We start from the raw sequence: 57,671 nt of genomic DNA on the forward strand, positions 1-57,671 counted from the left end.
AGGGCGAGGGGCGGGTCGCCTGACCGATGACACCCGTCATCCACATCGACGTGCCCTGGCTGCTCCAGCGCCACGAAGAGGTCCTGCCGGACCAGCCCACCGTCAACGACTTCTCCGCGCTGGTCGCGGCCGTCGCCCGGCACCGGGTCGACCCGCCCCGGCTCGGCGTCGACTCCGACCCGGCCTGGCGGGCCGCCGCGCTGCTGCACACCCTCGCCCTGCTCAAGCCCCTGCCCTCGGCCAACGCCCGCTTCGCCTGCGCCACCGCGGTGGCGTACATGTTCGTCAGCGGCGTCGGCATCGACCCGCCCTACGGCGCGCTCGTCGACCTCGCCCGGGACCTGATCGACGGCAAGACCGACGTCTACGGCGCGGCGGACCGGCTGAGGTCCTGGCAGATATAGCCGTACGACATGTTTGTGGCCGCCGGCCCAGGGCGGGAGGAACAGGGCCGGCGGCCGTTGCGCGCAGGAGAGCCGCCGTCCTGCGCGGGGCCTCCGAGGAAGTGGCCGGTTCCAGTCCACTACGCACCGCACACCCCGGGAAGGTGCGTGACACTCCTGCGTGTGCGTGTGTTTCACACGGGGCGCAAGAACGGACGAAAGGCGTGCGGCGGGGCATTCGGCCGGGGTTGTTGTCAACTTTCTTTCAACAACGGGCAGGTTGTCCTCGCGCCTTGTTGCGCACGACTTAGTTGTGCAAAGGTGAACCTTCCGAGCGGGGGGTGACGGCCGGGTCCCTGTGTTGCGTCTGTGAGGCGGACACGCGCTCCCCGTCGCGCCGACCAGGTACGTACCAAAGGAACCGCTCAGTGCCCACCCCCCAGCCCCCTCGTCCTCCCTACCCCCCGCCCGGCGGTGGCCCCGGAGAGTCCGACGAGTCCCTCGCCGCCGGGATTCGCGGCGGCACGGACAGCGAGGTGGCCCAGTCCACCGCGCTCCTGATCGCCCGGCACTGGCGGCCGGTGCACGAGTACGCGGTGATCTGCCTCGCCTCCTCCGGGAGCGTCGCGAACATGCTCACCGCGGCCGCCGTCCACCAGGTCTTCGACCGGCTGAAGCTGGGCGAGCCGGGCACGGCGCTGCGCCCCCGACTGCTGGTGACCGTACGGGACATGGCCCGGCTGTGGGCCGCGGACGAGGACATATCCGGGGTCCTGCCGGTGCTGAGGAAGCCGGCCGGGGCCCGGGGCATGCGGGCCGCGAAGTCCATGACCCCGGAGAACCGGGTGCTGGCCGAGCGCTCCTTCCAGAGCCTGCCCGCGGTCGCCCGCTGCGTCCTGTGGCACGTGGAGGTCGAGGCCGAGTCGATCACGGTGGCCGCCGGGCTGCTCGGCATGGACACCGAGACCGTCTCCGGCGCTCACGAACAGGCCCGGGACAAGATGCGCGAGGGTCTGGTCCGCGCGCACCGGGACCTCGCCCCGAGCAAGGAGTGCCGCTTCTACAACCGCCTCCTCGACGTGCCCATCCGCCGGGGCGGCGATCTGCTGCCGGACGTGCGCAAGCACCTCGACGAGTGCCGCTACTGCCGTGCCGCCGCCGAGCAGCTCGGTCACTTCGAGGGCGGGCTCGGCATCCTGCTCGCCGAGGCGGTGCTCGGCTGGGGCGCCCGCCGCTACCACGACTCGCGGCCCGGCCGCGCCAAGCAGCAGACCGTACGGCTGCGGGGCTCCGCCCGGCACCGGGGCGGACGTCCGCGCGGCGGCAACCTGCTCTCGCGCATCCCCTCGCCGCGCCGTCGCGCGTCCGGGGGAGCGAAGTCGCCGCGCGCCCTGTTCACCGGGGTGGGCCTCGCCTCGGCCGGTCTGCTGACCACCCTGCTCGCCGCCGGGATGTGGGCGGACGACGGCGGCACCGACCCGGCCGCCTCCACCAGCGGGACCGCCCCCGGCCCCGACTCGCCGAGCGCCGGCGCCTCGCCGACCACGCCCGGCACCGTCCAACTCCCCACCGCACCCCAGCGGACCAGGCTGCGCAACGCCGAAGCGAACCTCTGCCTGGACATCCAGGGCGAGGCGAAGGCCGGCGCGGTCCTCGAACTCGCCGACTGCGGGACCCAGACCACCCAGCAGTGGTCGTACGCCGAGGACGGCCAGCTGCGCAGCGCGGCCCGGCCCGACCTGTGCGTGGACTCCCACGCCGACGCCGGGGTCGTCATCCTCGGCGACTGTGTGGACGCCGGGAACGCCCGCGCGGACGACGTACGCTACGACTTCACCGTCCAGGGCGAGTTGCTGCCCCGCTGGGACGACGCCCTCGGCCTGGCCCCCGCCGGCACGGAACAGGGCGCCGACGTCGTCGTGAAGGTGCGCGACCACTCCACCGCCCAACGCTGGCTCCCCGACACGACCTCGGCCACCCCGGGCTCCCTCGCGGTCACCGGCACCGACGCCCCCGCATCGGCCCAGCCGGTGGACCTTCCGGGCGGGACGGTCTGAGTCACGGCGGCGGGTGGGACGCCCTGAGCCACGGCGGTGGGCGGGAAGCGATCTGAGCCACGCCTCCCGGGCGGGGCGGTCTGAGCCACGATCGCGGATGGGACGCTCCGGGGCCGGACAGGCGCCCGGCGACCGGGGGCGGCTGATGCCGCCAGGTCGCTCGGGGCCGGGGCGGATGCGCCGGGTTTTCCGGGCTCGGCCCCGTGTCCGGCCGCTTTGCCCGGTGAGCCGAGCGGGCCGGAGCTGATGGCCCGGCGGGGCCGGACAGGCGCCCGGCGACCGGGGGCGGCTGATGCCGCCAGGTCGCTCGGGGCCGGGGCGGATGCGCCGGGTTTTCCGGGCTCGGCCCCGTGTCCGGCCGCTTTGCCCGGTGAGCCGAGCGGGCCGGAGCTGATGGCCCGGCGGGCGGCTCGGCGGGTTTTCTGGGCTCGGCCGCTTCAGAGGCGGTCGCCTCGGGCTGAGGGGTGCGAGTCGGTGTGGACGGTCCGCCGTAGGGCTCGGGCCGCTCGCGGCGTTCGGCTGCCTCGGGCGGAGGCGTGGCCGCGACCGTCGAGGCTCAGTCCGCGTTCTCCGTGAGGTCCGTCGGGGCGATGGTCTTCGGGGTGGCGTGGCCCGACAGGGCCAGGGTGAGGTCGAGTTCGGCGAGGAGGCAGCGGATGACGTGTTCGACGCCGGGCTGTCCGTCCAGGCCGAGGCCGTAGACGTAGGGGCGGCCCAGGAGGACCGCCTCGGCACCGAGGGCGAGGGCCTTGAAGACGTCGTCGCCGGTGCGGATGCCGCTGTCGAACAGGACGGTCAGCCGGTCGCCGACCGCCCGCGCGACCCGGGGCAGCGCGTCGGCGGCGGCGACCGAACCGGCCACCTGCCGGCCGCCGTGGTTGGAGACCACCACGCCGTCCATCCCGGCGTCGGCGGCGAGCCGGGCGTCGTCCGGGTGCAGGATGCCCTTGAGGACGATCGGGCCGTCCCAGTGCTCGCGCAGGAACGCCAGGTCCGGCCAGGTCTTCCCGGGGTCCGCGAACAGGCTGATGAAATGCAGGACCGCCGCGTTCGGATCCTCGTGCGCCGGTTTCGCCAGGCCCGCCTGGAAGGCCGGGTCCGAGAAGTAGTTGGCGGTGCCCACGCCGTGCAGGAACGGCAGATACGCCTGGTCGAGGTCGCGCGGCCGCCAGGCCATGAGGGGGGTGTCGAGGGTGACGACGAGCACCGTGAAGCCGCTCGCCCTCGCCCGGTCCAGGAAACTCCGGGTCACCTCGCGGTCCTTGGACCAGTACAGCTGGAACCAGCGCTCCGCGTCCCCCATCGCCTCGGCCACCTGCTCGATCGGCGTGCTCGAGGCGGAGGACAGGATGTACGGCACTCCCTGCGCGGCCGCCGCCCGGGCCGCCGCGGACTCGGCCTCCGGATGCATGATCGACAGCACCCCGACCGGCGCCAGGGCCAGCGGTGCGGGCAGGGAGCGGCCCAGCACCTCCACCGACAGGTCCCGCTCGTGCACGTCCCGCAGCATGCGCGGCACGATCCGGCGGCGCTCCAGGGCCGCCCGGTTCGCCCGCGCCGTACTCCCGTCGCCCGCGCTGCCCGCCACATAGCCCACGGGACCCGGCCCGAGCCGGCGCTCGGTCAGCTCCTCCAGCCGGGACAGGTCGGTGGGCAGACGGGGGACCTGCCCCGTCATCCCGTTCAGATAGATCTCGTACTGGAAGTCAGCCCAGTGCTTCGGCATCCGCCCCTACCGCCTCTCGTCGTCGAGCCCGCGTGCACGGCGACGATACCGGCGGGTAGTAAGAAGAGGGCTAGTGATCGGCGGCGGACTCGTGCAGGATCCTGGCCAGTTCGCGTGGCTGCGAGAACATCGGCCAGTGGCCGGTGTCCAGTTCCACCAGCTGCCAGTTCCCGCGCTCGAGCAGCTCGGCCACGGCGGGCGGCGGCGCGTCCCCGTCGAGCAGGCACTTGACGTACGTCGACGGCAGGTCGCCCGGCGAACCCTTCAGCACCGCCGGCTCGGTGAGCGAGGCGCCCGGGTGCGGGGTGCCCCCGGACAGCATCCGGGCGATCTGCCCGTCGGTCATGCCCTGGCCCGCGTAGTCGTCCGCGTCGAGCGGCGGCCACCAGCCGCCGTGCTCCTCGATCGACGCGCGGACGTGGTCGCTGGGCCAGCCCGACAGGAAGGACTCCCCGTCGAAGGGCACGTTCGCGTCGACGTACACCACCCTTCTCAGCCGGTCGCCGATCCGCTCCGCCGCCTGTCCGACCGGGACGCCGGAGTAGCTGTGCCCGACCAGGACGACGTCCCGCAGGTCCAGCCGCTCGACCTCGTCGACGACGTCCTGGACGTGCGTCCGCTGTCCCGCCGGGGTCCCCCGCTTGTCGGCGAGTCCCGTCAGGGTGAGCGGGTGGGCGTCGTGCCCGGCGGCGCGCAGCCCGGCCGCCACCTCGTCCCACGCCCACGCACCCAGCCAGGCACCCGCCACCAGCACGAAATGAGTCATGCCTTCAACGTAGCCGCCGGGTCTGACAACGCCCCCGCGTCAACGTCCGCACCCGGACCGGTGATCGGCGGAACCGGCACCTCCACGGTCCGGGCCAGCCGGGCCCCCTCGGGCCCGTACGCAGCCCTGGGCTCGGGGAACAGCCGCAGCAGCGCGAGGTAGAGCACCGCGGCGACGGCCAGGGACAGCGGCAGGCTGATGTCGATGCCGTTCGCCAGATCGCCCAGCGGGCCGACGAACTGCCCCGGGATGTTCGTGAACAGCACACCGAGCAGGGCCGACACCCACCAGGCGGTCATGCCCCGCCAGTTCCAGCCGTGCGCGAACCAGTACCGGCCGCCGCGCTGACGGCGGTTGAAGACCTGCAGGGCGTCCGGGTCGTACCAGCCGCGCCGGGTGTAGAAGCCGAGCATCATCACGACCATCCACGGAGTGGTGCAGGTGATGATCATCGTGGCGAAGGTGGAGATCGACTGGACCAGGTCCAGGCCGAACCGGCCGATGAAGATGAACGCGATCGACAGCACACCGACCAGCACCGTCGCCTGCACCCGCGACAGGCGGGGGAACACCGAGGAGAAGTCCAGGCCGGTGCCGTAGAGCGAGGTCGTGCCCGTCGACATGCCGCCGATCAGCGCCAGCAGGCACACCGGCAGGAAGAACCAGCTCGGCGAGATCGCCAGCAGCCCGCCCACGAAGTCGGGGGCGGCCGGGTCGACGTACTCCGGGGCCTTGGCGGCGATGATGCTCGCCGTCGCCAGACCGAAGACGAACGGCAGCAGCGTCGCCAGCTGGGACAGGAACGCGGCGCCGATCACCCTGCGGCGCGGGGTGGCCGCCGGGATGTAGCGCGACCAGTCGCCCAGGAACGCGCCGAACGACACCGGGTTGGACAGCACGATCAGCGCGGCGCCGATGAAGGAGGGCCAGAACAGGGACTGGGTCGCCGCGTCGGCGGAGTCGGTGAAGACACCGGCGTACGAGGCGTCGAAGTCTCCGGCGAAGGCGATCGCGCCGAGCAGGAACAGCACGGTCGCCGAGGTCACCGCGACCTTGTTGACGAACAGCATGAACCGGAAGCCGTACACGCACACCGCGAGCACCAGCCCCGCGAACAGCGCGTACGCCACCCCGTAGGTGAGGTTGCTGCGGGAGAGGCCGAAGAGCCGGTGCGCGCCGCCCACCAGGGCGTCGCCGGAGCTCCACACGGAGATCGAGAAGAAGGCGATCGCGGTCAGCAGGGACAGGAAGGAGCCGACCACGCGGCCGTGCACGCCCAGGTGCGCGGACGAGGAGACCGCGTTGTTCGTGCCGTTGACCGGGCCGAACACCGCCATCGGGCACAGGATCAGCGCGCCGGTGACCACGCCCAGGAGGGTCGCGGCGAGGCCCTGCCAGAAGGAGAGGCCGAAGAGGATCGGGAAGGCGCCGAGGACACAGGTGGAGAAGGTGTTCGCGCCGCCGAAGGCGAGCCGGAACAGGTCGAACGGTGTCGCGGTGCGCTCGGCGTCGGGGATGCGGTCCACGCCGTGGGTCTCGACCTCGGTGAGGGAGGGAGGCGGCGTGGCGGGGGAGTTCTCGGGGGACGGCGGGGTCACGGGGGCTCCAGCAGCGGGCGGTCGACGGTGGAGCGCGGGGTGGCGCGGCGGGGGACCGGACGCCGTCGCTGCCGCGGGGTGGGCGACGCGGGCGGATGCCGTCCGGGACGGGGTCTGCCGACCGTACGGGGCGCGGCAAGACCCCGACCAGTGGGCGGATCATCCTTCTTCCGTGTCCTGAGTGGATGAATCATCCTGTGGGGCCGCTGCGTCCGTGTCCGGCCCTTGGGCTCGCACCCGCTGTACGTGCTCAAGGGACTCCCGCAGTTCCGTGAGCCAGTCGTCGGTGTGCCGCTGGACCAGCCGGACGCACCAGGCGAGGGCGTCGCTGCGGCTGCGGGCCACACCGCCGGCGATCAGGGTGTCCAGCACCTGGCGCTCGGGCTGCCGCAGCCGGGTCATGACCGGCGCGGCCACGTGGGTGAACAGCGCGCGCTGCCCGTCGCACACCACACCCCAGGACACCTTCCGGCGGAAGCGGTGCTCGGCGTCCCGGGCCACGGCCATCCGGGCCTCCCGGGTGCGCTCCCGGAACTCCTGGATCCGGGCGGTGACGGCCGCCTCCCGCTCGGCGGCCGGGGCGTCCTCGGCCAGCTTCGGCGCGGGTACGCGACCGATCACGGTGATCTCCTCGCGGTCCACCGCGACCTCGACGAGTTCCTCGAACAGGTCGTCGGGCAACCGCCCGGCGAACCAGCCCCTCAGCTTGTCTCTCTGCTCCGAAGTAATCATGTAATGACGATTACTCCGCTGGTCCATGAACACAAGGGGTCGCGAAGGGGTCAGCCGAGAGCGGAAAGAGGGCAGGAGCGGAATGTTTCAGGCCGATTAACGAACCCATCAAAACCGGCCATCTGGCCGAGGGAGGGGATCATGAAGCGCTTGCTTCCGGGCTTGGAACGTTCGAACTCCGTGACTTCACGCCACTGATTCAATACGCAAGGTTACTGAAACCAGTGGGGTCGATGTGAGATTCGGCGGCGGACTCGGCAGACTCGCGATCGCCGCGTTCGGCTCCGATCGTGCCGGCGCGGCACACCCCCGAATCGAGCGGAAGGATGCACACAATGCGGAACACCGCGCGCTGGGCGGCGACCCTCGGCCTCACGGCCGCCACCGTCTGCGCACCCCTGACCGGGGCCGCGCTCGCCGCCCCGGCCGCAGCACCGGCCTCGCTCTACGCCCCGTCGGCCCTGGTGCTCACCCTGGGCCACGGCGAGAGCGCCGCCACCGTGGGCGCCGCCCGGGCGGTCACCCTGAGCTGTGCGCCCGGTCCCTCCGGCACCCATCCCGCGGCCGCCCTGGCCTGTGCGGAACTGCGTGCCGCCGGAGGCGACCTCGACGCCCTGGCCGGCCCGGGTGACGCCTTCTGCACCAAGCAGTACGACCCCGTCGTCGTCACCGTCGACGGTGTCTGGCAGGGCAAGCGCGTCTCCTTCGAGCGCACCTTCGCCAACGAGTGCGTGAAGAACGCTGCCGGGAGCAGCCTCTTCACCTTCTGAGACCGGGATCGCGTGACTCCCGTGGACGCCGCGACAGGCCTGTGACGTGGGGAGTACGGGCCACTGACACGGGGCGACCGCGATCTCGCAACCCAGGGGCCGGACGGGCGGAGTGGGGCCGCCCGCCGGCCCCTGGGGTCACTGGCCCCTGGGGTCACTGGCCCCCGGGGTCACTCGGTACGGTCCGGGACGCCGTCGGGGATCGAGTCGAGCGGTGGAAAACGGCCCAGCAAGCCCGTCGCGCCGAGCAGTCGGCGCAGGTACGGCTGGTCGCTGACGACCCGCAGCCGTCCGCCGGCCCGCACCGCCCGCTCCTGGGCCCGGCACAGCACCCGCAGACCCGAACAGTCGAAGAACTCCACAGCGCGCAGGTCGACCAGCACGTCCGGGGCCGGCACGGACGTCGCCGCGTCCAGATGGTCGGCGACGAGGCCCGCCGTCGCCAGGTCGATCTCGCCCGCCACCTCCACCACGGTGAACGGGCCGCTGACACGAGTACGCGCGTGCGGGTTGGCCGGTGGCGTCATGTTCGTTCCACCTCGGCAGGTGCTGCTGTCGGAGCCGGTAGCTACCCCGGCGGGGCCCACAGCATCCCTGAGCGGCCGGACGCAAGATCTAGTTCACTCGTCCCGGTGAATTTCAGGCGGATCACTTGTCTTCCGGGCTTCGATTGTCTTCCGGGCTTCGAGGCTTTCGGGCCTTGGGGCGGGAGTCCCGATGGCTCGTGTCGCACCAGGGGTAGCGGCGGCTGCGCCGGCAGGTGCACAGGGCGACCTGGAAGCGGTCGGACCTGACCGTCGTCCCGTCCTCGAGTTCCACCTCCACCGGGCCCTCGACGAGCAGCGGCCCCCGGCGCCGGACCCTGATCCGGCGGGGCCTGTCAGCAGGGGAGTTCGGCACGGACGACCACCAGTTCCTCGTTCTCCTCGTGGGCGGACAACAGCCCCCGGCCCCGCAGCCACGCCTCCCGGGCGCGCAGCACCGGCCCGAAGGGGATGCGGCGCCGCCGTGTCACCGAGGCCTTCAGACCCGATGCGCGCAGGAAGGCCAGCGTGCTCCCGGGATCGCTGAGCGCGGAGTGGACGAGCAGCAGCACCCCGCCCGGCCGCAGCAGCCCGGGCGCCTCGCGGCAGATCCGGTCCAGCAGCAGACGGCCGTCCCCGCCCGCGTCCCAGGCCCGGGCCGTGCCGTACGGCATCCGGTCGCCGCCGGGCGCCGGCACGTACGGCGGGTTGCTCAGGATGAGGTCGAAGGACCGTCCGCGCACCGGGTCGAAGAGGTTCCCGCGCCGCACCCGCACCGGCAGCCGCTCCCGCCGGGCGTTCAGGCGCGCGGTCCACACGGCGCGCCACGACACGTCCACCGCCGTCACCCGTGTGCCGCGCCGGGCCGCCTCCAGGGCCAGCGCACCGGTCCCCGTCCCCAGATCGAGGACGTCCGAACCCGGCGTGAGCGGTTCCTCGGACAGCGCCCCCGCCAGCAGGGCGGTGTCCTCCTGAGGGGCGTACACGCCCGGTGGGACCAGTGGTTGCACGCCCCACAAGTACCCCGCCAATCACGAAATACCGATCTTTTCGGGCAGCGAGGTCCGCAGGGACGAGCGTCCCGCCCGCCAGGCGGTGAGCAGGTGGGCGCCGAGACGGTCCTCCAGCAGCCCCGTGGCGTCGATGCCGAACGCCACGTCGGGGGCGAGGTGCGGCTCCTCGGCGAGCAGCCCGCCGATGACGTCGTGGCGCACGACCTGCTCATGGACCGCGTCGGCCTCCACGTGCTCGTCGTAGAAGTACGCGGCGGCGGGCCCGGCGTCCGCGCGGCGCATCGCCTCGGCGAGGCGGCGGGAACCGGGGGAGGAGGTGATCTCGACGGAGGCGAAGTGGCCCACCAGGGCGCCCCGCAGGGAGCGGTGCAGACCGAACAGGGACATCAGGTTCACCGTGGCCAGGGTCTGCGCGCACGCGGCGTCGAGATAGTGGCCGTAGGCGGTCTCCAGGCCGAGGTCCGCCATCAGGTTCGCGAACAGGCGTGCGTGGACCCGGTCGGGGCGGCCGCCGCCGAACTCGTCGAACTCCACCGCCGCCATCCCCGCCTTGGCCCGCCCCCACAGCCGGGGCAGCACCCACGCGTGCGGGTCCGCCTCCTTGAGGTGGTAGAGGGAGCGCTGTGCCGCGTACTCGCGCAGCTGCCACCACTCGCCCTCGGCGGCCAGGAAATGGCTCACGCCCGAACCGTCCACGGGCTCGACGAGGAGCTCCGCGAGCGCGTCGTCCACGGTGTCGTGCGCGGGGGCGTCCTCGCGCAGCGCGGTAAGGAAGCGGTGCTCCAGCGCGGCACGGACCCGCAGCAGGCCGGGGTCCCACTCACGGTCGGGGGCCACACCGGCGAAACCCCGGTAGTGCAGCTCGTAGCAGAGGTACAGCGCCAGCTGCAGGTCGTCGCCGTACGCGGCGGCGGAGGCGACCGTCCCGGCGGGCGGGAGCGGGCCCGTGTCCCGCAGGTACGCCATGAGGGCCGCCGAGACCGGTCCCCGGGCGGCCGGCAGCCGCGGACCTTCGTGTGCCATGCGCGCCGGGTACCCCGGTGGCGCCGGGCCATCCGTCCCTCAGTCGTCGCCCCGGGACTCCTCCTGGGCCTCTCGGTTCGGGGTGATGGCCTCGGCGGCCTCACCCCGGCGGCGGCGCCGCTCGTCCTCGGGGTCGTCGGCGCGGGCCTCGGCGTCCTCTATCTCCCGCAGGACCTCTTCCAGCGCGGTCTCGGGGGGTGTGCGGTCCTCGGACATGGCTGACTCCTCTCGTCTCATGCCGTCGGGGTCGTCTCAGTGTCGCGCGACGCGCAGCGGCACCCGCCCCGGGGGCCCGGCCTCCTCGTCGTCGACCCGGGTGACCTCGGCCCACCAGGCCGCGCCCTCCTCGATGTGCCGCAGCATGACGCCCTCGCGGATCGCCCACGGGCAGACCGTGACCGTCCGCAGCCCGGTCAGCTTCATCGCCGTGTGCCCCACCACCGCACCGGCGAGGCTCTGCGCGGCGCGCGGCGCGGAGATGCCGGGCAGCCGGGCGCGTTCGGCGGCGGGCAGCGCGGCCAGCCGGTCGACCGCAGCGCCCAGGTCACGGCAGTGGAGGGTGCGTTCGACGAACGGGCCGTGCCGTCCGGGCAGGGCCCCGCACAGCCGGCCGAGCTGCTGGAACGTACGGGAGGTGGCCACCGCGGTGCGCGGGCCCTCCCAGCGGATCCGGGCGGCCACGTCCCGGAGCTGGTGGCGGACCCTGCGCCGCATCGCCCGGACGAGCTCCGGGGGCGGCGGGTCCTGGTCCGCGAAGAAGTCGTGGGTCAGCCGGCCGGCCCCGAGCGGCAGCGAGGCCACGAAGTCCGGCAGCCGGCCCCGGCCGAACGCCACCTCGAACGAGCCGCCGCCGATGTCCAGCAGCGCGAGCGGCCCCGACCGCCAGCCCATCCAGCGGCGGGCGCCGAGGAAGGTCAGCTCGGCCTCGACCTCGCCCGGCAGGGTGCACAGCGCCACCCCGGTACGGGCCCGGACCGCGCGCAGCACCTCCGGCCGGTTGGGGGCGGCGCGCACTACGGCGGTCGCGAAGGCCAGCGGGCCCGCCGCACCCCACCGGTCGGCGGTGCGGGCCGCCGCGGCGACCGCGGCCACCAGCCGTTCCACGGCCTCCCCGGGAATGGGTGCGCCCGGCCTGACCTGTTCGGACAGCCGCAGCCGCCACTTGGCCGTGTGCACCGGCAGCGGCACCCCGTCCTCCGCGTCCGCCACCACCAGCCGCACGGTGTTCGAGCCCACGTCCAGCACGCTGATTCTCATGGCCCGGCGCGTACCCAAAGCAACGCTCCCCTACGCTGAGCGACGCGTACGCGGTGGCGCACTTTCAGCGAAACGGCAAAGTTTCGTTAGGAAGGGGGCGGGACGGGCCGTAGCGTGGACTTCATGCCGGAACTCGCCGGAATCCATCATGTGAAGATCCCCGTCACCGACCTCGACCGGGCCCGCGACTGGTACGGCCGGGTGTTCGGCTTCAAGGTCACCCACGAGTTCCCGGACGCCGAGGGCGTGCTGCGCGGAGTCGGCGGCCCGGTCCCGGGACTCGGGGACACCCTGCTCGCCCTGCGGGTCAACCCGGAGGCGGCGCACGGCTGCCGGAACTTCGACCCGGTCAGCTTCGGGGTCCGCGACAGCGCCGCGGTCGAGGCATGGGCCGCCCATCTCGACGCGCTCGGCGTCCCGCACTCCCCGGTCATCGAGGCCACCCTCGGCCGGCTCCTGGTCTTCGACGACCCCGACGGGATCCAGCTGCACCTGTACAGCAGGGCGGAGCACGGCGCGGACCTCACGGGAACCCACGTGGTCCTGGACGACGGCCGCCCCGCCGTCCGCTTCGCCCGCACCTACGACCGCCCGCTCGGCGAGGTCTGGCAGCTGGTCACCGACTCCGCCGAACTGGCCCACTGGTTCCCCTCGCGGGTCGAGATGGAGCTGTGGCCCGGCGGTGCGATCGACTTCAGCGGCGATCCGAACATGCCGGCGTCGACGGGCCGGGTCCTCGCCGTGGACGTACCGCGCCACCTGTCCTACGCGTGGGGCGGCGACGAACTCCGCTTCGACCTGGTGGCGGAGGGCGACGGCCGCACCCGCCTCACCCTCACGAACGTCCTGGAGTCCGCCGACGCGGCCGCCCGCAACGCCGCCGGCTGGGAGGTCTGCCTGGCCGCCCTGGACGCCCGGGCCGAGGGCGGCGCACCGGCCCCGCCCGACGGCGGCACCCGGTCGTGGGAGGCGTACTACCGCGCCTGCGTCGAGGCGGGTTTCCCGTCCGGGGCGCCCGTGCCCGGTCAGGGCTGACTAGCCAGCTGCCGCCGCACCAGTTCGTGCAGCCGCCCGCCCGTGTCCGCGAGGAGCCGCGCGGGTGGGCCCTGCTGGGCGACCTTGCCGTTCTCCATCACCACGACCCGGTCGGCGTCCATCACCGTGGACAGGCGGTGCGCGATCACGACGCGGGTGGCGTTCAGCTTGCGGGTGCTCTCGATGACCGTGCGCTGGGTCTCGTTGTCGAGGGCGCTGGTCGCCTCGTCGAAGAAGAGGACGCGCGGCCGGCGGATCAGCGCCTGGGCGATCATCAGGCGCTGGCGCTGACCGCCGGAGACCGAGCCGCTGCCGGAGACGATGGTGTGCAGTCCCATCGGCATTCGCTTGATGTCCTCCGCGAGCCCCGCCAGCTCGGCCGCCGCCATCGCCTCCTGAGGCGTGTAGGCCTCGGTGCCGCAGATGACGTCCAGGATCGACCCGGTGAACGGCTGGGCGTGCTGGAGCACGACCCCGCACTGCCGGCGCACGGCCGACTGGTCGAGCGCGCCCAGGTCCTGGCCGTCGTACAGGACACTGCCCGAGACCGGCCTGTCGAAGCCGATGAGCAGGCGCAGCAGGGTCGACTTGCCGCAGCCGCTGGGGCCGACGATCGCCACGAACTCACCCGGCCGGACCTCGAAGCTGACGTCGTCGAGGACCAGGGGGCCGTCGTCGGAGTAGCGGAAGGACAGCCGACGGGCCTCCAGGGCGCCGGAGAGCGGGCCCGGCCGGGTGCTCGCCGTGCGGACCTCGGGGCTCGCCTCCAGCACCGGGCGGATCTCCTCGAACAGCGGCAGCGCCGCCACCGCCGACACGAAGGCGCCGGTCAGCGAGGTGACCGAGGTGAGCAGCATCGTCATCGACGTGTTGAAGGTGAGGAAGTCCGCCGCCGACAGCGCGCCCCGTGCCGGACCGGCCAGCAGCATGAACATCACCAGCGAGCACAGCGGCAGGTACACCGCCCCGAGCACCGTGTTCAGGTTCTTGATCCGGCCGAGCCGCTGCTGGAGCTCACGGCTGTGCGCGAACCGGTCCGCCCAGGCCGCGTACGCGTAGTTCTCGGCGGCCGCCACCCGCAGCTTCGGAAGCCCCCGCAGCGTCTGGAACGCCTGGTTGTTCAGCTTGTTGGAGAGCACCACCAGCCGCCGCTGCCAGCGCACCTGCCACAGCCCGAGCCCCAGGAAGACGGCCGCGATCACGACGAGCATCCCGATCGCGGCCAGCGCCATCGGGACGCTGTACCACAGGAGCAGCCCCAGGTTCATCGCGCCGATCGTCACCGACTGCGCCACCGAGGGACCGAGTCCCGCCAGCAGCCGGCGGATCGCGCTGATGCCCATGGCCGCACTGGCCAGTTCGCCCGTGGACCGCTCGGCGAAGAACTTCGTCGGCAGCCTCAACAGCCTGTCCCACACCGCCGGCTGGAGCGTCGCCTCGATCCGGCCCTCCAGCCGCAGGATGGTGAGGTTCTGCAGCAGCATGAACGCCGCCGCGACCACGCTGCTGACCATCACCGCCAGACACACCTGCACGATCAGCCCCTGCTGGGCCCTCGGCACGTACTCACCGAGCACCTTGCCCGTGGCGATCGGCACCAGAGCCCCGATCGCCACCGTCACCAGCCCGCTCACCAGCAGCTTCGACAGGTCGCCGCCGGTGCCGCGCATGCTGAACCGCAGCAGGCTCAGCGGGCTCGGCCTCCGGTCCGGCAACGGCCGGTAGAACATCACGGCCCGCGGCTCGAACTCCTCGGCGTTCGCCTTCTCCACCGGCGTCTCCCGCCCGGTCGCGGGGTGGACGGCGACATAGCCGCCGCGCCGCCACAGCAGCGCGACCGGCGCCCCGGACAGCGCCCGGTGGCCGACCAGCGGGCCCACGTCGTCCCGCCACCAGCGCCCGTCGAGCCGTACCGCGCGGGTGCGCACGCGGGAGGCGAGGGCCACCTGTTCGACCGGGTCGAGACGGTCGTTGCCGGCACCCATCTGCGCCGGCTCCACGAGCGAGATGCCGGCCGCCCCGGCGACCAGCTTGCAGGCGGCGAAGGTGGCGTCCGCGTCGGCCGACGTGGTGCGCTGCCCCGGCCCCCGGCCGATCGACGCGAGCAGCGTCCGGTCGGCCCGGGCGCGGACCGCCTCACCCGCCCTGATGCCGGCGGCGGTGCGCGTCTCGTGGGTGCGCTCCAGCTGCTCGATCCAGCGGTCCAGCGTGGTCAGCAGGCGGTACTGCTGGTCGACCATCGACTGCCACACCGCCGGGTCCATCAGCAGATCGGCGGCGGCCTCGGCGCCGTACAGCGAGCCGTACTGCACGCTGCCCGGCGGCACCTGCATCCAGAACACGTCGTCGTCGCTGACGTCGGCCGGTCTCTCGCCGGCCATCGGCGCCTGGAAGAGGACCGACAGGCCACGGCCGACGCCGAGGGCGAGCGCGTACTCCAGCGGGCTCGAAGCCGGCGGTACGTACTGGGGGTTGCCGTACTCGTCGTAGGACCAGGTCTGCGTCCCGGCGGGCTGGTACAGCTCGCGCAGGTCGATGCGGTGCACGACGCAGTCGCGCAACGGGCGGGCGACGAGGGTGTGCTGGGGTCCGGTGACCGGGCCCAACAGCAGCGCGCCCGCCTCCAGGCGGCCCAAGTGGTGCCAGTGGCCCTGCTGTTCGGCGTCGACCGCGAACAGGTCCAGCGCGCCGGACGCGACCAGCCAGAGCACCTGGGGGCCTTCCAGGTCGAGCCGGCCGAAGCCCGCGCAGTCGATGCGCGAGCCCATCGCCCCCAGCGCGGCGAGCACGTAGTCGCCTTCGTGTACGGCCGTCATCTCACCGCTCCCTGACCAGCGCCGCGTACGCCCCACCGCGTGCGACGAGCTCCTCGTGCCGCCCGCGCTCGACGATCGCGCCGTGCTGGAGGACCACGATCTCGTCGCTGTCGCGGACCGTGCTGAGCCGGTGGGCGATCACCACACAGGCGCAGCCGCGGCGGCGCAGGTTGTCCATGACGATCAGCTCGGTCTCCGCGTCCAGCGCGCTGGTCACCTCGTCCAGGACGAGGATGCTGGGCCGGCGCACCAACGCCCGGGCGATCTCCAGGCGCTGGCGCTGCCCGCCGGAGAAGTTGCGGCCGTCCTGCTCGACCCTGCTGTGGATGCCGCCCGGCCGGCGCATCACGACGTCGTACAGCGCCGCGTCCCGCAGCGCCTCGATCACGGCGTCGTCCGGGATGGACGGGTCCCACAGCGCCACGTTGTCGCGGACCGTGCCCTCGAAGAGGAACACCTCCTGGTCGACGAAGGAGACGGAGGCGGCCAGCGCCCCGCGCGGGATGTCCTCGAGACGCTGTCCGTCGATCCGGATCACGCCCTCCCAGGGCGTGTACAGGCCCGAGATCAGCCGGGAGACGGTCGACTTGCCGCTGCCCGAGCCGCCGACCAGCGCCACCTGCCGGCCCGGGCCGACCGTCAGGTCGAAGCCGGACAGCAGGGGCTTGTCCAGCGGGCTGTAGCCGAAGGTGATGTTCTGCAGCTCGACATGGCCCTGCAACCGACGCGTGGAGTCGGCGCCGCCGCGGCGGTCGTAGAGCGGGTCCGTGCGGAAGTTCTCCACGTCCTTGAGCCGGGCCACGTCCGCCGCGAAGTCCTGGATGCGGCCCGCCACGCCGTTCAGGCGGGTCAGCGGGGCGGTGAAACGGGCGACCAGGGCCTGGAAGGCGACCAGCAGGCCCACCGAGACATGGCCCTCGATCGCCCGCATCCCGCCGATCCACAGGATCAGCGCGCTGTTGAGCGTGGCGAGCGTGGGCGCGACCACGCCCAGCCAGGCGCTCGGCACCCCGAGCCGCTGCTGCTCCTCCAGCGTGGTCGCGTGCTGCCCGGCCCACTTGCGGAAGTACCCGTCCTCACCGCCGGTCGCCTTCATCGTCTCGATCAACTGCAGCCCGGTGTACGCCGTGTTGGTGAGCCGCGCGTTGTCCGCGCGCAGCTTCGCCGTACGGGTCGCGCGCAGCCGGATCACGATCCGCATGGCGACGATGTTCAGCAGCGCCACACCGATGCCGACGAACGTCAGCTGCGGGTCGTAGGTGTAGAGCAGGACGGCGTACAGGACGACGACGATCGCGTCCACGCCCGCCGACGCCAGGTCGCGGGCCAGGGTCTCGGCGACCGCGTCGTTCGACTGGAGGCGCTGCACCAGGTCGGCCGGGCTGCGCTGGGAGAAGAAGGTCACCGGCAGCCGCAGCAGATGGCGCAGGAAGCGGGCGCTGGAGAGGGTGGAGGAGATGATGCGGCCGTGGTGGAGGTTGGCCTGCTGGAGCCAGGTCAGGGCGACGGTCAGCAGGACACAGGTGCCCATGGACGCGAACAGCACCTCCAGCAGCGAGGTCTGACCGCCGATCAGGAACATGTCGATGTAGGTGCGGCTCAGCGCCGGGACGGCGGCACCGACCAGGACCAGCAGCAGGCTCGCCAGCACGGCGGCCGGCAGGGTGCCCGCGGTCCCGCGCAGCCGGGCCGGCATCGCGCCCAGCACCCCCGGCCTGCGGCCGCCCCTCTCGAAGCCGTCACCCGGCTCCAGCACGAGCACGACCCCGGTGAAGCTGCCGTCGAAGTCCTCCATCGGCACGAACCGCCGGCCCTTGCCGGGGTCGTTGATGAACACGCCCCGGCGGCCGAAGCGGCGGCCCATGCCGTCGTAGACGACGTAGTGGTTGAACTCCCAGAAGAGGATCGAGGGCGTGTTCACCTCGGCGAGGGCGGCCAGGTCCATCTGCATGCCCTTGGCCGTGAGGCCGTAACCGCGGGCCGCCTTCAGCAGGTTGCTCGCCCGTGAGCCGTCCCGCGAGACGCCGCACGCGATGCGCAGCTCCTCCAGCGGGACGTACCGGCCGTAGTGGCCGAGGACCATCGCGAGGGAGGCGGCGCCGCACTCCACGGCCTCCATCTGGAGCACGGTGGGGGTACGGACGGTCTTCACCCGGCTCTTGGGGACCGTGCGCCGGGGTGGCGCCGCTCGCCTGCGGCTGCGGGTCTGCTCGGCAGTGGTCACGGAAGCAGCCAATCGACGGGACGCTGGTCGGCCAGCCGGATCGAACCGGTGGCCATGGTCATGGAGGTCAGCCCGTAGGGCGGTCCGTCGGCGGACGACCACCGGTAACCGCTCTTGGTGGACGCCGACTTGTCCAGCTTCACCAGCACCGCGACCGGTCGCCCGTCCTGGGTGAACTGCTCGTCCAGCTGGCTGTCGCCGAGGAACGCGGCGATCTGCTGCGCCGACTGGGCCGTACGGTCCACCGACTTCACATGGCCGCGCAGCACGCCGTACTCCTGGGAGGGCACGGTCTGCACGGTCAGGTCGACCGCCGCGTCCTCGGGGATCGAGGCGGCGTTCTCCGCCGGGACGTACACCGTCGCGTAGAGCGGGTCGTCGGCGTCGGCGACCTTCTCGACGGCGGCGACGTTCGCGCCGGTGGAGATGATCTGTCCGATGGTGGCGGCGAGCGCGGTGATCCGGCCCGCGGCGACCGTCCGCACGACGGCCTCGCCCTCGGCCGTGCGCACCTTCAGCACGGGGGAGTCGGCGGGCAGCCGCTCGCCCTCCTTCGCGAGGACGGCGGTGACCTGCCCGGCCGCCGGGCTCTGCAGGATGTAACTGCCTTCGCCGTGGGTGAGGACGGCGGGCGCGCTCACCGTGGAGGCGACCGAACCGGTCACCGCCCACACGGACGCGGCCGCCATGACGACCACGGTCACGGACAGCACCAGCCAGCCCTGGGGGCGCGCGAAACGCACCGGCAGGTCGAGTTCCTCCGGTGACTGGAGCTTGGCGAGGGCCTGTTGGCGGAACTGCACGGACTTCTCTCGGGGGTTCGGGGACACCGACGAGTCCCGGAGCCGGGTGATGGCTCCGGGACTCAGAAGGTCACACCAGGTGCGATCAGAGACCGGCGACCAGGTTGGTGCCCGGGGCGGTGTTCAGACCGGTGACACCCTCGACGGTGCCCACGACCGTGTCGACCAGGCCGGAGACCGGGGCGACGCCGTCCACCAGGCCGGTGACGGTGCCGAGGGCGTTGAGGGACAGACCGCCGGAGACGTTGTCCAGCTCGGCGTCGGAGATCTCGACGGTCTCAACCTGGGGGGTGGAGTTCATGATGGAACTTCCCTTCACATGGATATCTCATAAGGGGGGAGCGGCCCCCTCTGGGGACAGACGACGGCCGCGACCGCGGGCCCGGGGCGCCCGTTTCCGGGAGCCGTTCGGCCCTGCGGTGCGATGGATCAAAGCAGGTCCACGGGCGGCACAGCCAATCAATCACCCGTCCTACCTGGGCACTTGCGTCACAGGAGCGTTAAACCGTGCAGGTGCGCCCACGACTTGTCGCCGACTCCTTCACACCTCGGGGCGGATTCGCTCGGATGAGCGGCGGGGGCCGTCGCGGCGAATCCGACACTCCTGCCCCAATGACGTGGACGGCGCCTCGGAGTTGTGCAGAATCCCCGCTTCCGGTGACCCGGTTGAGCAATCGATGTGCAGATTCTCTGAAGCGGGGATTCCGCTCACTGTCCGGAACGGCCGGTCGGTGAGTGGTTACCGTCGGTATTGATTCGGTGTGCTCGGCTCGGAGCCGGCGTGCTCGGCCCAGTGGCCGGCGTGTTCAGCCCAGCAGCGCGTAGACCGTGCTCGCGCGCGCCGCCAGCTCGCCCGTCCGTTCGGCCGTCATCGTGATGTCGGCGAACGCCATCCGGCGGCCCAGCTTGGTCAGGACCGCTTCGATCAGGACATCCGAATCGGCCACCGGCCGCTGGAACGAGGTCGACTGCTGCACCGTCGTCATCGGTACGAAGGCCCCCCGGGCAGCCGACACGGCGATCACGGTGGCCGTGTCCGCGGCCGCCATCAACGCCTGCCCCGACAGTCCTCCGCCCTCCCGCGCCAGCGCCTGCGACCAGGGCAGACGCAGCGTCGCGCGATCCTCCCCGAGGCTTTCTGTGAACAGGCCAAGTGCCAGGACCCACGGCGCGAAATTGCCGGAAAGGATCTTGTCGGCTTCAGTGGTCGTCATCGTCATATGGGCGATTGTTCCCCGTGCCGCTCGGTCGGATGCGGGTCATGGCCGACCCCGCCGCGAGTCATGGCCGATTCCGTGTTTCGCAAAGGAAGTTGGCAAACGCGATTGAACGCATCACGTGTCCCCCGCGTACCCATGGCCAACCAGGCGCCGCTGTACGGAGCTGCCGATCGCCGGCAGCCAGACCCCGTCCCCCAGGAGGTCGAGTTTTTTGAGTCACAAGCGAGTTACGAAGCGCAAGGCCATCATCGCGGTCGGTGGTGTCGCGGCGCTCGGAGCGGCGGCCATCCTCCTTCCCCAGGCCAATGCCTCCCAGGACGGCGGTTCCAACGACGCCGCCGCGGTGAAGACCCTCAAGGCGGGCGACGCCTCGGACCTCGCCGCGCAGCTCGAGAAGCTGCTCGGTGAAGCCTTCGCCGGCTCGTACTACGACTCCGAGGGCCAGCAGCTCGTCGTCAACGTCATCAACGTCGAGGGCGACGACATCAACATCGACGGCGACGAGAACCAGGTCATCGTGCAGGCCAAGAAGGCGGGCGCCAAGATCCGCCAGGTCGACAACAGCACGGACGAACTCGAGGCGGCCGCGGCGACGTTGAAGAAGGAGGCGACCATCCCGGGCACCGCCTGGGGCGTCGACCCCAAGACGAACAAGATCCTCGTCACCGCCGACTCCACCGTCACCGGCAACAAGTGGGACCAGCTGGAGTCCACCGTCCAGAGCCTCGGCTCGAACATGGCGACCATCCAGAAGTCGGCCGGCACCCTCAGCACCAAGGTCTCCGGCGGCGACGCCATCTTCGGCGGCGGGGCCCGTTGCTCCCTCGGCTTCAACGTCACCGCGGGTGACGGCTCCCCGGCCTTCCTGACGGCGGGTCACTGCGGGGTCGCGGCCGAGCAGTGGTCCGACTCCGAGGACGGCCAGCCCATCGCCACCGTCGACCAGGCGGTCTTCCCCGGCGAGGGCGACTTCGCACTCGTGAAGTACGACGACCCGAACACCGAGGCGCCGAGCGAGGTCAACGTCGGTCAGCAGACCGTCGCGATCAGCCAGGCCGCCGAGGCGACGGTCGGCACCCAGGTCTTCCGGATGGGCAGCACCACCGGCCTCAACGACGGCACGGTCCTCGCCCTGGACGCCACGGTCAACTACCCCGAGGGCACCGTCACCGGCCTCATCCAGACCGACGTCTGCGCCGAGCCCGGCGACAGCGGCGGCTCCCTGTTCACCCAGGACGGCCAGGCGATAGGCCTGACCTCGGGCGGCAGCGGTGACTGCACCGTCGGCGGCGAGACCTTCTTCCAGCCGGTGACCACCGCCCTGGAGGCGACCGGCGCGACCCTCGGCGACGGCGGCGGCGTCGGTGCCGACGACGGCGTCGGCGGCGAGGAAGCCGGTGCCGGTGCCGTGGACGAGAACGGTGACGGCATCGACGACAACACCGGCGAGGCCATCCAGGGTGGCGGCGACGCGGGTGCCGGTGCCGTGGACGAGAACGGCGATGGCATCGACGACAACACCGGCGAGGCCATCCAGGGTGGCGGCGACGCGGGTGCCGGTGCCGTGGACGAGAACGGTGACGGCATCGACGACAACACCGGCGAGGCCATCCAGGGCGGCGAGGAAGCGGGCAACGGCGCCGAGGACCAGAACGGCGCCGAGGAGCAGAACAACGAGGGTCTCGAGGGCGGTTCGGGCGTGAACGAGTCGCACTGACACCGCATCAGCACCAGCTGATCACCGGCACCATGTGAACGGTCCGGCCCTCCGGCGGGGGCCGGACCGTTCACGTTCCGTCGTCCCCTTCGTCGCTCTGTGCCCGCAGCAACAGCAGCGCCACGTCGTCGATCCGCTCCTCGGCCGCCGCGTAGGGCCCCACCAACTCGTCGGCCAGCTCCTCCAGCGGACGGTCGCCGCCCTCGCCCAGCCGCCGCCCCAGAGCGGCGACCGCGTCCTCGATGTCCACCCCCGGCGTCTCGATCAGCCCGTCCGTGTACAGGGCGAGGACACACCCGGGGGCGAGCTCCACCTCCGTCGTCGGATACGTCGCCGACCCGTCGATGCCCAGCAGCGGACCGCCCGCGAGGTCGAGGACCCGCACCTGACCGTCCGCGCGGCGCAGCAGCGGCGGGGGATGCCCGGCCCGCGCCATCACCGCCCGCCCGCGCCCCGGGTCCAGCCGCAGGTACAGGCAGCTGGCGAACAGCTCCGACCCCAGGTCGATCAGCAGCCGGTTGGTGCTGCGCATGACCTCCGCCGGCTCCTGCCCGACGGTCGTGTACGCCCGTACTGCCGTACGGATCTGCCCCATCAGCCCGGCCGCGGTCACGTTGTGGCCCTGGACGTCCCCGATCACCGCGGCCGCCAGCGGCCGGGACGGCACCAGGTCGTAGAAGTCCCCGCCGATCTCCATCCCGCGGGTGGCGGGCAGATAGCGGGCGGTGGCCCGGACGCCGGGCAGCCGCGGCAGCGAGTGGGGGAGGAGTGCCGCCTGCAGGCCGTGGGCGAGCTGGTGCTTGACGTCGTACAGCAGGGCACGGTCGAGGGCCTGCGCGATCAGCCCGGCGAGGCTGGACAGCACCGCGCGCTCATGGGTGGAGAACGAGTGCGGTTCGGCGTACGCCAGCACACACGCGCCCACCGGGCGGCCGGAGGCGATCAGCGGCAGGTAGGCCCAGGCCGCGAAGCCGTCGGGAGTGGAGTGCCGGGTCGGATACAGGTGTTCCAGCTGCCGCCGCGACTCGAAGAACGCGGGGACCCCGTGGGCGACGGCGTGCGCGCCCGGCGTCGCCGCGGACAGCGGCATTCCGTCGAACCGCTCCACGACGTGCGGGTCGGGATACCCGTGGTGCCCCAGCACATGCAGCCGCCCCGCCCGCGCGCCGAGCAGCGCCAGGGCCTCACTGCCCACCGTCGGCGCGATCTCGTCCGCGACCAGCCCCACCACGTCCTGCACGCTCACCGTCTCGGTGAGCGCCCCCGCCAGACTCAGCGCCTGCGACATCGACACCAGCCGGGTCGGCGCGTCCCCCGGCCGCGCGTCGGACGGCGGGGTCGCCGTCACGTTCCGGGCCCGCGTGATCCGGACACTGATCCCCGTGGTGCTCGGATACAGCCGGAACGACAACCAGTCCGAGGGCGGCCGCAGCGCCACGAACGACACGGGGTCCTGACTGAGCAGCGCGGCCCGGTAGCGCTCCTCGTACGACGGATCGTTGAGCCAGGGCACCGCCGCCCACAGCTGCACCCCCAGCAGCCGGCCCACCGTCACCCCGAGCAGCTCGGCCGCTGCGGAATTGGCGAAGCCCACCCGCCCGCTCAGATCCAGCGAGCACAACCCGTACGGCAGCCGGGCCACCATCCGGGCCGCCTCCACGGTGCCGAGGGTGTCCGCGGTCCCGCCGATCGACCACGCGTCCATCAGATCGGACTCGACCCGCAGCGTGAGATTCTCCGCCGCGGCCCGCTCCAGCCGCACCGCCAGCCGGTCGCAGGCCGACGTCAGCTGCTCGCGCTCCGGCACGGACAGCACCGGCGGATGCGAGCCGGGCCAGGTCACATAGGCCGCGCCGTACACCCGGGAGGCCGTCGCGATCGGCATCGCGGCCAGCGCGAAGGGATACGGCAGCACGACGGCGATCCGCGGATAACGGCGGGCCATGTCCTCCTCCCCGCCGACCCACACCAGCCGCCGCTCGCGCACCGCCTCGGCGACGGGGATCGGCGCGTTCAGCCCGACCCGCTCCCAGGGCGCCGCGAACGACCGGGGCAGCCCCGCCGTGACCGCCATCTGCAGCACCGGCTCGTCGCCCGGGCGCAGGTACACCGCACCGGAGTGCGCGCCGACGGCGTCCATCATCGAAGTCAGCGCGAGGGACAGCAGCGGCCGGCCGATCGGCGTCCGCACAGCCGTGGCCGCCTGACCGGACTCCTGCCCGTCGGACACGGCGACCACCTCCTCGGCCCACAGGTCGCCCCGGTCCCCAGGGTCCAAATCTGCCCCCTGGCGGCCCGGCGCGCACGGCGAACGGGGAGCGGCGGGGACTCCGGGCGCCCCACACGTCGAACAGGGGCTGCGCACAGGTCGCATAAGCGCTGTAATTGCGGACGTGGTCAGTGAGGGTGCTGCGGAGCGCAGAACGGGACCCGTGCGTGCCGAAACAGCCCTCAAAACGATCACGGCCGATCCCGCCTCCCCCGATCGGCTCAGGCGCGTCCTCGAACAGGCACTCGTCTTCACCGGCGCGACCCTCGCCGCCGTGTACACGCCCGGCGACGACGGCACCCTGCTCCGCCTCACCGAGTCGGCCGGTGTCCCCACGACGCTCTACGGGCTGCGCGAGAGCTACCCCGCCGACGGGCGCTCCCCGGCCGCCGACGCCCACCGCACCGGGCGGCCGGTGTGGCTGGGGCCGGACCAGCTCGCCGACTCCGCTCAGTCGCGGCGCTCGGCCGTGCGGGACGTCCACCTCGCGGTGCTGCCGGTGCGCGACGGCGGGGGCGCCTGTCTGCTCGCCGTCACCGAGCGGCCCACCGGCTTCGACGGCGACGACCGCGCCTGCCTGGAACTCGTGGCGGAGGCCGTCGCCGCACCCGCCCCGCCCGCCCCCGACGAGGGCGGGGAACCGCGCGCCGACGCCTTCGGCCTCGCCATGGACACCGGTCGTGTCGAGGTGGGCGACGCGATCCTGGAACTGTTCGGCATGGACCGGGAGGACTTCGACGGCCGCGTGGAGACCCTCCTCGGCCGGACCGTCCCCGAGGACCTCCCCTCCCTGATGTCCGTCGTCGAGGCCGACCACATGTCGATCGGCGAGCGCGAACTGGAGTTCCGGGTGCTCCGGCCCGACGGCCCGCCCCGCTGGGTGCAACTGCGCGGCCGGCTGCTGCCCGGCGGGGAGGGACAGCCCGCACGGCTCGTCGGCACCGTCGCCGACGCCTCCACCCTGCGCGCCGAGATCACCGACGTGGCCCGCGTCCAGCGCCTCGCCGCCGCGCTCGCCACCGCCGGGACCGTACGTGACGTCAGCCAGGCCGTCGTCACGGCCCTGCGCAAGCCGCTGCGCGCCGACCGGATCGCGCTCGCCGAGCTGGAGAACGAACGGCTCGTCGTCATCGTCCTCGACCCGCCCGAACCCGAGGCCTGGCCCGAGCTGTGGCAGTCGGAGTGGCGCGGCGAGTGGCCCGACGCGCCCGTGCGCGCCATGCCCACCCTCGCCACCGCGCTGCGCGAGGGCCGCGCCCAGATCTGGCCCGCCGGCGCCACCGAACTGGAACCCGCCCTCGCCGAGGTCGGCCCCGGCGGCCTCGCCGTGCTCCCGCTGCCCGCCGGCGGCCGGATGGCGGGCGCCTGTCTCATCGGCTGGGACAGCCCGCACGAGTTCGGGCCGGACGAACGTGCCCTGCTCACCGCGTCCGCCGGACTCGCCGGACAGGCTCTGCTGCGGGCCCACGCCTTCGACGCCGAGCACGAACTCGTCGGCATGCTCCAGCGCCAGCTCCTCCCGCGCCGCCTGCCCGAGCTCCCCGGCGGCGTCGCCGTCGCCCGCTATCTGCCCGCCACCGCCGGCCTGGAGGTGGGCGGCGACTGGTACGACGTGATCCCGCTGCCCGACCACCACGTCGCCCTCGTCATCGGCGACGTCCAGGGCCACAGCGCGGCCGCCGCCACCCTGATGGGCCAGATGCGCACCGCCCTGCGCGCCTACGCCGCCGAGGGCCATCCACCGGACGTGGTCGTCGCCCACGCCAACCGGCTGCTGATGGAACTGGAGACCGACCTCTTCGCCACCTGCTGCTATGTCGACGTCGACATGGAGACCGGCACCGCCTGGTGCGTGCGCGCCGGACACCCGCCCCCCGTGCTGCGCCACCCGGACGGCGCGACCGAGATCGCCGAGGGCGACGGCGGCCCGCCGCTCGGCGTGCTGGAGCGGACCGAGTTCCCGATGACCCCGCTGCGGCTGCTGCCCGGCACGGTGCTCGCCCTGACCACGGACGGTCTGGTCGAGGCCGCCGACCTCGACATCGACACCGGCCTGGACCGCCTCGCCCACGAGCTGTCCGGCTCCGACCCCGCCCACCTGGGCCTCGTCGCCGACGGCCTGCTCGGCGGCGCCCCCCGCACCGACGACATCGCCCTGCTCCTGCTGCGCTACGACGGCATGGCCGTCAAGCCCCGGCGCGAGGGCTGGACCGTCTGGCGCGTCCCCGAGGCGGCCCGGCAGGCCCGCCGCTTCACCCGGCGCACCCTGCGCTCCTGGGGCGTGCCCGGGGACGCCATGGACACGGCCCTGCTCGTGGTCTCCGAACTCGTCACCAACGCCCTGGTGCACACCGACGGCCGGGTCCGGCTCGACCTCACCCTGATCGACGAGCGGCTGCGCGTCGCCCTTACCGACGCCTCGCCCCGTACGCCCGTCAAACCCACCAGCCTGGGCTGGGAGGCGACCGGAGGCCGGGGGATCCTCCTCGTGGAGGCCGTGTCCGAGGCATGGGGCACGCTCCCCGTCAGCGGCGGCAAGCAGGTGTGGGCCGAGCTCTCCGTCGAGGGCTGACCCGCAAGGCCGAGCGCCGGGGTGTCCGCGCGGCGGAGGGGGGTACTCGGCCGCTCGTGGCCCCACGTGAAGAGTTCCGTGGGCCCACGCGAAAGGTGATGAACGCCGTGACCTCGTCCACTGAGGAGAAGCCCGCCCCGCGCCGAGCCGAGACCGGCTGGGCCCGCGCCCGCCGGCTGCGCCGCGACCTGTGGGCCCTGCGCACCTGCCTGCCCGCCGTCGTCGGACCCGCGACCCCGCCCGGGATGCGCTCCGGCCCGGAATGGAACATCGTCAGGGGTGAGGACTGAAAGGCACGTAACCCTACGAACCAGGCATCCGGGCCACCGGGAGCCCGAGGTGAGGCGATGAAGGCTCTCGTGCTCTCCGGCGGTGCCGGAACCCGACTCCGGCCGATCACACACACCTCGGCCAAACAGCTCGTCCCCGTGGCCAACAAGGCCGTGCTCTTCTACGGCCTGGAGTCCATCGCCGCCGCGGGCGTCACCGAGGTCGGTGTGATCGTCGGCGACACGGCCGACGAGATCCGCGAGGCGGTCGGCGACGGCTCACGCTTCGGCCTCGACATCACGTACATCCTCCAGGAGCGGCCCCTCGGCCTCGCCCACGCGGTCGTCGTCGCCCGCGACTACCTCGGCGACGACGACTTCGTGATGTACCTGGGCGACAACTTCATCGTCGGCGGCATCACGGACCTCGTCCACGAGTTCCGCGGCACCCGCCCCGCCGCCCAGATCCTCCTCACCCGGGTCCCCGACCCCCGCGCCTTCGGCGTCGCCGAACTCGACGCGGCCGGACAGGTCGTCGGCCTGGAGGAGAAACCCGAACGGCCCAAGAGCGACCTCGCCCTGGTCGGCGTCTACCTGTTCACCCCCGCCATCCACGCCGCCGTACGCGCCATCAAGCCCTCCCGGCGCGGCGAGCTGGAGATCACCCACGCCATCCAGCGGCTGATCGACACGGGCGCCGACGTGCGCTCCACGATCATCAAGGGCTACTGGAAGGACACCGGAAACGTCGTCGACATGCTGGAGGTCAACCGGACCGTCCTGGAGGGTCTCGAACGCCGGATCGACGGCGAGGTCGACGAGGCCTCCGAGACCGTCGGCCGGGTCGTCGTCGAGGCGGGCGCCACCGTGGTCAACTCACGGCTCGTCGGACCCGTCGTCATCGGCGCGGGCACCGAGGTCCGCGACTCCTACGTCGGCCCCTTCACCTCCGTCGCGGAGAACTGCCGGATCACCGACAGCGAGCTGGAGTTCTCGATCGTGCTGCGCGACTCGTCCATCGACGGGGTGGGCCGCATCGAGAACTCCCTGATCGGCCGACATGTGGAAGTCACGCCCGCGCCCGGCGTGCCGAGCGCCCATCGTCTCGTCCTCGGCGACCACAGCAAGGTACAGATCCACACATGAACCTCCTCGTCACCGGAGCCGCCGGTTTCATCGGCTCCACGTACGTCCGCGGCCTCCTCGCCCGCGACACCGCCCTCGAGATCACCGTCCTCGACAAACTCACCTACGCGGGCACCCTCACCAACCTGCCCGTCGGCCACCCCCGCCTGGAGTTCGTGCAGGGTGACATCTGCGACGCCGACCTCGTCGACAAGCTGACAGCCGCCGCCGACCAGATCGTGCACTTCGCCGCCGAGTCCCACGTGGACCGCTCCATCGAGGGCGCCGGGACCTTCGTCCGCACCAATGTGCTCGGCACCCAGACGCTGCTGGACGCGGCCCTGCGGCACGGCACCGGACCGTTCGTGCACGTCTCCACCGACGAGGTCTACGGCTCCATCGAGACCGGCTCCTGGCCCGAGGACCATCCGCTGAGCCCCAACTCCCCGTACTCCGCGTCGAAGGCGTCCTCCGACCTGATCGCCCTCGCCCACCACCGCACCCACGGCCTGGACGTCCGCGTCACCCGCTGCTCCAACAACTACGGCCCGCACCAGTTCCCCGAGAAGGTGATCCCGCTCTTCGTGACGAACCTCCTCGACGGCGAGCGGGTCCCCCTCTACGGCGACGGACGCAACGTCCGCGACTGGCTGCACGTCGAGGACCACTGCCGGGGCATCGACCTCGTCCGCACCCAGGGCCGCCCCGGCGAGGTCTACCACATCGGCGGCGGCACCGAACTGAGCAACCGCGAGCTGACCGGGCTGCTGCTCGAGGCCTGCGGCGCCGGCTGGGACCGGGTCGACCACGTGCCCGACCGCAAGGGCCACGACCTGCGCTACAGCGTCGACTGGACCAAGGCCCGCACCGAACTCGGCTACCGCCCCCGCCACGACTTCACGGCCGGCCTCGCCGACACCGTCGCCTGGTACCGGGACCACCGCGACTGGTGGGAGCCCCTGAAGCGGGGAGCGGCGACCGTATGAGATGGCTCGTCACCGGTGCGGCCGGCCTGCTCGGCCGCGACACCGTCGAGGAACTGGCCCGGCGCGGCGAGGACGTGACCGGCCTCGACCACTCGGCCCTGGACATCACCTGCCCGGACTCGGTCGACCGGGCGTTCGCCGCGCACCGGCCCGGCCTGGTGGTCAACTGCGCCGCCCACACGGCCGTCGACGACGCCGAGACCGACGAAACCCGCGCCCTGCGGATCAACGGCGACGGCCCCCGGCTGCTCGCCCGCGCCTGCGCCGCGCACGGCGCCCGGCTGATCCACGTCTCCACCGACTACGTCTTCGCCGGGGACGCCGCAGCCCCCTACCCGGAGGACCATCCCCCGGCCCCGCGCACCGCCTACGGCCGCACCAAACTCGCCGGCGAACGGGCCGTCCTCGCCGAACTCCCGGACGCCTCCGTCGTCGTGCGCACCGCCTGGCTCTACGGCGTCCACGGCCACAGTTTCGTGCGGACGATGCTCGACCTTGAGGCCCGCCGCGACACCGTCGACGTCGTCGACGACCAGCGCGGCCAGCCCACCTGGAGCGCGGACGTCGCCGCCCGCATCGCCGACCTGGGACCGCGGACCGGCCGCACGGCCCGGGGCGTCTTCCACGCCACGGCGTCCGGCGAGGCCAGCTGGTACGAACTGGCCCGCGAGATCTTCCGCCGGATCGACGCCGACCCCGACCGGGTGCGCCCCACCACCAGCGACGCCTTCCCGCGGCCGGCGCCGCGCCCCGCGTACAGCGTGCTCGGGCACGGCCGGTGGCGGGAGACGGGCCTGAGCCCCCTGCGGGACTGGCGCACCGCCCTGCACGAAGCACTGCCCCTCATCCGCAAGGAGACCCAAGGAGTCCGTTCGTGAAACGCCACGAGTTCCTGCGGGAACTGCACAAGGTCACGGCCACCCGCAACTACCTGGAGATCGGTGTCAACGACGGCCGCAGTCTGCGCCTGTCCCGCGTCCCCAGCATCGCCGTCGACCCCGCGTTCAAGGTGACCACCGAGATCCGCTGCGACGTCCACCTGGTGAAGGCCACCAGCGACGACTTCTTCGCCCGCGACAACCCCCTCCAGCACCTCAAGGGCGGCCGGCACCCCTGGCGCAACCTGCGCCGCGGCCGCCGCCCCCTCGGCCACTGGCGGCGCACCACCCTCGACCTCTCCTTCATCGACGGCATGCACCTGTTCGAGTACGCGCTGCGCGACTTCATCAACGTCGAGCGGCACTCCGACTGGGCGAGCGTGATCGTCTTCGACGACATGTTGCCGCGCAACGTCGACGAGGCGGCCCGCGACCGGCACACCGGCGCCTGGACCGGCGACGTCTTCAAGGTCGTCGAGATCCTCGGCCGCCACCGCCCCGACCTCGTCACCGTCCTCGTCGACACCCATCCCACCGGCCAGCTCGTCGTCTTCGGCGCCGACCCGCGCAGCCGGGTGCTGAGCCAGAAGTACGACGAGATCATCGCCGAGTTCGACGTGCCCGACCCGCAGAAGGTCCCCGAGACGGTCCTGGACCGGGTGCGCGCGGTGCCGCCGGAGACCCTGCTGGCGGCGGGCTTCTGGCGCCCCCTCGTCCGGGCCCGCAACCTCGGCCTGTCGCGCTCCCGGGGCTGGGGTCCATTGCGCGGAGCTCTGGAGCGGGTGGCGGTCGGAGGCTGATCCCGCGCTGCCCGGTCCCGGGACCGGGCAGCGCCCCGAAGGGGCGCGGGGCTGTGCCGACATGCGGCTCCGCCGCGTGGGCGCGACCAGCCACGACGGCACCGCAGACGAAAGACGGCGCCGTCGCGGTACTCCCAGCGGAGCAGGAGCGCTCAGCCCCGCCCGAGCACCCGGAGCAGCGCGCGCCGCACCCGGCGTACCAGCCGCCGCAGCCCGCCGGGCCGGGGCGCCGGCACCGCGCGAACCCCGTCCGCCCCTACGCGCAGCGCCACCGGAAGCGGATGGAACCGCGCGCCCGCCACGTCCGGCGTGAGACACAGCGCCGTGCGCCAGGTGCGCCCCGCGAGGTCCGCCGTAGGCAGCCCGGCCTCCAGCCGGCCGCCGGGAAGCAGCACGGCGGGCACGTCGTGGGAACCCGCTCCGGTCAGCCGCAGCAGCACCCCCGTACGCGCGGACACGTACAGCGGCAGGTCCACGCCGATCCGCTCCCCGGCGACCGAGACGTCCGCGGGTGTGAGCCGGCCGAGGCCCAGCCGCTTGCCGGCGCGGCCGATGTCCAGCGCGAGACTGGCGTGCCGGTCGGTCCAGTACGGCAGCACCACCCGGCCGGCGACGACCCCGGCGGGCGGGGCGGGACGCTCGTGGCGGGGCGCCGGGCCCAGCCGCAGCTCCTTCGTCCAGCCGCCGAGACCGACCCGCACGTACGCGTCCCACAGCCCGTCGGCCGGCAGCACCGCGCGGTCCGCGGGGTCGACGGCCGCCGTCCCCCGCAGCACCAGCCGCACCCGGCTGCCGTCCCCGGCCGGAACCGTCTCCCGGACCACCTCCACCGGATGGAAGTACTGCGCCGCGCTGGCGCGGTCCCGCAGCAGCAGGTCCGGCCTGGCCTTCCCGAACCGGCCGACGGTGTCCTCGCCCAGCCACCGCACCGCCTCCCCGACGTCCGCCGGCGGCCACTGCGGGGAACCCCCGGCGGCCGGGAACGTCATCGGCCCGCCGTCGTGCGTCAGCTCGGCGGCGAACGCGATCCGCAGCACGCCGTCCTGCCAGCGGACGTCCTCCGGGTCGACGGTGAGCGCGACACCGGCCTCCCACTCGGCGAACGCGACGACGTCGTCGTAGCGCCCCTCCCCGACGAGGGCGGCGACCACCCGCTGGGTGGGCTGCAGCGGCGCCGCCACGCCCGGCCCGAACCGTTCGACGACCACCCCGTGGATCTCGTCGAACAGCCCCTTGCGGTAGTCCTCGGGCAGCTTCAGGAACCGGCGGCCGCGCAGCCGCTCCACCATCTCCACCCGCAGCCAGCGACGGAACAACCGGTCGCGCAGCGGTCCCGGCTCGGTGTACTTCTCCACGACGTCGAGGGCCTCACGGAGGTTCTTGAAGTACCCGACGGGGTCGAAGCGCTGGAAGCCCGCGTTCGCGTCGTCGTCGCGCCGGACGTGGTAGTAGCAGACGTAGTCGCTCAGCACCGAGACGTTGTCCGCGCGCAGAAAGGCCTCGGTGACGAAGACGTGGTCCTCCAGGCGCCGCCGCCCCTCCGGGAAGCGCAGCCCGGTGCGCTCCAGGAACGCGCGGCGGACCATCTTGTGCGGGGTGAGGCTGTCGATGAGCGGCGCGTTCTCGACGCTCGCCTTCGGCCGGTTCACCCGGAACAGCTCCACCGGCACCCCGCGGCCCCGGCCCACCATCTTGCCCACGACGACGTCGGCGCCGTTGGCCACGCCGTAGTCGTACATTCGTTCAAGCGCCTCGTCGCCGAGGTGGTCGTCGTTGTCGACGAACATCACGTACTCGCCCCGGGCGGCGTCGATGCCGACGTTGCGGGGCTTGCCCGACCAGCCGGAGTTCTCCTGGTGGATGACCCGCACCCGGGGGTCCTCGGCGGCGAGCGCGTCGAGGCGGGCCGGGGTGGCGTCGGTGGAGCCGTCGTCGACGAAGATCACTTCGTACTCGTCGGGCGGCAACGACTGCCTCAGCAGCGACGCGACACAGTCCTCGATGTAGGCACCGGGGTTGTACACGGGGACGATCACGCTGACCTTGACCGGCATCGGGCTCCTGGCCCCCTTTGGATCTCTGCCCTCGGGCGGATGAGCGTGGCCCGATGCTAACTCCGCCTTCCGTCGGCCACCTGTTCTGTTCCCCAGCGTTCATGAGCCGTTGCCCGCAGTTCCGGGCCTCAACCGGTGGCACGGGCCTGGGCCGGCCGAGGGACGTAGCCTGACGGCGTGCGTCTGCTGCTGATGTCCGACACCCACCTCCCCAAACGCGCCAAGGCGCTTCCCGCCCCCCTGCTCGACGAGCTCCCGCACGCGGACGTCGTCCTCCACGCCGGGGACTGGGTCGACGCGGCCACCCTCGACCTGCTGGAGAGCCGAAGCCGCCGGCTGATCGGCGTGTACGGCAACAACGACGGCCCCGAGCTGCGCGCCCGGCTGCCCGAGGTCGCGTACGCCGACCTCGGCGGGCTGCGTTTCGGCGTCGTCCACGAGACCGGCCCCGCCCAGGGCCGCGAGGCCCGCTGCGCCGCCCGCTACCCCGATCTCGACGTGCTCGTCTTCGGCCACAGCCACATCCCCTGGGACACCACCGCCCCCGGGGGACTGCGCCTGCTCAACCCCGGCTCCCCGACCGACCGCCGCCGGCAGCCGCACTGCACGTACCTGACGGCCACCGCGGCCGACGGCCGCCTCACGGACGTCGTCCTGCACCGCCTGCCGCCCCGCTGAGCGGGTGAACCGGGCCGGCAAAGGGAACCGGGCCGCTCCCCGGCCGAAACGGTCGGAGGCGGCCCGGCTGCTGCGAGTGTGCGTTGCTTCACGGACCTCCTTCCCTCAAGGAGACAGAAGCAGAGGACATGCATGCCTGTCCGTTGAGGGGGCGACTACCCCGACGCCGCACCTCCCACACGTCCTAAATCGACGGATTTTCGGGCTTTTGACCATGGATTGCCCCGGCCGTCGCCGTCAGCGGGGCACCACTGCCGCCCCAGCGCAGCGCGACGATCTCCGCGGCCACCGACACGGCCACCTCCTCGGGCGTACGGGCACCGAGGTCGAGCCCGACGGGAGAGCGCAGCCGGGCCAGTTCGCGCTCGCTCAGCCCGGCCTCGACGAGCCGTCGCCGGCGGTCGTCATGGGTGCGCCGACTGCCCATCGCCCCGATGTACGCGGCCGGCCGACGCAGCGCCTCCTCGAGGAGCGGTACGTCGAACCTGGGGTCATGGGTGAGGACGCAGATCACCGTGCGCCCGTCGGTGTCCGTGCCGCGCAGATAGCGGTGCGGCCAGTCGACGACCACCTCGACGCCCTCCGGGAAGCGCCTCGGCGTGGCGAACACGGGACGCGCGTCGCACACCGTGACCCGGTAGCCCAGGAAGTCACCGATCCGGGCCACGGCCGCCGCGTAGTCGATCGCCCCGAACACCAGCATGCGCGGCGGCGGCGCGAAGGAGTGCAGGAACACCGCGACCGCGTCCTCGCGCCGCTGCCCGCGCGGCCCGTAGTGGCGCAGCCCCGTCACGCCGAGGGCGAGTTCCCCGCGCGCGTCGGCCGTGACCGCCGCGTCCAGGCCCTCCGTGCCGAGCGTCCCGGAGACACGGTCCGGCCAGACGGCGCGCGTGGCCCCGCGCGGGGCCGGTCCGTCGGTCACCGTGGCCAGGGTGACCGGATCACCCGCGGCGACCGAGTCCGCGAGCGCGCCGAACGAGGGATCGAGGCCGGGCGCGACCGGCCGCACCAGCACGGTGATCTCCCCGCCGCAGGTCAGCCCCACCGCGAACGCGTCCTCGTCGCTGTACCCGAACGTCTCCAGGCGCGCCTGGCCGCTCGCCACGACCTCCTGGGCGAGCTCGAACACCGCGCCCTCCACACAGCCCCCCGACACACTGCCCACGACCTCGTCGTCCGGCCCCACCGCCATGGCCGCCCCCGGATCGCGCGGCGCGCTGCCGCTGACCGCGACCACCGTCGCGAGCCCGAACGGCACATCCGCGGCGTACCACCCGCGCAGCACCGGGAGAATCTCGCGCATCCTTGAACGTTAATCCGTTGCCGCCCGCCCCGCCCTTCTGCTGCACTGCGCGGGTACCGGACCCCGCACACCCAGGAGCAGAGATGCGCACACCGTTCATGTCCATCCCGGAAGGAATCACCCCCACCCCAAAGGACATGACACCTCGTGCATCTGCTCAACCTCGGGATCCTCGCGCACGTCGACGCCGGTAAGACCAGCCTCACCGAGCGACTGCTGCACTCGGCCGGGATCATCGACGAGATCGGCAGCGTCGACGCCGGCAGTACGCAGACCGACACCCTCGCGCTGGAGCGGCAGCGCGGCATCACCATCAAGTCCGCCGTCGTCTCCTTCCCGGTCGACGACGTCACCGTCAACCTCATCGACACCCCGGGACACCCCGACTTCATCGCCGAGGTGGAGCGCGTCCTCGGTGTGCTCGACGGGGCCGTCCTCGTCGTCTCGGCCGTCGAGGGCGTCCAGGCGCAGACCAGGATCCTCCTGCGCACCCTGCGCCGGCTGCGCATCCCCACGCTCGTCTTCGTGAACAAGACCGACCGGCGCGGCGCCCGCGACACGGGTGTGCTGAGGGAGCTGACCGAGCGGCTGTCGGCGCCGGTCGTCCCGATGGGCACGGTCACCGGACTCGGCACCCGCGAGGCCGCCTTCCACCCCGCTCCGGTGCGCGAGGACGTCCTCACCGAGCACGACGACGACCTCCTCGCCGCGTACGTGGAGGGCACCCTCACGCCCGGGCGGGTGAGGGCCGCGCTCGTCGCCCAGACCCGCCGCGCGCTGGTCCACCCGGTGTACTTCGGCTCCGCCGCGACCGGCGCGGGCGTGCCCGAACTCGTCCGCGGCATCAAGGAGTTGCTGCCCGCCGCCGAGGGCGACCCCGAGGGCCCGCTGTCCGCGACCGTGTTCAAGGTGGAGCGCGGGCCGGCGGGCGAGAAGATCGCTTATGCCCGGCTGTTCTCCGGCACTTTGCGCGTCCGCGACCGCGTTCCCTGCGGCGACGGCGAGGGCAGGGTCACCGCGATCGGTGTCTTCGACCACGGCACCGACGTACGCCACGAGTCGGTCCCCGCGGGCCGGATCGCCCGCCTGTGGGGCCTCACCGACATCCGTGTCGGCGACAGCCTCGGCGCACCCCGCGCGAGGCACGGACACTTCTTCGCGCCGCCGACGCTGGAGACGGTCGTCGTGCCGGGCCCGGACACCGACCGGCGCTCCCTGCACCTGGCCCTCACCCAACTGGCCGAACAGGACCCGCTGATCGGCCTGCGCCACGACGAGGTCCGCCAGGAGACGTCCGTGTCGCTGTACGGCGAGGTGCAGAAGGAGGTCGTCCAGGCGACCCTCGCCGACGAGTACGGCCTGCACGTCAGCTTCCGTGAGACGACCCCTCTGTGCGTCGAGCGCCCGGTCGGCAGCGGGGCGGCCGCCGAGTTCATCAAGAAGGGCGTCAACCCGTTCCTCGCCACCGTCGGCCTGCGCGTCGAGCCCGCACCGCCCGGCACCGGTGTGACCTTCGCGCTCGAGGTGGAACTGGGCGCGATGCCGTACGCCTTCTTCAAGGCCGTCGAGGACACCGTCCGCGCCACCCTCGGTCAGGGGCTGCACGGCTGGCAGGTCACCGACTGCGCGGTCACCATGACCCATTCGGGTTACTGGCCCCGGCAGAGCCACGCCCACCAGGGCTTCGACAAGAGCATGTCGAGCACCGGGTACGACTTCCGCGGTCTCACCCCGCTGGTCCTGGTCGAGGCGCTGCGCCGGGCCGGCACCCGGGTCCACGAGCCGATGCACCGCTTCCGTCTCGAGGCCCCGGCGGACACGCTGGGCGGGCTGCTGCCCGTGCTGGCGGCCCAGCGCGCCGTACCGCGGACGACTCGGACCCGGGGTGGGCGGTGTGTGCTGGAGGGAGCGGTGCCGGCCGCGCGGGTGCACGGCCTCGAACAGCGGATCCCCGGGCTGACGCGGGGCGAGGGGGAGTGGGAGAGCGCCTTCGACCACTACGCGCCCGTCGCCCACGGCACGGTCCCGGAGCGGCCGCGGACGGACCACAACCCCCTCAACAGGAAGGAGTACCTGTTGAACGTGACGGGCCGGACGGGCGCCTGAGGCGAGTCGGCGCGAGAGAGGTGAACAATCGTCAACCTTACTCGTGAGTCAGAAGGTATTGACGGTGTCCTGAAATCGCCCGACTGTAGTGGACATGCCGAATATCCGGGCACGTCTGCTCGCTGTTCTGGTTGTCCTCTGCGGACTCTGCGGCTTCCTGACGGCGGCGGGCACCCCCGCCGCCGCGGCCACCGTCCCCGACTCCCTCTCGTTCGACGGCACGGCGCTCACCGTGTCGAACGGCCGCTTCGTGGACGCGAACGGCCGTGAGGTCGTGCTGCGCGGCTACAACGTCTCCGGCGAGACCAAGCTCGACGAGAACCACGGTCTGCCCTTCGCCTCGGTCGCCGACGCCAAGAAGTCGGCGACGGCCCTGCGCGCCCTCGGCGGCGGCAACTCCGTGCGCTTCCTGCTCTCCTGGGCCTACGCCGAACCGGTCAAGGGCCAGGTCGACACGGCCTACCTGGCCGCGGCCACCGAGCAGATGCGCGCCTTCCTCGACGCCGGCATCCGCGTCTACCCCGACTTCCACCAGGACCTCTACTCCCGCTACCTGTTCAACTCGGGCAGCTGGTACACCGGCGACGGGGCCCCCGCGTGGGCGGTGGAGCTCGGCGACTACCCCACCGAGTACTGCGGCATCTGCTTCCTCTGGGGGCAGAACATCACCCAGAACGCGGCGGTGAAGGAGGCTCAGTACGACTTCTGGCACAACAACTACGGCCTCCAGGACTACTTCCTGGCCACCGCCCAGAAGACCATGGCGTACATCAAGGCGAACCTCACCACCGAGGAGTTCACCGGCGTCCTGGGCTTCGACCCCTACAACGAGCCCTACGCCGGCACCTACGACTCCGGCCAGGCCAGCCGCACCTGGGAACGCGACGTGCTGTGGCCCTTCTACGTGAAGTTCCGGGCCCGGATGGACGCGGCCGGCTGGACCGACAAGCCCGCCTTCGTCGAGCCGAACCTCTTCTGGAACGGCAACGTCAGCAAGGAGGAGGGCGGCCTCCTCGACGCGGGCACCCTGGGCTCCCGGTACGTCTTCAACACCCACTTCTACGACCAGAAGGCCATCTCCGGCATCCTGATGTGGGGCAACGCGGAGGACGGCCAGTACGTCACCGACTTCGCCACCGTCCGTGACCGGGCCTCGGCGCTCGGCACGACGGCGATCGTCAGCGAGTTCGGGCATCCCCTCAACGGCAGCACCGCCGGCAAGGCACCGACCGTCCTGAAGGCGATGTACCAGGCCCTGGACTCCCGGGTGAAGGGTGCCAACTGGTGGACCACCCCGTCCACTTCGGGCCCGGTGCTGTCCGGTTCGCAATGGCAGTGGGACATCTACAACGGCCGCCACCACGAACTGATGAACGGCAACGCCGACAAGGTGCAGACCTCCGGCGACGCCTGGAACGACGAGGACCTCTCCGCCGTACGCCTCGACGACAGCGGTGTGGCGACGCTCCGTCAGGACGCCCGGCTCCTGGACCGCGTCTACCCGAGCGCCACCGCCGGCACCACCGTCGCCTTCACCTACGAGGACCGCTCCCGCGACGGCTCCACCACCCTCACCTGGAACCCGGTCCCCAGCAGCCTGCCGAACGTGGCCTCGCTGGTCGGCTCCGGACAGTACGGCGTGCTGGTGTGGCGCTCCAACGGCCGCACCGCGCCGACCGAACTGCATCTGCCCGCGTCCTTCCCGACCGCGTCCACCACGGTCGTCTCCGACCTGGGCACGGTGTACGGCCCGCCGGCGTACACGTCCTCGACGAAGATCGCCGCGGCCGTGGAACCGGGCGGCACGGGCAGCCGCCGACTGCTGCTCAGCGCCCCCGACTCCGGTGTGGTGCACTACGCGCTGGTGACCAACGGGGCGACCTCGCCGTCCGCGACCCTGCTGGCCGCGGCCCGCAGCGAGCTGGCGGCGTGGGTGGCGTCGAAGATCGGATAGATCCGGGCACACACGAAGGGGGCGGGCGCCCGGCGCCCGCCCCCTTCCGCGACCGGTCGGTTCAGCTGCCGGTCCCGGTCCAGTTCGCGGCCACATGGCCCAGGCGGACCCGCTGCGGGTGGTCGCCCACCGGGACCGAGAGGACCTTCTGGCCGGTGGCGAAGTCGATCACCGTGACCTGGTCGGCGCCGCTCTCGGAGATCACGCAGTCCTTGCCGTCGCCGCTGACCGTGGCCCAGTACGGCTTGGAGGCGGTGACGAGCGGACCCTCCTGGAGGGTGCTGCGGTTGACGACCGTCGCGTAGTCGTCCATCGTGCCCGCGACGCACAGCTTGCTGCCGTCCGGGCTCATCGACAGGCCGTGGTGGCGCGAGTCGTTGACGAACGAGGTGCGCTCGTCGCTGGTCGCCGGGTTCTTCGGCAGGGTCTTGGTGCGGGTGATGCGGTCACTGGCGAGGTCGTACTCGAAGAAGCCGTTGAAGAACGACACCTGGAAGTACAGCTTGGACTCGTCCGGCGAGAAGACGGCCGGGCGCACCGCGTCCGAGTAGTCCGTGAGACCGATGGCGTCCAGCTTGGCCCGCATGTCGATGACCTTGACCTGCTTGTACGTGGTCGCGTCGACGACGGTGATGTGCCGGTCGCCCTTCGTCCAGTCCAGCCACGGCGCGTCCAGATCGGTGTTCACGTCACCGATCGCCATGTTGTAGATGTACTTGCCGTCCTTGGTGAAGATGTTCTCGTGCGGCTTGTCGCCCGTGGCGAACGACCCGAGCTGTTTGCCGGTGTTGATGTCCAGCACGTGCACGGTGTTGGCGGTCGACGCGGAGACCGCGACGCGGGTGCCGTCGGGGGAGACGGCCATGTGGTCGGAGCGGTAACCCGACACCGGGAACCGCCAGTTGATGGCCCCGGTGGACAGGTTGATCGAGACGACGTCGGCGAAACTGGGCCGGGAGACGACCACGGACTTGCCGTCCGGGGTGGAGTACATGTCGTCCACGAACTGGTCGTGGCCCTCGCCGACGCCGTTGCGGATGGCCATGAAGTAGATCCACTTGATGGGGTCGGCGTTGATCTCCGCCATCCGGGCGTCCTTGTCGGGGATCACGTTGATCCGGCCGATCTTCGCGAAGTCACCGCTGGAGGCGATGACGTCCGAGGTGCCCTCCCAGTTGTTGCCGACGAACAGCACCTCGCGCAGCGAGGCGTCGGACGCCGCCGATGCCGCGGTCGCGGGGGCGGTGACGGTCAGGACGAGGGCGGCGGCTACGGCGCAGAGGTGCCTGGGTCTGAAGGCAGCCATCAGTGCTCACTCCTCTGGAGTGGGGAAAGGGGCAGGGCAGGGCTGAGCGGCTCGAGGGGTCCGAATCTGAACACGGCCGCGTTCAGAGTGGACTTACTGGAAAGTAAGGAAGGGGGGCCCTTCGCCACAAGACTCCGTGCACGACAAAATTGACCGCGGGGGAGCAGGGAGCGACGAGGGAGGGTTCAGTGACGGGCAGGCTCAGGGCGCCCACCGGCCGGTACGGCGGCAAGACCGCGGCCGAGCGGCAGGCCGAACGGCGCGGGAGGTTCCTGGCCGCGGCGCTGCAGCTGTTCGGGGACACGCCCGGCTACCGCGGCACCACGGTCGCCGCGCTCAGCGAGGCCGCAGGCCTGTCGACCCGCCAGTTCTACGAGGAGTTCCGCACCCTCGAGGACGTCCTCGCGGCGCTGCACCTCCAGGTCAACGACTGGGCGGAGGAGGCGGTCGTGGCCGCGTTCGCCGCGGCACAGGGCCTGCCGCTGGCCGAACGCGTCACGGCGATCTTCCGCGCCTACGCCGGGAACGTCACCTCGGACCCGCGCCGCATCCGCATCACGTTCGTGGAGATCGTGGGCGTCAGCCCCCGCCTGGAGGAGCAGCGCCTCGCCCGCCGTGCCCGCTGGGTCGAGCTGATCTGCGCCGAGGCGACGTCCGCCGCCGCTCGCGGAGAGGCGGCCCCCCGCGACTACCGCCTGGCGTCCACCGCCTTCATCGGCAGCGTCAACGGCCTTCTGCACGACTGGAGCGCCGGCTGGGTGGACGCGTCCCTGGACGAGGTGGTCGACGAACTGGTGCGGCAACTGCTGGGGATACTGCGGCCGGAGGGGTGGGCGGCGGAGGTGCGCTGACGCCGGCCGGCGCGCGTCGGCCGGCGGTGGCGGGCCCGAGGCCGTCGGGGAGCCGGGCGGCGACGAGCGCGACCGTCTCCTCGGCGGTGCCGGTGTGTGCGACTCCTGCCGGTCGCGAAGCCGCTGCCGGCGCAATACGAGGTGCCGCCATCTCGCGTCGAGGAGGGACTCTTCGGCGTTCACTGCGGTGTGCCGGACCGGCCCGACCCGCCTCACCCCAGCCGTCCCACCGCCTCCACCACCCGCCCCACCCCGTCCTCGCCGCGCACCTTGGTCCCCAACGTCCGTGCCCGCTCACGGAATTCGGGTGTCCGGGTGGCGTCCGCGAGGGCTGCCGCCAGGGTTTCGGCGGTCAGTCGCCGCAGGGGGACCGCCCGAGGTGCCACGCCGACCGTGACCAGCCGCTCGGCCCAGAAGCCCTCGTCGAACTGGATCGGTACCGGGACGGCCGGGACGCCCGCGCGCACCCCGGCCGCCGTCGTGCCCGCGCCGCAGTGGTGGACCACCGCGGCCGTCTCGGGGAAGAGCAGGGAGTGCGGTACCTCGTCGACGGTCAGCAGGTCGTCGCCGTCGGCCGCGAGGCCGGCCCAGCCGCGCTGGATCACCCCGCGCAGCCCGGCCAGCCGCAGCGCCCGTACGATCTCGGCGCTGAGCCGGTGGGGATCGGGCACCGTCGCGCTGCCCAGGCCGACGAAGACCGGCGGTGGCCCCGCGTCCAGGAACTCCCGCAGGCGAGCCGGGAGTCGGTTCTCGCGGTCGTACGGCCACCAGTAGCCGGTGACGTCGAGCCCCGCCCGCCAGTCCCGTGGCCGGGGCACCATCAGGGGGCTGAAGCCGTGCAGCACCGGCTGGGCCTGCCGCCGGGTGCGGCCGGGCGGCAGGTCCAGCCGGGACCGGAGTTCCGGCAGGGCGGGAGCGAAGACGCGTTCGACGGCCCACTCCACCCCGTGGCCGGCGAGACGGTTGCCGAGCGCTCCGAAGGAACCGCCCCCGAGCATGGGCGGCGCGAACTCCCTTGTGGCGGCGACCGGTTGGAGCGGGAGGTCGAGAGCGGGCAGTCCCAGTCCCTCGGCGACGGTGTGGCCGAGCGGTGCCATGGACGCGGACAGCAGCAGCGCGTCGCTCCCCCGGGCCGCCGCCAGCACGTCGTCGGTCATCCGGCCGACCAGCGCGCGTGCCATCCGCACCACCCGCAGCAGCTTGCCCGCACCGGTCGCGCTGCGGTGCAGTCCGCGGCCGCGTGCCGACTCCAGTTCCGCCCGGGGGTCGACCGGGAGGGGGTGGAAGCCGACCCCCGAGCCGGCCACCAGCGGCGCGAACCGCTCATGGGTGACCAGGGTGACCGTGTGGCCCGCGCGTACGAGCGCGTGCCCCAGGCCGGTGAAGGGGGCGACATCGCCCCGGGAGCCCGCCGTCATGATCGCCACTCGCACGACGGACAGTATGGCGGCGCCCCGGCCGATGAGGGGCGAACGACCCTGCGAAAGCGGCCACTTCACTTCTGAGACCGGTCACATCACTTCTGTCGCAGCCGTTGACTTCACTCTCGCGCAGCTCTACGTTCGGCGCGCAAGCCGTTCGGTTCGCCGACCCTTGTTCGATATGTCGAATTCCGGAGCCGCCGTATGTTTCCCCCACCGCGCTCACATCTCGTCAGGCGCTGCAGATCCGCAGCCGTACGCCTCCTGGCCCTGGCGCTGACCGCGACCGCAGCCCTTCTCTTCACCGGTACCGCCCCCGCCCAGGCCGCGACGAGCCGTCAGATATCCGTGCCCACCGCTCCCATGGGCTGGGCGTCCTGGAACAGCTTCGCCGCGAAGATCGACTACAGCGTCATCAAGAAGCAGGTCGACGCGTTCGTCGCGGCGGGCCTGCCGGCGGCCGGGTACCAGTACGTCAACATCGACGAGGGCTGGTGGCAGGGCACCCGGGACAGCGGCGGCAACATCACGGTCGACGAGTCCGAGTGGCCCGGCGGCATGAGCGCCATCGCCGACTACATCCACAGCAAGGGCCTCAAGGCCGGCATCTACACGGACGCCGGCAAGGACGGCTGCGGCTACTACTACCCGACCGGCCGTCCCGCCGCTCCGGGCAGCGGCAGCGAGGGCCACTACGAGCAGGACATGCTGCAGTTCTCGAAGTGGGGCTTCGACTTCGTGAAGGTCGACTGGTGCGGCGGTGACGCCGAGGGCCTCGACGCGGCGACGACGTACACCGCGATCAGCGACGCGGTCGCCAAGGCCACCGCGACCACCGGCCGCCCGCTGACGCTCTCCATCTGCAACTGGGGCTACCAGAACACCTGGAACTGGGCGCCGGGCCTCGCCCCGATGTACCGGACGAGCACCGACATCATCTACTACGGCAACGCGCCGTCGATGACGAACCTGCTGTCCAACTTCGACCAGGGACTGCACCCGCTCGCCCAGCACACCGGCTACTACAACGACCCGGACATGCTGATGGTCGGCATGACCGGCTTCACCGCCGCCCAGAACCGCACCCACATGAACCTGTGGGCCATCTCCGGCGCCCCGCTGCTGGCCGGCAACGACCTCACCACCATGACCACGGAGACCGCGAACATCCTCAAGAACCCCGAGGTCATCGCCGTCGACCAGGACCCGCGCGGCCTCCAGGGCGTCAAGGTCGCCGAGGACGGCAGCGGGCTGCAGGTGTACGGCAAGGTCCTCTCCGGCACCGGCAAGCGCGCCGTCGTCCTGCTCAACCGCACCTCCGCCGCCGCGAACATCACCGTCCGCTGGTCCGACCTGGGGCTGACGAACGCCTCCGCGACCGTCCGTGACCTGTGGTCCCGCTCGGACGTCGGCTCGTACAGCACGAGTTACACCCAGAGCGTCCCGGCGGGCGGCTCGGTGCTGCTCACCGTCACCGGCGGGACCGAGGCCTCCGGCAGCACCTACACGGGTACGTCGAGCTTCTCCGGCGTGGTCGCGGGCGCCACCGGCACGAAGATCGTGGACGTCGCCTACACCAACACCGCCTCGACGGCCAAGACCGCGACCCTCAAGGTCAACGGCCAGGGCACCACGACGGTCTCCTTCCCGCCGACCGGTTCCAGCCAGGGCACGATCAGTCTCCTGGTCGGCCTCTCCAAGGGCTCCTCGAACACCCTGACCTTCACCAATGCCCCGACCCTCGCCGACATCACGGTGAAACCGCTGCCCGGCGCGAACGGCAACCAGGTGGTGGGCAAGCAGTCGAGCCGCTGCCTGGACGTCTACAACAACACCATCACCAACGGCACCCAGGCGGAGATCTGGGACTGCAACGGCGGCCAGAACCAGGCCTGGACCTACACCTCCCGCAAGGAGCTGGTGGTCTACGGCAACAAGTGCCTGGACGCCTACAACCTGGGCACCACCAACGGCACCAAGGTCGTGATCTGGGACTGCAACGGCCAGAACAACCAGAAGTGGAACGTCAACAGCGACGGCACGATCACCAACGTCAACGCGGGACTGTGCCTCGACGTCAACGGGGCGGCCACGGCCAACCGCTCGGTGCTGGTGCTGTGGTCGTGCAGCGGTGCCACCAACCAGAGCTGGACGCTGAACTGACGGCCGGCGCTTCCCCCGTACGGGTGAACCACCCACCGATACGGACCAGGAATCATCGGTAAATCACACTGTCCCGCCGATCATGACGGTCGGCGGGACAGGCCCGCCCCCTCTCGACCGGGCGGAGCGGCGCATGCAGAGCAGGTTCGGTTTCCTGGCCCCGCTGGTGACGGCCTGTCTGCTGACCGGCGCCCTCGGCGCGCCCTCCCTGGCCGCTCCCGACGACCGGCGCTCCCGCGCCGCCGACGTCACCACCGTCTCCGAGGACACCTACCGCACCGGCTGGGACGACAACGAACCGGGCCTCGCCCCCGAGCAGGTCTCCAGCTCCGACTTCGGACAGCAGTTCTCCACCACCGTCGACGGACAGGTCTACGCCCAGCCGCTGGTCGTCGGGAAGACGGTCGTCGTCGCCACCGAGAACAACAAGGTGTACGGCCTGAACTCGGCCACCGGCGCCAAGACCTGGACGAAGAGCCTGGGCGCCGCCTGGCCCGCCTCGGCCATCGGCTGCGGCGACCTGGTCCCCAATATCGGCGTGACCGCGACCCCCGTGTACGACCCGTCGACCGGCACCGTCTACCTCACCTCCAAGGTCAATGACGGCCCCGACACCCAGCACCCCAGCTGGTACGTCCACGCCCTGAGCGTCACCACCGGCGCCGAACGCGGCGGCTGGCCCGTCAAGGTGTCCGGCGCCCCGGTCAACGACCCGGGCCGCCCCTTCAACGCCTACACCGCGATGCAACGCCCCGGCCTGCTGCTGATGGACGGCGCGGTGTACGCGGGCTTCGCCTCCCACTGCGACCACACGCCGTACGTCGGCCACGTCCTGCGCGTCAGCACCTCGACCCGCAAGCAGACCCTGTGGGCCACCGAGAACTCCTCCGCCAACGGCATGGCCGGCATCTGGATGAGCGGCGGCGGCCTGGTCTCCGACGGACCCGGCCGCATCCTGTTCTCCACCGGCAACGGCATCTCCCCGGCTCCCGGCCCGGGTTCGAAGCCGCCGGGCCAGCTCGCCGAGGCCGTCGTCCGGATCGGCGTCAACAGCGACGGCACGATGTCCGCGCAGGACTTCTTCAGCCCCTCCAACGCCCCCACCCTCGACCAGAACGACACCGACCTCGGCTCCGGCGGCCCGGTCGCCCTCCCCGACGACGTCTTCGGCACCAGCCAGTACCCCCACCTCCTCGTCCAGATCGGCAAGGACGGCAGACTCTTCCTCCATGACCGCGACCACCTCGGCGGCCGCAGCCAGGGCCCGGGCGGCACCGACAAGGTCCTCGGCAACTTCGGGCCCTACGAGGGCGTCTGGGGCCACCCCGGCGTCTACGGCGGACAGGGCGGCTACGTCTACACGATCGGCAGCCGCGGCCCGCTGCGGGCGTTCAAGTACGGCGTCACCGGCTCCGGCCTGCCCGCCCTGACCAACACCGGGCGCTCCACGGAGACCTTCGGCTACACCTCCGGCTCCCCGGTGATCACCTCCACCGGCACCACCAACGGCTCGGCGGTCGTCTGGGCGGTGTACTCGGACGGTGCGAGCGGGGCCAACGCGCAGTTGCGCGCGTACAGCGCGATCCCGGCGAACGGCACCCTGAAGAAGCTGTGGTCAGCCCCGATCGGCGTCGCCTCCAAGTTCTCCGTGCCCGCCACCGACGGCGGCCGCGTCTACGTCGGGACCCGCGACGGCCACGTCCTCGCCTTCGGCCGGCCCTCCAACGCGGCCCTCATCGGCGACGGCGTGGACTTCGGCGACGTACCCGTCGGCGGCACCCGGCACTTCACCGCCACCGTCACCGCCACCCGGGACGTCCGGATCGACGCGGTGACCGCCCCGCCCGGCAGCGCCTTCTCCGCCGCCCCCACCGGACTGCCCCGCACCCTGCACACCGGCGACACCTACGCCGTCCCGGTGTCCTACGCCCCGACCGAACCCGGACCGGACAACGCCGTACTGGACTTCGCCACCGACCTCGGCGACACGGGCCTCGGCCTGAGCGGCTACGGAACCCGGGACGGCCTGCTCGCCTCCCCGCCCTCCCTCTCCTTCGACACCGTGCCCACCACCACCGACAAGACCCTGGGCATCACCTTCACCAACACCGGAACCCAGCCCGAGACCATCTCCGCCACCACCGCCCCCGACGCCCCCTTCACCGCCGGCGGACTGCCCGCCGCCGGCACGGTCGTCCAGCCGAAGCAGTCCGTCACCGTCCAGGTGACCTACGCGCCGACCGAGTCCGGTGACGACACCTCGGCCCTCTCCGTCACCGGGCAGCACGGCACCGTCACCGTCGAGCTCACCGGCTCCGCGGTCACCGGCGAGGCACATCTGACGATCACCCCGACCTCCACCGACTTCGGGCCGGTCGAGGTCGGCCGGTCCGTCACGAAGACCTTCGACATCAGCAACACCGGAAACATCGCGCTGACCATCACCAAGGCCAAGGCCCCCGCGGCCCCCTTCCACGTCAGCAACCCGCTCAGCGAGGGGCAGGTCATCGGCCCGGAGGACGTCGTCCACCAGGCCGTCACCTTCTCCCCGACCTCCGTCGGCGCGGTCAGCGGCACCTACGAGATCACCGCCGACGACGGCACCGGCGCCCACCACGAGGCCCTCACCGGCACCGGCACCACCGGCACCGGCGTCACCCTCCCCGCACCGGGCGCCGGCGGCTGGCAGCTCAACGGCTCCGCCCAGCTCTCCGGCGACGACCTCCAGCTCACCCAGACCACCCGCGACCAGGCCGGCTCGGCGGTCTTCCCCGTCCCCGTCCTCACCGACGGCCTCAACACCACGTTCACCGGCGTCATCGGCGGCGGCACCGGAGCCGACGGCCTCGCCTTCGCCCTCGTCGACCCGGCCAGGGCCACCCCGAGCGCCCTCGGCGGCGCGGGCGGCGGCCTCGGCTGGAGCGGGATGCCGGGCGTCGCCGTCACCGTCGACACGTACCGCAACGGCAGCGACCCCGCCGCCAACTTCGTCGGCGTCGCCCTCACCGGCAGCGGTACGTCGATCACGTACGCCGCCACCACGACGGCCGTCCCCGACCTGCGCGCGGGCCCGCACGCCGTGGCCCTGTCCGTCTCGGGCCGGACGATCACCGTGTCGATGGACGGCGCGCAACTCCTGCGGACGACCGTGCCGTCCCTCCCGCCGACCGCGTTCGTCGCCTTCACCGGCGGCACCGGCTCCCGCACCGACATCCACACCGTCCGGGACGTCGCCGTCACCGCGGCCTCGTACGCCGTACCGCCGCCCGGCCCGAACGGCTGGCGGTACAACGGCTCCGCCATCCTCTACAACAGCACGAACCTGGTGCTGACCCCCGCCACCGCCGACCGCCGCGGCAGCGGCCTCCAGAGCACCGCCGTCCCCTCCGCCCGGCTGCGCGCCCGCTTCACCGCCACGATCGGCGGCGGGACCGGCGGCGACGGCCTCGCCCTGCTGCTCCTCGACGCGACGAAGACGACCGCGAAGGCACTCGGCGGGGGAGGCATGGGCCTGGGCTACGCCGGGCTCCCCGGCATCGCGGTCGCCCTGGACACCTACCGGAACGGCACCGAACCGTCAGCCAACTTCGTCGGCATCGCCGCCGGCAGCACCGGCGGCCGGCCGAACTACATCGCCACCTCCACCGCCGTCCCCGCCCTGCGCACCGGCTCGCACACCGTCGACGTCCACGTGACCGGTGCCGGGCACCTGGTCGTCGGCGTCGACGGCGTCCAGGTCATCGACAAGGCGGTGACCCTGCCGCCGAACGTGCTCGTCGGCTTCTCCGGCGCCACCGGCGGCCGCACGGACACCCACACCGTGACCGGCATCAGGGTCGGTTACTGAGGCACCACGAGGAGCTCCCATGCGCATGCCGACGAAACCCCTGCTGGCGGTCACGGCCGCCCTCGCCTGCCTCGCCGCCGCCCCGGCCCCCACGGTCCTGGTCGGCGCCACCGAGACGTCGGGCCACGTCCTGACGGACGCCGACGGCCACACCCTCTACACCTACGACCTCGGCCCGTGCACCGGCTCCTGCCTCGACCTGCGCAGACCGGTGCACGCCGCCGGCGGCACCACCCCGACCCTTCCCCCGGGCATCGCCGGCACCCTGGGCACCCTCGCTCGCCCCGACGACCGCACCCTCCAGCTCACCTACGAAGGCTCCCCCCTCTACACGTACATGGGCGACACCCAGCCGGCCGAGACGAACGGCATCACCCCCGACTGGCACGTCGTCCCGGCCCACTACCTCCCGACCCGCTGATCACACCGCCCCGAGCTGCCGCCCGGCCGCCTCCACCGTCTGCTCCAGCAGGGTGGCGATGCGGGAGTGACAGTACGTCACCGCCGCACCGTCGACGTCCTCCTCGGGCGCGATCGCCTCGAACGCGGCCCGCTCGTCGATCACCGGTGGCGGCCGTGCCGCGTGCGCAGCGCACGTCGTGCGGGAGGGAGCGGGCGGCGGCGCGCCGCTCTCACGGCTGTCCGCAGCAGGGCGGCGGACACGCTCCGGCCTGCCGCGGAGGCCGGTCCCGGCAGCGTCGAGCGGGGGGCACGCGCGCGGCCCCGTCGGGCCCGCACCGAGAAGGTCCAGGTCAGCCGGGTGGAGACCTGGACCCCGGCGAACTTCCTGCCTACTCGTCCCATGCCTGGATCATCGTCTGCTCGACGATCTTGCCGTCGCGCAGGGTGAGCATGGACTCGGCGAGGACACGCACACCGTCCGAGTACTCGCAGGACTCGGTGAAGGCGGCGCGGTCGCCCTGGACGATGCACTCGTCCACCTTGTGCGCCTTGATGTCCCGGTTGTAGACGTCCTCGAGCAGTTCGCCGATCTCCGCCCGGCCGTGCAGGACCCGGGGGCTGCTGGGCTGGGTGTTGCGGTCGACGATGCGCAGCTCCGCGTCGTCCGCGTAGAGCGACAACAGTGCCGAGGCGGTCGATCCCTCGACGCCCCTGCGCAGGGTCTCGGTGGTGAATCCGGAGCTTGCCGCGGTGCCCATGATGACCTCCTTGGAGGGCCGCGGACCGAGGGGAGCCGGGCCGCCGGGCCCTCACCTTCGAGCGTCCTCCGCCGCACGGGCCTCGGCAAGCGCAGCCGGTACGCCCCGGGAGGCGCGACGCGGCGCCTGCGCCTGTCGGGTGAGCGGTGTCCGCCACCCGTGTCCGCGACGGCGCCCGACGCGTTGCTGAGGGCATGATGTCCACTCGACGCATCGTCGCCGCCGCCGCTCTCGCCGCCGGGGTCACGGGCCTCGCCGCGCCTCTGGCGAACGCGGCCGAAGCCCCGGCCACCGGCCTGATCCACCCGATGGCCACGCTCGACTCGCTCGCCGCGAGCGAGGTCCCGGCGGAGCGCCGGGCCGGCCTTCCCCCGGTCTCCCGGCAGCTGGCCGAGGTGAAGAACGTCCACCAGCTCAACAGGCTGAACGAACTGCACCAGGTCACCGACCTCGCCGCCCCCGTCACCGGGCTGCTGCCGGGGATCCAGACCTGAACCGCGGGTTCCCCGTGGGGCCGCCGCCGTCCTGACATCCGGACGGCGGCGGCCCTTTACGTGTTCACCGCCGCCGTGCGGCTCACTCGGCCGTCGCGAGGAACTGCGTAGCCGCCAGCTCGGCGTAGAGCGGATCGCCCGTCACCAGCTCACGGTGCGTCCCCACGGCCCGCACCCGGCCCGCGTCCATCACCACGATCCGGTCGGCCATCGTGACCGTCGACAGCCGGTGCGCGACGACCAGGACCGTCGTCGTCCGGGCGACATCGGCGACGGTGTCGCGCAGCGCCGCCTCGTTCACCGCGTCCAACTGCGAGGTCGCCTCGTCGAGCAGCAGCAGCCGGGGGCGGCGCAGCAGGGCGCGGGCGATGGCCACCCTCCCCCAGTGCCTCAACGGCCTGGGGGCACCCCCAGCCGCTCACCACCGGACAGCTTCGTCCCCCGATGCCCGACCAGCGTCTCCAGGCCCTGCGGCAGCCGGTCGGCCAGGCCGTCCAGACGGGTCGTCTTCAGCACCCGCCGTACGGTGTCCTCGTCCGCCTCCGGGTTGCCCAGCAGCAGATTGGCGCGCAGCGAGCCCGACAGCACCGGCGCGTCCTGCTCGACGTAACCGATCGACGACCGCAGCAGCGGCAGCTCCCAGTCGGCGAGGTCGCGGCCGTCGAGGCGGATGGTGCCCGACTCGGGGTCGTAGAACCGCTCGATGAGCGAGAACACGGTGGTCTTTCCGGCGCCCGACGGGCCGACGAACGCCGTCATGCCCCGCGCCGGGACGTCGAACGTCACCCCGTGGTGGACGTAGGGCAGGTCGTCGGCGTACCGGAAACGGACGTCGGTGAACGCGAGCGAGGCCGGTTCGGCGGTGGGGGAGGGCAGCGGAGCGGGCCGGGCCGCCGGTTCGGCGGGCAACCGGAGCGCCTCCTGGATCCGGCTGAGGGCGGCCGCGCCCGTCTGGTACTGGGTGATCGCGCCGACGACCGACTGGATCGGTGACATCAGATAGAAGACGTACAGCAGGAACGCCACCAGCGTGCCCACGTCGATCGCGCCGGTCGCGACCCGCGCCCCGCCCACCGCCAGCACGGTGATGAACGCGGTCTGCATCGCGAGCCCGGCCGTGTTCCCGGCCGCCGCCGACCACTTGGCGGCGCGCACGCTCTGCCGCCAGGACTCCTCGGCCGCCGCGTGCAGCGTCTCCTCCTCGCGGTGCTCGGCGCCCGACGCCTTCACCGTGCGCAGCGCGCCCAGCACCCGCTCCAGCGAGGCCCCCATCACCCCGACCGCGTCCTGCGCCCGCCGGCTCGCCCGGTTGATGCGCGGCACGATCACCCCGAGGACGGTGCCCGCGCACAGGATCACGGCCAGGGTGACCCCCAGCAGCACCGGGTCGACCAGGCCCATCATCACGACCGTGGCGGCCAGCGTGAGCCCGCCCGTCCCGAGGCCGACCAGCGAGTCGGTGGTGACCTCGCGCAACAGGGTCGTGTCGGAGGTGATCCGGGCCATCAGGTCACCCGGCTCGCTGCGGTCCACGGCCGTGATCCGCAGCCGCAGCAGATACGACGACAACGCCCGCCGCGCCCCGAGCACCACCGACTCGGCCGTGCGCCGCAGCACGTACGAACCCAGCGCCCCCACCGCCGCGTTGGCGACGACGAGCGCCGTCAGGGTCAGCAACGCGCCGGTGATCGCGCGGTCGTGGGACAGGTCGTCGATCAACCCCCGGGCCACGAGCGGGAGAAGGAGCCCCGTGGCCCCGGTGACCAGCGACAGCACCGCCCCGGCCAGCAGGGCCCAGCGGTGCGGCCGTACATAGTCGAGCAGCAGCCGCCACGGGGGCCGGACGCCGGCTGTCTCTGCGTTGCTCACGGGGCTCCTCGGAGGTCGGACGGAGCCTTCAGGCTACGGCGGCGGTCGCCGAGCGTGGCCGGAAGGAGGGGCTCCGGGCCGTCGGCCGTGCCCTTACCGATCAGTCACGCGTAGGGTCGGACCTGGGACGGATGACCGCCGAAGAAAGGGGCAGCACCATGCCGCAGGAAGTACGCGGAGTGATCGCACCGGGCAAGAACGAGCCGGTGCGGGTGGAGACGATCGTGATCCCCGATCCCGGCCCCGGGGAAGCCGTGGTCAAGATCCAGGCCTGCGGGGTCTGTCACACCGACCTGCACTACAAGCAGGGCGGGATCAACGACGAGTTCCCCTTCCTGCTCGGGCACGAGGCGGCGGGTGTGGTGGAGTCCGTCGGCGAGGGCGTCACGGACGTGGCGCCCGGGGACTTCGTGATCCTGAACTGGCGTGCGGTGTGCGGGCAGTGCCGGGCCTGTCTGCGCGGGCGTCCCTGGTACTGCTTCAACACGCACAACGCCCAGCAGAAGATGACCCTCGCCTCGACGGGCCAGGAGCTCTCCCCGGCCCTCGGGATCGGCGCGTTCGCGGAGAAGACGCTGGTCGCGGCCGGGCAGTGCACGAAGGTCGACGCGTCGGTGTCGCCGGCGGTGGCCGGACTGCTGGGCTGTGGCGTGATGGCGGGCATCGGGGCGGCGATCAACACCGGGAACGTGGGCCGGGGCGACACGGTCGCGGTCATCGGCTGCGGCGGGGTCGGTGACGCGGCGATCGCGGGGTCGAACCTGGCCGGCGCCGCGAAGATCATCGCCGTCGACATCGACGACCGGAAGCTGGAGAAGGCCCGCAGCATGGGCGCCACGCACACCGTGAACTCCAAGGAGACGGACCCGGTCGAGGCGATCCGCGAGCTGACCGGCGGCTTCGGCGCGGACGTCGTGATCGAGGCGGTCGGCCGCCCGGAGACGTACCGGCAGGCCTTCTACGCCCGCGACTTGGCGGGCACGGTCGTCCTGGTCGGCGTCCCCACTCCCGAGATGAAGCTCGAACTTCCGCTGCTCGACGTCTTCGGCCGCGGCGGCTCCCTGAAGTCCTCCTGGTACGGCGACTGCCTGCCCTCCCGCGACTTCCCGATGCTCATCGACCTGCACCTTCAGGGCCGTCTGGACCTGGGGGCGTTCGTCACCGAGACCATCCAGCTCGACGAGGTGGAGAAGGCGTTCGAGCGGATGCACCACGGAGACGTCCTGCGTTCGGTGGTGGTGCTGTGATGGCCGCACGCATCGAACGTCTCGTCACCTCGGGCCAGTTCAGCCTCGACGGCGGCACCTGGGACGTGGACAACAACGTGTGGATCGTCGGCGACGACCACGAGGCGATCGTCATCGACGCCGCCCATGACGCCGAGGCCATCGCACAGGCCGTGGGCGACCGGCGGCTGACCGCCATCGTGTGCACCCACGCCCACAACGACCACGTCGGTGCGGCCCCCGCCCTCGCGGACCTGACCGGCGCGACCATCTGGCTGCACCCCGACGACCTGCCGCTGTGGAAGCTCACCCACCCCGACCGCGAGCCCGACGCCCATCTGGCCGACGGACAGGTCATCGAGGCCGCCGGAACCGACCTGACCGTCCTGCACACCCCGGGGCACGCGCCCGGCGCGGTCTGTCTGCACGACCCCGGGCTCGGCGTGCTGTTCACCGGCGACACCCTGTTCCAGGGCGGCCCCGGCGCCACCGGCCGCTCGTACTCCCACTTCCCGACCATCATCACGTCCATCCGCGAGAAGCTGCTGACCCTCCCGCCCGAGACGAAGGTGCTCACCGGGCACGGCGACTCCACGACCATCGGCGCCGAGGCACCTCACCTGGAGGAGTGGATCGACCGGGGCCACTGAGAAAAGGCGACAGGAGATGTCCGGCTTCCCCGGCACCCTCGAGAGGACACCACTCATGAGGGAAAGGGAGGCCGGACATGCCGGTTCCGCTGCAGGGCAGGGTCGCACTCGTCGCCGGAGCGACACGGGGCGCGGGGCGGGGCATCGCCGTCGAACTGGGCGCGGCCGGCGCCACCGTCTACGTGACGGGACGCACCACCCGCGCCCACCGCTCCGAGTACGACCGCCCCGAGACGATCGAGGACACCGCCGCCCTCGTCACCGAGGCCGGCGGTCAGGGCATCGCCGTACCCACCGACCATCTCGAACCCACCCAGGTCCGCGCCCTCCTCGACCGCGTCGACGCCGAGCAGGGCCGGCTCGACGTCCTCGTCAACGACATCTGGGGCGGCGAGAAGCTCTTCGAGTGGGACACCCCGGTCTGGGAACACGACCTCGACAACGGCCTCAGGCTGCTGCGGCTCGCCGTGGAGACGCACGCGATCACCAGCCACCACGCGCTCCCGCTCCTGCTGCGCCGCCCCGGCGGCCTCGTCGTCGAGATGACCGACGGCACCACCGAGTACAACCGGGACACCTACCGGAACTCCTTCTTCTACGACCTCGCCAAGGCGTCCGTCCTGCGCATGGCCTTCGCCCTCGGCCATGAACTCGGCCCGCGCGGCGCCACCGCCGTCGCGCTCACCCCCGGCTGGCTGCGCTCGGAGATCATGCTCGACGCGTTCGGGGTCACCGAGGACACCTGGCGCGACGCGCTCGACCGCGTCCCCCACTTCGCCATCTCCGAGACACCCCGCTATGTCGGCCGGGCCGTCGCCGCCCTCGCCGCGGATCCCGACGTGGCCCGCTTCAACGGACAGTCCCTCTCCAGCGGCGGCCTCGCCCCGGTCTACGGCTTCACCGACCTCGACGGCAGCCGCCCGGACGCCTGGCGCTACCTGGTCGAGGTCCAGGACGCGGGCAAACCGGCGGACGTCACGGGCTACCGCTGAACGCTCACGACGACCGGGGCAGCGACGGCCAGCGCGCCGGATGCCCCGGCGGCAGCGCCAGGTCCTCGCGTACGGCCGTGTAGTAGCCCTCGCGGCCCGCGCGCTGCCGCTCCAGCAGCGCCTGCCAGGCGTCCGGATCCACGGTCCCCGACCGCAGGAACCGCTCCATCTCCATCACCACGGCCACCCAGGTCCGGGCCCGCTCCACCACGTCCCGGCTGCCCAGCATGATCAGCGCCTCCCCGGCCGGATCCCGCCCGTCGGTCGCCTGCGCCAGCAAGGGCTCGGCCTCCTCCAGGGAGACCGGATGCGGATGCGGATCGTTGCCGAGGTGCGCGGCGACGCGGTATGTCAGGGTCACCGACTTCTTCAACGCCCGCGCGTAGTCGGAGTACACCGACAGCCGTCGCTCCTCCCACCGGGCCGCCTGCTCCCGAGCGAACCGGGCCCGGTCGCTGCGCACGATCGCCAGATACGAGCCGAGGGCACCGATCACGACACCTATGAGGGCGGGGAGTTGCTGGATGAACGCGGACATGGCCGCACGGTCTCCGTTCGGTCGACGGGGTGGTGGCGCTCAACGGCCCGTGCAGATCCTTTCACTCGGCCAGAGCCGAGGTGAGGGCGGTGAGTACCCGTGCCGTGTCCGCCTCGGAGGTGCGCCAGTTGCTGAACGCCGCCCGCAGCGCCGGCACCCCGCCGTACACCGTCGGGGTCAGGAAGGCCTCCCCGGAGGCGGCCACGGCGTCCGCCAGCGCGGCCACCCGCTCGGTCGTCGGGTCGTCGGCGAGGGTGAAGCAGACGACGTTCAGCCGGACCGGCGCCAGCAGTCGCAGCCCGTCGAGCGCGGCGACGCCCTCGCCGAGCCGGGCCGCGAGGGCGGCGTTCCGCTCGACGATCTCCCGGTGCCCGGCCCGCCCGTACGCCACCAGCGAGAACCACGCCGGAAGCGCCCGCAGCCGCCGGGAGTTCTCCGGGGTGAGGTGCAGGAAGTCGGGCTCGCCGGAGGGCAGTCCCAGATACGGCGACGCGTTGTGGAAGACCCGTACCTGAAGGTCCCGGCGGCGCGTGAACTGGACAGCCGCGTCGTAGGGCACGTTCAGCCACTTGTGCAGGTCCACACAGACCGAGTCGGCCGCGTCGAGCCCGTCCACGAGGTGCGCGTACGCGGGGGAGAGGGCGGCGAAACCGCCGAACGCGGCATCCACGTGCAGCCAGAAGCCGTACCGCTCCTTCAGGGCCGCGATCGCCCGCAGATCGTCGAAGTCGACGGTGTTGACCGTGCCCGCGTTGGCCACCACGATCGCCGGCCGGCCAGCCAGCCCCGCCAGAGCGGCCTCCAGCGCGGCCACGTCGACGGCCTCACGGTTCCCGGGCAGCAGCGGCACCTGCTTCAGCCGGTCCCGGCCGATGCCGAGGACCGACAGCGCCTTCGTGACGCTGGAGTGCGGGCTGCCCGAGAGCACGTCCACCGGGCCCAGCGCGGCCGCGCCCGCCCGCGACACGTCCACCCCCAGCCGCTCGCCCAGCCACTCCCGGGCGACGGCGAGCCCCACCGTGTTCGACACGGTCGCGCCGGTGACGAACGCCCCGGAGTGCGCCTCACCCAGCCCGAACAGCTCCCGCAGCCAGGCCACCGTCTCCCCCTCCAGCGCCGTCGCCCAGGACCCGGCGGCCCCGGACCCGTTCTGGTCGTACGCGGACGTCAGCCAGTCCCCGGTGACCGAGGCGGGCGTCGCGCCGCCCGTGACGAAGCCGAGGTAGCGCGGCCCGGCGGAGCCGGAGAAGCCCGGCGCCCAGCGCTCGGCGAACCGCGTAAGGGCGACGTCGGCCCCGGCGCCCTCCCGCGGCAGACCGGCCGGCTCCGGTGTGCCGTCGAGGCGGACCACCGGCCGCTCGGCCAGCCCGCCCAGCTCGCGGGCGGCGAAGTCACGGGCGGACTGCAGGAGTTCGGGAAGCCGGGAGAGGTCGTCGGCGAGAGTGGGGTGCATACCGAGGACCCTAGGCCGGGGGCGGGAGCCATCGATCGGTCCACTTGGTGGAAAGTGGACCGCTGCTCACGGAGGCGGAGGCCGACTGCCGGGAAGTTCACTGTTTCGTCACAGGTTGGACGGGACTACAACCGCCGCCCCCGCCCACCGGTCTAGGTTGACGAGATCGCCGCAACCGCGCCAGGAAGAGGGCACCCATGGGGGACATACGCAGACGAGGGGTCGTCGCACTCGGGGTCACGGGGCTGGTGGCCCCGCTGACGCTCGCGCTGGGCGCCGCGCCGGCCCAGGCCGCGAGCTGCACCACGCAGGCCGGGCCGTACCAGAAGCAGGTGGAGAAGTTCCTCGGCCGGCCCGTCGACGGCAGGCAGTCGGTCGCCGACTGCAAGGCCATCCAGGCGTTCCAGAACAAGCACGGCATCACCCCCAACATCGGCTACGCCGGTCCCGTCACCTGGGGCGTGATGGACCTCATGAACAAGCAGAAGGCGGTCGGCAACAACCCGAACGCGGCCCGCAAGTGTCCGACCAACAAGGGCCGGATCGCCTGCGTCAACCTCACCCTCCAGATCAGCTGGATCCAGGACGGCAGCAGGCTCGTCTACGGCCCCGTCCCGGTCCGCACCGGCCGCAACGGGTACGAGACCCGCACCGGCCTGAAGAAGATCTACTGGCGGGACATCGACCACGTCTCCAGCATCTACAACGTGCCGATGCCCTACAGCCAGTTCTTCGACGGCGGCCAGGCCTTCCACTCGGTCAACCTCAGCATGTGGAACCCGCCGGGCTCCCACGGCTGCGTCAACATGACGACGACCACCGCCAAGAAGTACTGGTCGCTGCTGAAGAACGGCGACGACGTCTTCGTCTACGGCCGCAAGCCGGGCACCTGACGGCACCCGGCCCGGCCGGCACCCGGTCGGCTCAGCTCTCCGGCGCGTCCCCGAAGTCCGGGATCTCCAGCCTGACCCCACCCTGCCGCGCTGACTCGTGCGCGATGATGCCCGGCAGGGTGTAGCGGGCCGCCACCCAGGCGTTCACGG

The 57,671-nt window shown here is 72.4% G+C and carries 49 protein-coding genes and 2 pseudogenes (2 of these 51 only partly in view); 25 read left to right on the plus strand and 26 right to left on the minus strand.

Annotated features, from left to right (window positions below; translation table 11 throughout):
* The 3 genes from ACIRF9_RS10325 to ACIRF9_RS10335 form a co-directional block, all read left to right on the plus strand.
* Positions 1-23, plus strand: the end of a protein-coding gene (locus tag ACIRF9_RS10325) for a hypothetical protein (protein WP_390656572.1). 223 nt of this gene lie to the left of the window's left edge; only the last 23 of its 246 coding nucleotides appear in the window; its start codon lies beyond the left edge, outside the window; its stop codon occupies positions 21-23.
* Between the two features lie 3 nt (positions 24-26).
* Entirely contained in the window at positions 27-404 is a 378-nt protein-coding gene (locus ACIRF9_RS10330) for a hypothetical protein (protein WP_055631619.1), read from the plus strand.
* A 407-nt stretch (positions 405-811) separates the two neighbouring features.
* Positions 812-2,440, plus strand: a complete 1,629-nt coding sequence (locus ACIRF9_RS10335; protein ID WP_403818889.1) for an RICIN domain-containing protein — start codon at positions 812-814, stop codon at positions 2,438-2,440.
* A gap of 556 nt (positions 2,441-2,996) precedes the next feature.
* On the opposite strand, the gene ACIRF9_RS10340 is transcribed toward ACIRF9_RS10335, so the two are convergent.
* From ACIRF9_RS10340 to ACIRF9_RS10355, 4 genes are all read right to left on the minus strand, one after another.
* Positions 2,997-4,166 (minus strand): lactate 2-monooxygenase, encoded by a 1,170-nt coding sequence (locus tag ACIRF9_RS10340; protein ID WP_403818891.1) that lies wholly within the window; start codon positions 4,164-4,166, stop codon positions 2,997-2,999.
* 70 nt (positions 4,167-4,236) lie between these two features.
* A complete protein-coding gene (locus ACIRF9_RS10345; RefSeq protein WP_403818893.1) occupies positions 4,237-4,932 on the minus strand; it encodes an alpha/beta fold hydrolase in 696 nt (231 codons plus the stop codon).
* Positions 4,929-6,530 carry a purine-cytosine permease family protein gene (locus ACIRF9_RS10350; RefSeq protein WP_403818895.1) on the minus strand — a complete coding sequence of 534 codons (1,602 nt, stop codon included), beginning with the start codon at positions 6,528-6,530 and terminating at the stop codon, positions 4,929-4,931. Before ACIRF9_RS10350 ends, ACIRF9_RS10345 begins: the two co-directional genes overlap by 4 nt.
* A gap of 159 nt (positions 6,531-6,689) precedes the next feature.
* On the minus strand, positions 6,690-7,262 hold the full coding sequence (locus ACIRF9_RS10355) for a hypothetical protein (protein WP_403818897.1): 573 nt from the start codon (positions 7,260-7,262) through the stop codon (positions 6,690-6,692).
* Positions 7,263-7,597: 335 nt separating this feature from the next.
* Between ACIRF9_RS10355 and ACIRF9_RS10360 the strand changes: the two genes are divergently transcribed.
* Positions 7,598-8,032, plus strand: coding sequence for a protease inhibitor (locus tag ACIRF9_RS10360; protein WP_403818899.1), 435 nt, complete (start codon positions 7,598-7,600; stop codon positions 8,030-8,032).
* Between the two features lie 170 nt (positions 8,033-8,202).
* Here ACIRF9_RS10360 and ACIRF9_RS10365 read toward each other — a convergent pair whose 3' ends face one another.
* The 6 genes from ACIRF9_RS10365 to ACIRF9_RS10390 all read right to left on the minus strand — a co-directional run bounded on the left by ACIRF9_RS10365 (position 8,203) and on the right by ACIRF9_RS10390 (position 11,849).
* The gene (locus tag ACIRF9_RS10365) at positions 8,203-8,559 is read right to left on the minus strand and encodes an STAS domain-containing protein (protein WP_403818901.1); all 357 of its coding nucleotides are present in this window, start codon (positions 8,557-8,559) and stop codon (positions 8,203-8,205) included.
* A gap of 121 nt (positions 8,560-8,680) precedes the next feature.
* A complete protein-coding gene (locus ACIRF9_RS10370) occupies positions 8,681-8,932 on the minus strand; it encodes a CDGSH iron-sulfur domain-containing protein (RefSeq protein WP_403818903.1) in 252 nt (83 codons plus the stop codon).
* Positions 8,913-9,575, minus strand: coding sequence for a HemK2/MTQ2 family protein methyltransferase (locus ACIRF9_RS10375; RefSeq protein WP_403819039.1), 663 nt, complete (start codon positions 9,573-9,575; stop codon positions 8,913-8,915). The genes ACIRF9_RS10370 and ACIRF9_RS10375 overlap by 20 nt, the downstream gene beginning before the upstream one ends.
* Before the next feature lie 12 nt (positions 9,576-9,587).
* On the minus strand, positions 9,588-10,592 hold the full coding sequence (locus ACIRF9_RS10380) for an iron-containing redox enzyme family protein (protein ID WP_403818905.1): 1,005 nt from the start codon (positions 10,590-10,592) through the stop codon (positions 9,588-9,590).
* Positions 10,593-10,631: 39 nt separating this feature from the next.
* Positions 10,632-10,808, minus strand: a complete 177-nt coding sequence (locus ACIRF9_RS10385) for a hypothetical protein (protein WP_403818907.1) — start codon at positions 10,806-10,808, stop codon at positions 10,632-10,634.
* 36 nt (positions 10,809-10,844) lie between these two features.
* Complete coding sequence (locus ACIRF9_RS10390; protein WP_403818909.1) at positions 10,845-11,849, minus strand: Ppx/GppA family phosphatase; 1,005 nt, start codon at positions 11,847-11,849, stop codon at positions 10,845-10,847.
* 123 nt (positions 11,850-11,972) lie between these two features.
* On the opposite strand from ACIRF9_RS10390, the pseudogene ACIRF9_RS10395 reads away from it, so the two are divergent.
* Positions 11,973-12,281, plus strand: a pseudogene (locus ACIRF9_RS10395) (VOC family protein); the annotation flags it as partial.
* 60 nt (positions 12,282-12,341) lie between these two features.
* On the plus strand, positions 12,342-12,884 hold the full coding sequence (locus ACIRF9_RS10400; protein ID WP_403819041.1) for an SRPBCC family protein: 543 nt from the start codon (positions 12,342-12,344) through the stop codon (positions 12,882-12,884).
* Here the strand turns inward: ACIRF9_RS10400 and ACIRF9_RS10405 are convergent.
* The 5 genes from ACIRF9_RS10405 to ACIRF9_RS10425 all read right to left on the minus strand — a co-directional run bounded on the left by ACIRF9_RS10405 (position 12,875) and on the right by ACIRF9_RS10425 (position 19,947).
* On the minus strand, positions 12,875-15,700 hold the full coding sequence (locus tag ACIRF9_RS10405) for an NHLP bacteriocin export ABC transporter permease/ATPase subunit (RefSeq protein WP_403818911.1): 2,826 nt from the start codon (positions 15,698-15,700) through the stop codon (positions 12,875-12,877). The two genes, ACIRF9_RS10400 and ACIRF9_RS10405, sit on opposite strands and share 10 nt — an antisense overlap.
* A gap of 1 nt (position 15,701) precedes the next feature.
* On the minus strand, positions 15,702-17,924 hold the full coding sequence (locus tag ACIRF9_RS10410) for an NHLP family bacteriocin export ABC transporter peptidase/permease/ATPase subunit (RefSeq protein WP_403818913.1): 2,223 nt from the start codon (positions 17,922-17,924) through the stop codon (positions 15,702-15,704).
* Entirely contained in the window at positions 17,921-18,727 is an 807-nt protein-coding gene (locus ACIRF9_RS10415; RefSeq protein ID WP_403818915.1) for an HlyD family efflux transporter periplasmic adaptor subunit, read from the minus strand. The genes ACIRF9_RS10410 and ACIRF9_RS10415 overlap by 4 nt, the downstream gene beginning before the upstream one ends.
* 85 nt (positions 18,728-18,812) lie before the next feature.
* A complete protein-coding gene (locus ACIRF9_RS10420; RefSeq protein ID WP_403818917.1) occupies positions 18,813-19,028 on the minus strand; it encodes a type A2 lantipeptide in 216 nt (71 codons plus the stop codon).
* A 505-nt stretch (positions 19,029-19,533) separates the two neighbouring features.
* Entirely contained in the window at positions 19,534-19,947 is a 414-nt protein-coding gene (locus ACIRF9_RS10425; protein WP_403818918.1) for a PaaI family thioesterase, read from the minus strand.
* Positions 19,948-20,158: 211 nt separating this feature from the next.
* Here ACIRF9_RS10425 and ACIRF9_RS10430 point away from each other — a divergent pair, with 211 nt between their 5' ends.
* Positions 20,159-21,664: a S1 family peptidase gene (locus tag ACIRF9_RS10430; protein WP_403818919.1), complete on the plus strand. Its 1,506-nt coding sequence runs from the start codon at positions 20,159-20,161 to the stop codon at positions 21,662-21,664.
* A 70-nt stretch (positions 21,665-21,734) separates the two neighbouring features.
* Here ACIRF9_RS10430 and ACIRF9_RS10435 read toward each other — a convergent pair whose 3' ends face one another.
* Positions 21,735-23,903: a SpoIIE family protein phosphatase gene (locus ACIRF9_RS10435; protein ID WP_403819043.1), complete on the minus strand. Its 2,169-nt coding sequence runs from the start codon at positions 23,901-23,903 to the stop codon at positions 21,735-21,737.
* Positions 23,904-24,057: 154 nt separating this feature from the next.
* Here ACIRF9_RS10435 and ACIRF9_RS10440 point away from each other — a divergent pair, with 154 nt between their 5' ends.
* From ACIRF9_RS10440 to ACIRF9_RS10465, 6 genes are all read left to right on the plus strand, one after another.
* Complete coding sequence (locus ACIRF9_RS10440; protein ID WP_403818921.1) at positions 24,058-26,505, plus strand: SpoIIE family protein phosphatase; 2,448 nt, start codon at positions 24,058-24,060, stop codon at positions 26,503-26,505.
* A gap of 107 nt (positions 26,506-26,612) precedes the next feature.
* Positions 26,613-26,795, plus strand: coding sequence for a hypothetical protein (locus ACIRF9_RS10445; protein WP_403818923.1), 183 nt, complete (start codon positions 26,613-26,615; stop codon positions 26,793-26,795).
* 57 nt (positions 26,796-26,852) lie between these two features.
* Positions 26,853-27,920 (plus strand): glucose-1-phosphate thymidylyltransferase, encoded by a 1,068-nt coding sequence (locus ACIRF9_RS10450; protein WP_403818925.1) that lies wholly within the window; start codon positions 26,853-26,855, stop codon positions 27,918-27,920.
* On the plus strand, positions 27,917-28,885 hold the full coding sequence (gene rfbB, locus ACIRF9_RS10455) for a dTDP-glucose 4,6-dehydratase (protein ID WP_403818926.1): 969 nt from the start codon (positions 27,917-27,919) through the stop codon (positions 28,883-28,885). The genes ACIRF9_RS10450 and rfbB overlap by 4 nt, the downstream gene beginning before the upstream one ends.
* Positions 28,882-29,763 (plus strand): dTDP-4-dehydrorhamnose reductase, encoded by an 882-nt coding sequence (gene rfbD, locus ACIRF9_RS10460; RefSeq protein WP_403818928.1) that lies wholly within the window; start codon positions 28,882-28,884, stop codon positions 29,761-29,763. The genes rfbB and rfbD overlap by 4 nt, the downstream gene beginning before the upstream one ends.
* Positions 29,760-30,563: a class I SAM-dependent methyltransferase gene (locus ACIRF9_RS10465; protein ID WP_403818930.1), complete on the plus strand. Its 804-nt coding sequence runs from the start codon at positions 29,760-29,762 to the stop codon at positions 30,561-30,563. Before rfbD ends, ACIRF9_RS10465 begins: the two co-directional genes overlap by 4 nt.
* Before the next feature lie 152 nt (positions 30,564-30,715).
* Here ACIRF9_RS10465 and ACIRF9_RS10470 read toward each other — a convergent pair whose 3' ends face one another.
* Complete coding sequence (locus tag ACIRF9_RS10470) at positions 30,716-32,617, minus strand: glycosyltransferase family 2 protein (protein WP_403818932.1); 1,902 nt, start codon at positions 32,615-32,617, stop codon at positions 30,716-30,718.
* Positions 32,618-32,794: 177 nt separating this feature from the next.
* Here ACIRF9_RS10470 and ACIRF9_RS10475 point away from each other — a divergent pair, with 177 nt between their 5' ends.
* Entirely contained in the window at positions 32,795-33,295 is a 501-nt protein-coding gene (locus ACIRF9_RS10475; RefSeq protein WP_403818934.1) for a metallophosphoesterase family protein, read from the plus strand.
* Positions 33,296-33,479: 184 nt separating this feature from the next.
* Here the strand turns inward: ACIRF9_RS10475 and ACIRF9_RS10480 are convergent, their stop codons facing one another.
* Entirely contained in the window at positions 33,480-34,598 is a 1,119-nt protein-coding gene (locus ACIRF9_RS10480; RefSeq protein WP_403818936.1) for an XdhC family protein, read from the minus strand.
* A gap of 147 nt (positions 34,599-34,745) precedes the next feature.
* On the opposite strand from ACIRF9_RS10480, the gene ACIRF9_RS10485 reads away from it, so the two are divergent.
* Positions 34,746-36,704, plus strand: coding sequence for a GTP-binding protein (locus ACIRF9_RS10485; protein ID WP_403818937.1), 1,959 nt, complete (start codon positions 34,746-34,748; stop codon positions 36,702-36,704).
* A gap of 94 nt (positions 36,705-36,798) precedes the next feature.
* Positions 36,799-38,658, plus strand: coding sequence for an endoglycosylceramidase (locus ACIRF9_RS10490; protein WP_403818939.1), 1,860 nt, complete (start codon positions 36,799-36,801; stop codon positions 38,656-38,658).
* 61 nt (positions 38,659-38,719) lie between these two features.
* On the opposite strand, the gene ACIRF9_RS10495 is transcribed toward ACIRF9_RS10490, so the two are convergent.
* Positions 38,720-39,964: a YncE family protein gene (locus tag ACIRF9_RS10495; protein ID WP_403818941.1), complete on the minus strand. Its 1,245-nt coding sequence runs from the start codon at positions 39,962-39,964 to the stop codon at positions 38,720-38,722.
* A 188-nt stretch (positions 39,965-40,152) separates the two neighbouring features.
* Here ACIRF9_RS10495 and ACIRF9_RS10500 point away from each other — a divergent pair, with 188 nt between their 5' ends.
* Positions 40,153-40,815 carry a TetR/AcrR family transcriptional regulator gene (locus tag ACIRF9_RS10500; RefSeq protein WP_403818943.1) on the plus strand — a complete coding sequence of 221 codons (663 nt, stop codon included), beginning with the start codon at positions 40,153-40,155 and terminating at the stop codon, positions 40,813-40,815.
* Positions 40,816-41,027: 212 nt separating this feature from the next.
* Here ACIRF9_RS10500 and ACIRF9_RS10505 read toward each other — a convergent pair whose 3' ends face one another.
* On the minus strand, positions 41,028-42,233 hold the full coding sequence (locus ACIRF9_RS10505) for a glycosyltransferase (RefSeq protein WP_403819045.1): 1,206 nt from the start codon (positions 42,231-42,233) through the stop codon (positions 41,028-41,030).
* A 207-nt stretch (positions 42,234-42,440) separates the two neighbouring features.
* Here ACIRF9_RS10505 and ACIRF9_RS10510 point away from each other — a divergent pair, with 207 nt between their 5' ends.
* From ACIRF9_RS10510 to ACIRF9_RS10520, 3 genes are all read left to right on the plus strand, one after another.
* Complete coding sequence (locus ACIRF9_RS10510) at positions 42,441-44,399, plus strand: ricin-type beta-trefoil lectin domain protein (RefSeq protein WP_403818945.1); 1,959 nt, start codon at positions 42,441-42,443, stop codon at positions 44,397-44,399.
* Positions 44,400-44,532: 133 nt separating this feature from the next.
* Positions 44,533-48,246 carry a choice-of-anchor D domain-containing protein gene (locus ACIRF9_RS10515; RefSeq protein WP_403818946.1) on the plus strand — a complete coding sequence of 1,238 codons (3,714 nt, stop codon included), beginning with the start codon at positions 44,533-44,535 and terminating at the stop codon, positions 48,244-48,246.
* 25 nt (positions 48,247-48,271) lie between these two features.
* A complete protein-coding gene (locus tag ACIRF9_RS10520) occupies positions 48,272-48,667 on the plus strand; it encodes a hypothetical protein (RefSeq protein WP_403818948.1) in 396 nt (131 codons plus the stop codon).
* Here ACIRF9_RS10520 and ACIRF9_RS10525 read toward each other — a convergent pair whose 3' ends face one another.
* Complete coding sequence (locus ACIRF9_RS10525; RefSeq protein ID WP_403818950.1) at positions 48,668-48,811, minus strand: hypothetical protein; 144 nt, start codon at positions 48,809-48,811, stop codon at positions 48,668-48,670.
* Positions 48,812-49,037: 226 nt separating this feature from the next.
* Positions 49,038-49,406 carry a nuclear transport factor 2 family protein gene (locus ACIRF9_RS10530; RefSeq protein ID WP_403818952.1) on the minus strand — a complete coding sequence of 123 codons (369 nt, stop codon included), beginning with the start codon at positions 49,404-49,406 and terminating at the stop codon, positions 49,038-49,040.
* Positions 49,407-49,600: 194 nt separating this feature from the next.
* On the opposite strand from ACIRF9_RS10530, the gene ACIRF9_RS10535 reads away from it, so the two are divergent.
* Positions 49,601-49,900 carry a hypothetical protein gene (locus ACIRF9_RS10535; RefSeq protein WP_403818954.1) on the plus strand — a complete coding sequence of 100 codons (300 nt, stop codon included), beginning with the start codon at positions 49,601-49,603 and terminating at the stop codon, positions 49,898-49,900.
* Between the two features lie 82 nt (positions 49,901-49,982).
* Here ACIRF9_RS10535 and ACIRF9_RS10540 read toward each other — a convergent pair.
* Positions 49,983-51,769: pseudogene (locus ACIRF9_RS10540) on the minus strand (ABC transporter ATP-binding protein).
* Positions 51,770-51,927: 158 nt separating this feature from the next.
* Here ACIRF9_RS10540 and ACIRF9_RS10545 point away from each other — a divergent pair.
* The 3 genes from ACIRF9_RS10545 to ACIRF9_RS10555 all read left to right on the plus strand — a co-directional run bounded on the left by ACIRF9_RS10545 (position 51,928) and on the right by ACIRF9_RS10555 (position 54,637).
* Positions 51,928-53,016 (plus strand): S-(hydroxymethyl)mycothiol dehydrogenase, encoded by a 1,089-nt coding sequence (locus ACIRF9_RS10545; RefSeq protein ID WP_403818956.1) that lies wholly within the window; start codon positions 51,928-51,930, stop codon positions 53,014-53,016.
* Complete coding sequence (locus ACIRF9_RS10550; protein WP_403818958.1) at positions 53,016-53,645, plus strand: MBL fold metallo-hydrolase; 630 nt, start codon at positions 53,016-53,018, stop codon at positions 53,643-53,645. Before ACIRF9_RS10545 ends, ACIRF9_RS10550 begins: the two co-directional genes overlap by 1 nt.
* A 77-nt stretch (positions 53,646-53,722) precedes the next feature.
* The gene (locus tag ACIRF9_RS10555; protein ID WP_403818960.1) at positions 53,723-54,637 is read left to right on the plus strand and encodes an SDR family oxidoreductase; all 915 of its coding nucleotides are present in this window, start codon (positions 53,723-53,725) and stop codon (positions 54,635-54,637) included.
* A gap of 4 nt (positions 54,638-54,641) precedes the next feature.
* On the opposite strand, the gene ACIRF9_RS10560 is transcribed toward ACIRF9_RS10555, so the two are convergent.
* Together ACIRF9_RS10560 and ACIRF9_RS10565 are read right to left on the minus strand one after the other, a co-directional pair.
* Positions 54,642-55,175 (minus strand): hypothetical protein, encoded by a 534-nt coding sequence (locus ACIRF9_RS10560; protein WP_403818962.1) that lies wholly within the window; start codon positions 55,173-55,175, stop codon positions 54,642-54,644.
* A 61-nt stretch (positions 55,176-55,236) separates the two neighbouring features.
* On the minus strand, positions 55,237-56,628 hold the full coding sequence (locus ACIRF9_RS10565) for a pyridoxal phosphate-dependent decarboxylase family protein (protein ID WP_403818963.1): 1,392 nt from the start codon (positions 56,626-56,628) through the stop codon (positions 55,237-55,239).
* Between the two features lie 197 nt (positions 56,629-56,825).
* Between ACIRF9_RS10565 and ACIRF9_RS10570 the strand changes: the two genes are divergently transcribed.
* Entirely contained in the window at positions 56,826-57,521 is a 696-nt protein-coding gene (locus ACIRF9_RS10570; protein WP_403818965.1) for a L,D-transpeptidase, read from the plus strand.
* Positions 57,522-57,552: 31 nt separating this feature from the next.
* Here ACIRF9_RS10570 and ACIRF9_RS10575 read toward each other — a convergent pair whose 3' ends face one another.
* On the minus strand, positions 57,553-57,671 hold the end of the coding sequence (locus ACIRF9_RS10575; protein ID WP_403818967.1) for a Gfo/Idh/MocA family protein. It continues 1,084 nt past the right edge of the window; the window shows 119 of its 1,203 coding nt (coding positions 1,085-1,203); its start codon lies off the right edge, out of view; its stop codon occupies positions 57,553-57,555.

Origin of the sequence: Streptomyces sp. NPDC096132 (assembly GCF_044763345.1) — a bacterium.
Classification (GTDB): Bacteria; Actinomycetota; Actinomycetes; order Streptomycetales; family Streptomycetaceae; genus Streptomyces.

Bases quoted from the DNA above. Each gene is read 5' to 3' on its own strand.
- ACIRF9_RS10330 (WP_055631619.1), top strand. From the start codon at position 27: ATGACACCCGTCATCCACATCGACGTGCCCTGGCTGCTCCAGCGCCAC.
- ACIRF9_RS10340 (WP_403818891.1), bottom strand. From the start codon at position 4,166: ATGCCGAAGCACTGGGCTGACTTCCAGTACGAGATCTATCTGAACGGG.
- ACIRF9_RS10345 (WP_403818893.1), bottom strand. From the start codon at position 4,932: ATGACTCATTTCGTGCTGGTGGCGGGTGCCTGGCTGGGTGCGTGGGCG.
- ACIRF9_RS10355 (WP_403818897.1), bottom strand. From the start codon at position 7,262: ATGATTACTTCGGAGCAGAGAGACAAGCTGAGGGGCTGGTTCGCCGGG.
- ACIRF9_RS10360 (WP_403818899.1), top strand. From the start codon at position 7,598: ATGCGGAACACCGCGCGCTGGGCGGCGACCCTCGGCCTCACGGCCGCC.
- ACIRF9_RS10365 (WP_403818901.1), bottom strand. From the start codon at position 8,559: ATGACGCCACCGGCCAACCCGCACGCGCGTACTCGTGTCAGCGGCCCG.
- ACIRF9_RS10380 (WP_403818905.1), bottom strand. From the start codon at position 10,592: ATGGCACACGAAGGTCCGCGGCTGCCGGCCGCCCGGGGACCGGTCTCG.
- ACIRF9_RS10385 (WP_403818907.1), bottom strand. From the start codon at position 10,808: ATGTCCGAGGACCGCACACCCCCCGAGACCGCGCTGGAAGAGGTCCTG.
- ACIRF9_RS10390 (WP_403818909.1), bottom strand. From the start codon at position 11,849: ATGAGAATCAGCGTGCTGGACGTGGGCTCGAACACCGTGCGGCTGGTG.
- ACIRF9_RS10405 (WP_403818911.1), bottom strand. From the start codon at position 15,700: ATGACGGCCGTACACGAAGGCGACTACGTGCTCGCCGCGCTGGGGGCG.
- ACIRF9_RS10420 (WP_403818917.1), bottom strand. From the start codon at position 19,028: ATGAACTCCACCCCCCAGGTTGAGACCGTCGAGATCTCCGACGCCGAG.
- ACIRF9_RS10425 (WP_403818918.1), bottom strand. From the start codon at position 19,947: ATGACGATGACGACCACTGAAGCCGACAAGATCCTTTCCGGCAATTTC.
- ACIRF9_RS10450 (WP_403818925.1), top strand. From the start codon at position 26,853: ATGAAGGCTCTCGTGCTCTCCGGCGGTGCCGGAACCCGACTCCGGCCG.
- rfbB (WP_403818926.1), top strand. From the start codon at position 27,917: ATGAACCTCCTCGTCACCGGAGCCGCCGGTTTCATCGGCTCCACGTAC.
- rfbD (WP_403818928.1), top strand. From the start codon at position 28,882: ATGAGATGGCTCGTCACCGGTGCGGCCGGCCTGCTCGGCCGCGACACC.
- ACIRF9_RS10470 (WP_403818932.1), bottom strand. From the start codon at position 32,617: ATGCCGGTCAAGGTCAGCGTGATCGTCCCCGTGTACAACCCCGGTGCC.
- ACIRF9_RS10480 (WP_403818936.1), bottom strand. From the start codon at position 34,598: ATGCGCGAGATTCTCCCGGTGCTGCGCGGGTGGTACGCCGCGGATGTG.
- ACIRF9_RS10490 (WP_403818939.1), top strand. From the start codon at position 36,799: ATGCCGAATATCCGGGCACGTCTGCTCGCTGTTCTGGTTGTCCTCTGC.
- ACIRF9_RS10495 (WP_403818941.1), bottom strand. From the start codon at position 39,964: ATGGCTGCCTTCAGACCCAGGCACCTCTGCGCCGTAGCCGCCGCCCTC.
- ACIRF9_RS10505 (WP_403819045.1), bottom strand. From the start codon at position 42,233: ATGACGGCGGGCTCCCGGGGCGATGTCGCCCCCTTCACCGGCCTGGGG.
- ACIRF9_RS10510 (WP_403818945.1), top strand. From the start codon at position 42,441: ATGTTTCCCCCACCGCGCTCACATCTCGTCAGGCGCTGCAGATCCGCA.
- ACIRF9_RS10515 (WP_403818946.1), top strand. From the start codon at position 44,533: ATGCAGAGCAGGTTCGGTTTCCTGGCCCCGCTGGTGACGGCCTGTCTG.
- ACIRF9_RS10520 (WP_403818948.1), top strand. From the start codon at position 48,272: ATGCCGACGAAACCCCTGCTGGCGGTCACGGCCGCCCTCGCCTGCCTC.
- ACIRF9_RS10530 (WP_403818952.1), bottom strand. From the start codon at position 49,406: ATGGGCACCGCGGCAAGCTCCGGATTCACCACCGAGACCCTGCGCAGG.
- ACIRF9_RS10535 (WP_403818954.1), top strand. From the start codon at position 49,601: ATGATGTCCACTCGACGCATCGTCGCCGCCGCCGCTCTCGCCGCCGGG.
- ACIRF9_RS10545 (WP_403818956.1), top strand. From the start codon at position 51,928: ATGCCGCAGGAAGTACGCGGAGTGATCGCACCGGGCAAGAACGAGCCG.
- ACIRF9_RS10550 (WP_403818958.1), top strand. From the start codon at position 53,016: ATGGCCGCACGCATCGAACGTCTCGTCACCTCGGGCCAGTTCAGCCTC.
- ACIRF9_RS10555 (WP_403818960.1), top strand. From the start codon at position 53,723: ATGCCGGTTCCGCTGCAGGGCAGGGTCGCACTCGTCGCCGGAGCGACA.
- ACIRF9_RS10560 (WP_403818962.1), bottom strand. From the start codon at position 55,175: ATGTCCGCGTTCATCCAGCAACTCCCCGCCCTCATAGGTGTCGTGATC.
- ACIRF9_RS10565 (WP_403818963.1), bottom strand. From the start codon at position 56,628: ATGCACCCCACTCTCGCCGACGACCTCTCCCGGCTTCCCGAACTCCTG.
- ACIRF9_RS10570 (WP_403818965.1), top strand. From the start codon at position 56,826: ATGGGGGACATACGCAGACGAGGGGTCGTCGCACTCGGGGTCACGGGG.